49 protein-coding genes (1 of these 49 running past the window's edge) are annotated in these 57,671 nt (G+C 51.8%); 9 read left to right on the plus strand and 40 right to left on the minus strand.

The features are described from left to right. The 11 genes from H6750_19560 to H6750_19610 all read right to left on the minus strand — a co-directional run. A partial coding sequence (locus tag H6750_19560) for a peptide chain release factor 3 (GenBank protein ID MCB9776508.1) occupies nt 1–1,424 on the minus strand: 1,424 nt, incomplete at its 3' end. 30 nt (nt 1,425–1,454) lie between these two features. Further along, on the minus strand, nt 1,455–2,798 hold the full coding sequence (locus H6750_19565) for a TolC family protein (protein ID MCB9776509.1): 1,344 nt from the start codon (nt 2,796–2,798) through the stop codon (nt 1,455–1,457). 22 nt (nt 2,799–2,820) lie between these two features. Continuing rightward, on the minus strand, nt 2,821–6,072 hold the full coding sequence (locus H6750_19570; GenBank protein ID MCB9776510.1) for an efflux RND transporter permease subunit: 3,252 nt from the start codon (nt 6,070–6,072) through the stop codon (nt 2,821–2,823). Next, nucleotides 6,069–7,175, minus strand: coding sequence for an efflux RND transporter periplasmic adaptor subunit (locus H6750_19575; GenBank protein MCB9776511.1), 1,107 nt, complete (start codon nt 7,173–7,175; stop codon nt 6,069–6,071). Before H6750_19575 ends, H6750_19570 begins: the two co-directional genes overlap by 4 nt. 4 nt (nt 7,176–7,179) lie before the next feature. Further along, nucleotides 7,180–7,830, minus strand: coding sequence for a TetR/AcrR family transcriptional regulator (locus tag H6750_19580; GenBank protein ID MCB9776512.1), 651 nt, complete (start codon nt 7,828–7,830; stop codon nt 7,180–7,182). Between the two features lie 594 nt (nt 7,831–8,424). Next, nucleotides 8,425–8,931 (minus strand): hypothetical protein, encoded by a 507-nt coding sequence (locus H6750_19585; GenBank protein MCB9776513.1) that lies wholly within the window; start codon nt 8,929–8,931, stop codon nt 8,425–8,427. A 149-nt stretch (nt 8,932–9,080) separates the two neighbouring features. After that, entirely contained in the window at nt 9,081–10,430 is a 1,350-nt protein-coding gene (locus H6750_19590) for a sensor histidine kinase (protein MCB9776514.1), read from the minus strand. Further along, complete coding sequence (locus H6750_19595; GenBank protein ID MCB9776515.1) at nt 10,420–11,091, minus strand: response regulator transcription factor; 672 nt, start codon at nt 11,089–11,091, stop codon at nt 10,420–10,422. The genes H6750_19590 and H6750_19595 overlap by 11 nt, the downstream gene beginning before the upstream one ends. Before the next feature lie 28 nt (nt 11,092–11,119). Then, nucleotides 11,120–11,461 (minus strand): PepSY domain-containing protein, encoded by a 342-nt coding sequence (locus H6750_19600; protein MCB9776516.1) that lies wholly within the window; start codon nt 11,459–11,461, stop codon nt 11,120–11,122. A gap of 156 nt (nt 11,462–11,617) precedes the next feature. After that, complete coding sequence (locus H6750_19605) at nt 11,618–11,758, minus strand: hypothetical protein (GenBank protein MCB9776517.1); 141 nt, start codon at nt 11,756–11,758, stop codon at nt 11,618–11,620. 150 nt (nt 11,759–11,908) lie between these two features. Beyond that, complete coding sequence (locus H6750_19610) at nt 11,909–12,694, minus strand: hypothetical protein (protein ID MCB9776518.1); 786 nt, start codon at nt 12,692–12,694, stop codon at nt 11,909–11,911. A 305-nt stretch (nt 12,695–12,999) separates the two neighbouring features. Here H6750_19610 and H6750_19615 point away from each other — a divergent pair, with 305 nt between their 5' ends. Continuing rightward, on the plus strand, nt 13,000–13,437 hold the full coding sequence (locus H6750_19615) for a NirD/YgiW/YdeI family stress tolerance protein (GenBank protein MCB9776519.1): 438 nt from the start codon (nt 13,000–13,002) through the stop codon (nt 13,435–13,437). A gap of 264 nt (nt 13,438–13,701) precedes the next feature. Continuing rightward, entirely contained in the window at nt 13,702–13,923 is a 222-nt protein-coding gene (locus H6750_19620; protein ID MCB9776520.1) for a hypothetical protein, read from the plus strand. 292 nt (nt 13,924–14,215) lie between these two features. Here H6750_19620 and H6750_19625 read toward each other — a convergent pair whose 3' ends face one another. Beyond that, nucleotides 14,216–14,776 (minus strand): DUF502 domain-containing protein, encoded by a 561-nt coding sequence (locus H6750_19625; GenBank protein ID MCB9776521.1) that lies wholly within the window; start codon nt 14,774–14,776, stop codon nt 14,216–14,218. 289 nt (nt 14,777–15,065) lie between these two features. On the opposite strand from H6750_19625, the gene H6750_19630 reads away from it, so the two are divergent. After that, entirely contained in the window at nt 15,066–15,320 is a 255-nt protein-coding gene (locus H6750_19630) for a hypothetical protein (GenBank protein ID MCB9776522.1), read from the plus strand. 662 nt (nt 15,321–15,982) lie between these two features. On the opposite strand, the gene H6750_19635 is transcribed toward H6750_19630, so the two are convergent. The 14 genes from H6750_19635 to H6750_19700 all read right to left on the minus strand — a co-directional run bounded on the left by H6750_19635 (nt 15,983) and on the right by H6750_19700 (nt 35,225). Further along, nucleotides 15,983–16,969, minus strand: a complete 987-nt coding sequence (locus tag H6750_19635) for an NAD-dependent epimerase/dehydratase family protein (protein ID MCB9776523.1) — start codon at nt 16,967–16,969, stop codon at nt 15,983–15,985. Nucleotides 16,970–17,124: 155 nt separating this feature from the next. Continuing rightward, a complete protein-coding gene (locus H6750_19640) occupies nt 17,125–18,438 on the minus strand; it encodes a trypsin-like peptidase domain-containing protein (GenBank protein MCB9776524.1) in 1,314 nt (437 codons plus the stop codon). Nucleotides 18,439–18,682: 244 nt separating this feature from the next. After that, nucleotides 18,683–19,591, minus strand: a complete 909-nt coding sequence (locus H6750_19645; protein ID MCB9776525.1) for a formylglycine-generating enzyme family protein — start codon at nt 19,589–19,591, stop codon at nt 18,683–18,685. Beyond that, complete coding sequence (locus H6750_19650) at nt 19,578–20,081, minus strand: trypsin-like peptidase domain-containing protein (protein MCB9776526.1); 504 nt, start codon at nt 20,079–20,081, stop codon at nt 19,578–19,580. Before H6750_19650 ends, H6750_19645 begins: the two co-directional genes overlap by 14 nt. A gap of 346 nt (nt 20,082–20,427) precedes the next feature. Then, complete coding sequence (locus H6750_19655; GenBank protein MCB9776527.1) at nt 20,428–21,939, minus strand: TIR domain-containing protein; 1,512 nt, start codon at nt 21,937–21,939, stop codon at nt 20,428–20,430. 20 nt (nt 21,940–21,959) lie between these two features. Continuing rightward, a complete protein-coding gene (locus H6750_19660; GenBank protein ID MCB9776528.1) occupies nt 21,960–22,733 on the minus strand; it encodes a hypothetical protein in 774 nt (257 codons plus the stop codon). Nucleotides 22,734–23,433: 700 nt separating this feature from the next. After that, the gene (locus H6750_19665) at nt 23,434–29,001 is read right to left on the minus strand and encodes a CHAT domain-containing protein (GenBank protein MCB9776529.1); all 5,568 of its coding nucleotides are present in this window, start codon (nt 28,999–29,001) and stop codon (nt 23,434–23,436) included. Between the two features lie 438 nt (nt 29,002–29,439). Beyond that, nucleotides 29,440–29,748 (minus strand): type II toxin-antitoxin system VapC family toxin, encoded by a 309-nt coding sequence (locus H6750_19670; protein MCB9776530.1) that lies wholly within the window; start codon nt 29,746–29,748, stop codon nt 29,440–29,442. Nucleotides 29,749–29,822: 74 nt separating this feature from the next. Further along, entirely contained in the window at nt 29,823–30,053 is a 231-nt protein-coding gene (locus H6750_19675) for a type II toxin-antitoxin system Phd/YefM family antitoxin (GenBank protein MCB9776531.1), read from the minus strand. A gap of 106 nt (nt 30,054–30,159) precedes the next feature. Beyond that, nucleotides 30,160–31,641, minus strand: a complete 1,482-nt coding sequence (locus H6750_19680) for an efflux transporter outer membrane subunit (protein MCB9776532.1) — start codon at nt 31,639–31,641, stop codon at nt 30,160–30,162. A gap of 26 nt (nt 31,642–31,667) precedes the next feature. Continuing rightward, nucleotides 31,668–32,675, minus strand: a complete 1,008-nt coding sequence (locus tag H6750_19685) for an efflux RND transporter periplasmic adaptor subunit (protein MCB9776533.1) — start codon at nt 32,673–32,675, stop codon at nt 31,668–31,670. Continuing rightward, on the minus strand, nt 32,676–33,365 hold the full coding sequence (locus H6750_19690) for an ABC transporter ATP-binding protein (protein MCB9776534.1): 690 nt from the start codon (nt 33,363–33,365) through the stop codon (nt 32,676–32,678). A gap of 55 nt (nt 33,366–33,420) precedes the next feature. Next, nucleotides 33,421–34,554, minus strand: coding sequence for an FtsX-like permease family protein (locus H6750_19695; GenBank protein ID MCB9776535.1), 1,134 nt, complete (start codon nt 34,552–34,554; stop codon nt 33,421–33,423). Then, entirely contained in the window at nt 34,551–35,225 is a 675-nt protein-coding gene (locus tag H6750_19700; GenBank protein ID MCB9776536.1) for a TetR/AcrR family transcriptional regulator, read from the minus strand. The genes H6750_19695 and H6750_19700 overlap by 4 nt, the downstream gene beginning before the upstream one ends. A gap of 429 nt (nt 35,226–35,654) precedes the next feature. Between H6750_19700 and lon the strand changes: the two genes are divergently transcribed. Beyond that, nucleotides 35,655–38,096, plus strand: a complete 2,442-nt coding sequence (gene lon, locus H6750_19705; GenBank protein MCB9776537.1) for an endopeptidase La — start codon at nt 35,655–35,657, stop codon at nt 38,094–38,096. A gap of 65 nt (nt 38,097–38,161) precedes the next feature. On the opposite strand, the gene H6750_19710 is transcribed toward lon, so the two are convergent. Beyond that, nucleotides 38,162–38,617 (minus strand): hypothetical protein, encoded by a 456-nt coding sequence (locus H6750_19710; protein ID MCB9776538.1) that lies wholly within the window; start codon nt 38,615–38,617, stop codon nt 38,162–38,164. A gap of 254 nt (nt 38,618–38,871) precedes the next feature. Here H6750_19710 and H6750_19715 point away from each other — a divergent pair, with 254 nt between their 5' ends. The 3 genes from H6750_19715 to H6750_19725 all read left to right on the plus strand — a co-directional run bounded on the left by H6750_19715 (nt 38,872) and on the right by H6750_19725 (nt 41,922). Then, a complete protein-coding gene (locus tag H6750_19715) occupies nt 38,872–40,068 on the plus strand; it encodes a DUF898 domain-containing protein (protein MCB9776539.1) in 1,197 nt (398 codons plus the stop codon). 95 nt (nt 40,069–40,163) lie between these two features. After that, entirely contained in the window at nt 40,164–41,264 is a 1,101-nt protein-coding gene (locus tag H6750_19720) for a M48 family metallopeptidase (GenBank protein ID MCB9776540.1), read from the plus strand. A gap of 241 nt (nt 41,265–41,505) precedes the next feature. Continuing rightward, a complete protein-coding gene (locus H6750_19725; GenBank protein ID MCB9776541.1) occupies nt 41,506–41,922 on the plus strand; it encodes a hypothetical protein in 417 nt (138 codons plus the stop codon). A gap of 264 nt (nt 41,923–42,186) precedes the next feature. On the opposite strand, the gene H6750_19730 is transcribed toward H6750_19725, so the two are convergent. From H6750_19730 to H6750_19775, 10 genes are all read right to left on the minus strand, one after another. Further along, nucleotides 42,187–42,471, minus strand: coding sequence for a hypothetical protein (locus H6750_19730; protein MCB9776542.1), 285 nt, complete (start codon nt 42,469–42,471; stop codon nt 42,187–42,189). An 84-nt stretch (nt 42,472–42,555) separates the two neighbouring features. Next, on the minus strand, nt 42,556–43,065 hold the full coding sequence (locus H6750_19735; protein ID MCB9776543.1) for a CPBP family intramembrane metalloprotease: 510 nt from the start codon (nt 43,063–43,065) through the stop codon (nt 42,556–42,558). Between the two features lie 142 nt (nt 43,066–43,207). Next, nucleotides 43,208–43,660 carry a PAS domain-containing protein gene (locus tag H6750_19740; protein ID MCB9776544.1) on the minus strand — a complete coding sequence of 151 codons (453 nt, stop codon included), beginning with the start codon at nt 43,658–43,660 and terminating at the stop codon, nt 43,208–43,210. 403 nt (nt 43,661–44,063) lie between these two features. After that, complete coding sequence (locus H6750_19745) at nt 44,064–45,212, minus strand: type III PLP-dependent enzyme (GenBank protein ID MCB9776545.1); 1,149 nt, start codon at nt 45,210–45,212, stop codon at nt 44,064–44,066. Between the two features lie 1,143 nt (nt 45,213–46,355). Beyond that, nucleotides 46,356–47,129 carry a hypothetical protein gene (locus tag H6750_19750; protein ID MCB9776546.1) on the minus strand — a complete coding sequence of 258 codons (774 nt, stop codon included), beginning with the start codon at nt 47,127–47,129 and terminating at the stop codon, nt 46,356–46,358. A gap of 556 nt (nt 47,130–47,685) precedes the next feature. Next, complete coding sequence (locus H6750_19755; protein MCB9776547.1) at nt 47,686–48,534, minus strand: hypothetical protein; 849 nt, start codon at nt 48,532–48,534, stop codon at nt 47,686–47,688. Between the two features lie 311 nt (nt 48,535–48,845). Beyond that, nucleotides 48,846–50,468, minus strand: coding sequence for a hydantoinase B/oxoprolinase family protein (locus tag H6750_19760; protein ID MCB9776548.1), 1,623 nt, complete (start codon nt 50,466–50,468; stop codon nt 48,846–48,848). After that, nucleotides 50,461–52,494: a hydantoinase/oxoprolinase family protein gene (locus tag H6750_19765; protein MCB9776549.1), complete on the minus strand. Its 2,034-nt coding sequence runs from the start codon at nt 52,492–52,494 to the stop codon at nt 50,461–50,463. The genes H6750_19760 and H6750_19765 overlap by 8 nt, the downstream gene beginning before the upstream one ends. 392 nt (nt 52,495–52,886) lie before the next feature. Further along, a complete protein-coding gene (locus H6750_19770; GenBank protein MCB9776550.1) occupies nt 52,887–54,398 on the minus strand; it encodes a VCBS repeat-containing protein in 1,512 nt (503 codons plus the stop codon). 4 nt (nt 54,399–54,402) lie between these two features. Beyond that, on the minus strand, nt 54,403–54,663 hold the full coding sequence (locus H6750_19775; GenBank protein ID MCB9776551.1) for a hypothetical protein: 261 nt from the start codon (nt 54,661–54,663) through the stop codon (nt 54,403–54,405). A gap of 120 nt (nt 54,664–54,783) precedes the next feature. Between H6750_19775 and H6750_19780 the strand changes: the two genes are divergently transcribed. Next, complete coding sequence (locus tag H6750_19780; protein MCB9776552.1) at nt 54,784–55,008, plus strand: zinc ribbon domain-containing protein; 225 nt, start codon at nt 54,784–54,786, stop codon at nt 55,006–55,008. A 38-nt stretch (nt 55,009–55,046) separates the two neighbouring features. Here the strand turns inward: H6750_19780 and H6750_19785 are convergent, their stop codons facing one another. The 3 genes from H6750_19785 to H6750_19795 all read right to left on the minus strand — a co-directional run bounded on the left by H6750_19785 (nt 55,047) and on the right by H6750_19795 (nt 56,399). Then, nucleotides 55,047–55,514, minus strand: coding sequence for a hypothetical protein (locus H6750_19785; GenBank protein MCB9776553.1), 468 nt, complete (start codon nt 55,512–55,514; stop codon nt 55,047–55,049). 433 nt (nt 55,515–55,947) lie between these two features. Further along, on the minus strand, nt 55,948–56,163 hold the full coding sequence (locus H6750_19790) for a hypothetical protein (GenBank protein MCB9776554.1): 216 nt from the start codon (nt 56,161–56,163) through the stop codon (nt 55,948–55,950). Between the two features lie 41 nt (nt 56,164–56,204). Further along, nucleotides 56,205–56,399, minus strand: a complete 195-nt coding sequence (locus H6750_19795; GenBank protein MCB9776555.1) for a hypothetical protein — start codon at nt 56,397–56,399, stop codon at nt 56,205–56,207. Between the two features lie 168 nt (nt 56,400–56,567). Between H6750_19795 and H6750_19800 the strand changes: the two genes are divergently transcribed. After that, nucleotides 56,568–57,671 carry the 5' portion of a PQQ-dependent sugar dehydrogenase gene (locus H6750_19800; GenBank protein MCB9776556.1) on the plus strand. It continues 12 nt past the right edge of the window, so 1,104 of the gene's 1,116 nt are visible here — the first part of the coding sequence; the start codon lies at nt 56,568–56,570; its stop codon lies off the right edge, out of view.

A 57,671-nucleotide genomic window follows, 5' to 3' on the forward strand; every position in this document is an offset into this window, starting at 1 on the left:
ACATCCACCACCACTTTGACGCGGTATTCGCTTTGCAAGCGGAATTCCAGCACATCAAACTGAAGTTTGCCGACAGCGGCCACAAAAAATTCCAGCCCGTCCAGACTTCGAAGGATTTGAATGGTCCCTTCCCTGGCGAGTTGCTCGATTCCCTTGTCGAACGATTTGCGCATTCCCGTATCGGTCGGCCGCACGCGGGCAAAGACTTCCGGTTGAAATTGTGGAAGCGGTTTATAATTAAACCCGTCCGCCACTGAAATGGTGTCACCGATTTGAAAAATCCCGGGATTGATTATCCCAATGACATCGCCGGGATAGGCCACATCGACCGTATTGCGTTCCTTCGCCACCATACTGTGGGGCCGTGAAAGCCGCACATCCGTGTTGGTCCGATGATGTTTGACCACCACATCCCGCTCGAATCTCCCTGAGCAGACGCGTAAAAAGGCCGTGCTGTCGCGATGGCGCGGATTCATATTGGCCTGGAGTTTAAAGACATACGCGCTGAATGGTGTATCCACCGGATCGATCATCAATTCACGGCCATCCGGGGCATCGGCTAAGCGACCGTGAGCGGAAGGCGCCAGGTCCACAAACGCATCGAAGAATGCTTCCACACCAAAATTGGTCATGGCAGATCCGAAGAAGACGGGCGTGACTTTTCCATTTTGAAAATCATCCTTCGAGAAGGGGTTTCCGGCGATATCCAGTAATTCCAAATCATGCATCAATCCATCCCAGATATACCCCGCCATACGGTCTTTCACCGAGGGATCGTCCAATGAGAGTTCCATGAGGTCCGGTTTCGCCGCCCCTCCTGCAGCCGTTTTGGTATAGAGCAACACCTTTCGGGTTTGCCGATTCACCACACCAAGAAAGTCCTGTCCGGACCCGATGGGCCAATTGATGGGACTGGCATGAATCCCCAATACCTCTTCCACTTCCGACATAAGATCCAGCGGAGCCCGTCCCGGCAAATCCATCTTATTGATGAAAGTCAACACAGGAATCCGCCGAAGACGGCAGACCTCAAACAGTTTGCGTGTTTGCGTTTCAACACCCTTCGCCGCGTCAATCACCATGATCGCGCTATCGGCCGCGGTGAGTGTCCGGTAGGTATCCTCGCAAAAATCCTGATGGCCAGGCGTATCCAATACATTGATCACAGCCTGTTTATAAGGAAATTGCATCGCCGAGGCGGTAATGGAGATGCCGCGCTCCTGCTCCATTTCCATCCAATCCGAGGTGGCCATTTTCCGGTTTTTTCGCCCCCCGACCATACCGGCGGTGCGGACCAGCCCTGAGTAAAGCAGGAGCTTTTCGGTCAACGTGGTTTTACCGGCGTCCGGATGGCTGATGATGGCAAAGGTCCGACGCTTGTTCGCCTCGGTACGAATTTCTTGTTTGAGTTGAAGTGTGGTCATACTACCTTTTGGGCGAAATCGCCCTTTCCACTACATTTTTTCCAACTGCCCCTGCGCCCGGGCCAGACTCAGCCGCGAAGCATTAAAGGTGAAGAGACCTTCTATCAAATTATCCCTGGCTTGCGCCACACGGGTTTGCGCATCCGTGACTTCGATATTGGTGGCGACACCAACTGCGAACCGCTCACGCGAGAGTTCCAATTCAGTTAGGGAGAGTTTCAGGCCTTCTTCCGCAACCGCGACCTGCTGTTTTGCTGAGCTTAACGTGATCAACGCATCGCGAACTTCCAATCCTACTTGATATTGCACATCCTGCGTTCTAATGGCTTCCTGTCTGACTTTACTGCGACTCTCTGAAATTCTGGCTTCCCGCATTCCGCCATCAAAAATCGGCACCTGCATCAACACCTGGACATTGTCGGTGGTCAACGCATTGGGGATTTGATTGCCAATCATCCCCACATCGCCCAAGGCCCGTATGGAGGGAACCCGTTCATTCGTCACGGAACTTAATGTCAAGGAGGCCAGGCGCTCCCGATTCTGCTGTGCCTTCAGTTCGGTCCGGTTTTCTTTCGCCACCTGCAAGGCCTCGCCTATGGATTGTTCAGAGACATTCACCAACTTCATTTCATCCGTGAGCACCAGCCGCACATCGAACGACAATCCCATGGCCCGAATCAAATTGAGTTTGGCACGATCCCGATCATTTTCCGCCACTAATAATCGCTGTCTGGCGTTTTCCAATTGAACCTTCGCCCGTGTCACATCCAGACTGGTCGCCATTCCGGCGGATTTTCGTTCCGCCGCCAAGCGCAGTAATTCCTTGTTCAACGCCACATCCGCGGTCCGCGCATCCACCGCCGCCTTCGCCCGAAGTGTTTCCAAATAAATCAGACCTGCGGTCGCCATGGTATCCCGTTTGGTGACTTCCGCATCCAACCCTGCCACATCCACTCCCGCTTTGGCAGCCCGCCATTTTTGAATGAGACTTAAGCTGAACACATTCTGGGTGAGAAAAGCCCGCATTTCGTAAAAATCCCTGGGGCCCACGACGGTGGCATTGGAACCAAACGACCCCGTAAAGAATCGCCGTCGGGCTGCGCCTGCCGTCCCTGAAAGATTGGGCAACAATTCACCGAGTTGTGTATTCGCAACGTCCTGCGCCTGTGTAATACGTTCATTAAACAAACGGACCGTTGGATTTTGATCGACAGCCGCATCCATCGCCTCTCGCAAACTCAATCGCAACTCGGGAAGGTCCCGGCCCGTTGCAGGTTCCGGGGAAGCCGCCCAGGTGACGGCACCGTTTCCTCCAAACACCGCAAGACACGCCACGCAAAGCCCAACCGCCTTCCAAAACCGACCTCCCATCATATCTTGTCCCCTCGCCTCCAGGTTACAATGCGCCGCCCGATGGCTGTTCAGCCAATTGAGGATTTCTGCTTTCTGACCACTTGCGTTGCGTATCAACGACCAGGGTAAACAATGCGGGAATAACAATAAGAGTGAACACTGTGGAGACCATGAGGCCGCCCAGCACCACACTTCCGATACCTCGATACAGCTCGGAGCCCGCTCCGGATGAGACCACAAGCGGAAAGAGCCCAAAGAGCGTCGTGAGTGTCGTCATCATAATCGGCCGGACACGGATTTTAACGGATTCACGAATGGCTTCCCGAAGAGGCAATCCTTGTCCCGACTCTTCTCCAAACGAATCCCCCTCTTCCGGTCCCCTCATGAAATTTAAAGCCTGGTGCACCACCAGAATGGCATTATTGACCACCACGCCGATGAGAATGACAAAGCCTAACATGGTCAGCACATCCAATGGTTGATAGGCGATAAAATTATTGACCAGAGAAAGCCCCAGGAATCCACCGGCTGCGGCAAACGGCACCGTAAAAATAATGACTAGAGGATAGAGAAAACTTTCAAACAACGCGGCCATCAGGAGGTAGGTAATGGTAAAGGCCAGCAGAAAATTCCATTTTAACGCATCATAGGTTTCGGTAAGATCATCGGCCGTCCCCGACAGGCGCACATTATACAAGCGTCCTAACGCCCCGCTTTCTTTCAATGGCCCGAGGATTTGCGTTCGAATCACATCCATCGCCTCTTCCAGCGCCATCTCAACCGGCGGGATCACCTGAATTACAATGGATCGTTCCCGTTCGATATGATTAATTTGTTCCGGGCCCGCGACTAATGTGACATCGGCAATATTGCCAACCGTCGTCAATTGACCGCCTTTGGTATAAATCGGAATGGAATTGAGCGACTGGGTCTGGTTGGCATATTTATCGACACCACGAATCGTAAGATCAATCTCATCTCCCTCAAATTGATAATCACTGGCCTTTGCCCCATCGACCAGGGCATCAATGGTAAATCCGAGCTCCTGATTCGTCATTTGCACATCCGCCGCACGATCCCGCTTGACGGTCACCCGGACTTCCGGACTGCCCAAATCCAAACTGGGAATGGGTCTGACCTGTGCCTCGGGGAGCACCCCTTTCACCTGACCAAACACCTGAACACCTAACTGAACAAGCGTGTCCAACTCCGGCCCGGTGATCTCAATATCGATATTTCGACCCTCGCCCAAGCCACGCTCGAACAGGCCGCGTTGTGTGATGATCCCAATCACACCCGGAAGGTCCGCCGTCGCTCGACGAAACAGGGGGATCAATTCTTTCACGCGGCTCGGATCATTTACTCGACCGCCCATAAAGACGGATCGCCCCCGTGCCACATAGAAAAAATTGGCAATACTGGGGCCATCCAAAGCGGCCTCCTCCGGGGAACCGGGCTTTGCATCCCAATAGGGGCTTAGGGTCGATTCAATCGGCTGTCCCATTTTGACAAATTCGTGAGTGTTATACCCCGGAGGAGGCAGCAGAATGCCAATGACAAGATTCCGGTTTCCCTGAGGAAGATACTCCGCCTTCGGTAACAAAGCCCAGCTTCCCAGTATCGCAAGAGAAGTGAATCCCAGAATCGTCACACTTCGCCAGAAGACACTGCCACTCAAACCATACACCATAGAACCCAAGGCCTCTTTGATACGATCCAACCAGGAATGCCGTCCCGCCGTCGAACCACTCTCCGCGAATCCCGCGACAGTCCTCGTACCCGGTGCCTGCTCCCTTTTGGACTTTTTCACCGTGGTTAACACCCGTGCAGACAAGGATGGTATCACCGTCATCGAAACCACAAGACTCAAACCCACTCCCGCACTAATCGCAATAGCGATATCCCGAAACAATTGACCGGATTGTTCTTCCATGAACACAATGGGAACAAATACGGCAATAGTCGTGAGGGTACTGGCCAGCACCGCACCCCACACCTCCACAGTGCCATCGTATGCCGCTTGAAATAACGATTTGCCCAATTCACGATGACGATAAATATTTTCCAACACCACAATGGAGTTATCCACCAACATCCCGGCAGCAAACGTCATTCCCGCTAAACTGATGACATTGAAATTCCGGCCCAACGCCCACAGCATAATAAACGTTCCCATCATGCTGATCGGAATGGCCAAACCGACGACCAGGGTGCTACTGCCCGTACGGAGGAATAAATACAAAATGGAGATCGCCAATATACTCCCGACGATCAAATTTTGCTGGACAAGAGTCAGGGATCGGTTTATGTACGTGGTTTCATCATAGACCTGAAATAACTGAAACCCCCGCGCATTCAAAATTTCTTCATTGAGCTCAATGGCGGCCTCGCGCAGACCATCCATGGCGTCCAAGACATTGGCCCCGGTCTGCCGTATGGCGTTGATTGCGATGGCTGGATGGCCTTTTTGTCGCACCACCACGGTCGGATCCTTGTAATCAATATGGGCGGTCGCCACATCCCGCACATACACCGATGCCCCATCACGCCTGGCGATGATGACATTTTCCACATCCTGGGGATTGAGATATTCCCCCACCGTGCGTACGACATACGACCGTTTACCCTCATCGAAATCTCCGGCACTGTAATCCCTATTCTCCTGATCTAACGCTCGAGCCAGATCCATAATGGTTAACGCTCTGGACGCTAATTTAGCCGGATCGACCGTCACCCGAAGCTCCCGCTCCCGACCACCATAAACATTCGAAGCTGCGACACCCTGGACCCGTTCGAAACGGGCTTTGATGATATCCTCTGCAAAATCCCGCATGGTTTCGATGTTGACAGGATTCCCTTCCAGTGTGTCTAAAATAAACCAGGCCATGGCGGCCCCACGGGTATCCGCGCTGCTTATGACGGGTTCATCCGCCTCAAGCGGGTACTCCTTGACCTGATTCAACCGGTTGGAAACCTGGAGTAAGGCGGTATCCGTATTCGTTCCTGTGGGAAATCGAAGAATGACTTTTCCCTGACCGTAGGAACTTTCACTGAACATTTTTTCCAGTCCTTCGACGCCTTTGAGTTGCTCTTCCTGCTCATCGATGATTTCACGTTCGACTTCATGCGGGCTTCCCCCGGGCCAAACGGTATCCACGGTAACTTCATGCTTCTCCACATCAGGTGCCAATTGAACCGGGAGCTTCAGCAACGCCACAATGCCGAACAACACCACTAAGAGCACACCCACTGCTGTGCTGACCGGATAACGGATGGCGGAATGAACCAGATTCATGCTTTTACCGGCTCCTCTAAAATCCTGACCGACTGCCCGGGCAGGAGGCGCTCATTCCCTTCCACGACGATCTGCATACCTTCTTCAATCGCTCCCTGTACTTCTACCACGTCCTCAAAATGGGCTACGGGGATCACCGCTACCTGGGTGACCGTGTTATTGGCCACAATAAAGGCGAATTCCTTTCCCCCTTTGAGCACCAGCGCATCCTTGGGGATCACGACCGCCTGGTAAGGAGCGCCCACCGCTAACTTCACCCGTGCAACCATTCCGCTTTTAATGCGTAAATCCTGATTGGCCAACACGACTTTGACCGGAAATGTCCGTGCCGACCGATCTGCTTGCGCAATGACTGAAAAGACTGTTCCTTCGACCTCAACTCCAGGCAGGGCATCGAACTCCGCCATCACCGGATCCCCGACTCTGACATCCCGCACGTATTCTTCCGGAAGCGGCACTTGCACCTCGACCTTTGCCAGATCTACCAATTCCACCACTGGCCCACCCTCCTCGACCCATTGGCCGATTTCCGTATATTCTTTCGTGATCCAGCCGGGAAAAGGTGCCACGATCCTTGATTTGGTGACTTGATCACGTACCAGTCGAATTTCCGCTTCTAATTGAATCAGCCGCTTTTCCAGAGCGCTTTCTTCAACGACCGCATCATCCATTTCTTTTTGAGTCACCAGTTCTTTGGCAAACAACACTTTGATTCGGTCCAAATCCTTCTGCGCCTGTTCATAGCGGGCCTTGGCCTCACGATGCGAAGCGACGGCCGAGTCAAGGCGAATGTCCAGGGTGTCCGTTCGAAGACTGGCAAGCAGTTGGCCTTCTTTGACAAACTGCCCCTCCTTACCGGGAAAGGCTTTGACCAGCCCCGCCACTTCGCTCGCCACGAGGCTCCGCTTGCGGGGTTCAGCTGTTCCCACCAATGAGACGGATCGCTGAACCTTCTTGCTCGAAACGGTTACAACCTTGACCGGAGAGGGTGGACGTCCCGTTGGCGGCTGGGCCGCCTCCTGTTCGCTGCACCCCTGCAATCCCTGCACAGCCAGGATCATGGCAAACACCAGCCAGATAGAGCTTTTAGACAGATATGTCATACGTTTACGTTGACCTTTTTAGGGTTGAAGTCCCGAGGCCGTCAAGCAACAACGACCCTAACCACTTGCCTTTGTCCACAAGCGATTCTTTGGGGCCTGACTGGAGAATCCAAAGATAGATGGTGGAGTTTAACATGCCATGAAACGCCAAGGAGGTATCTTTGGGATTCACTTTGCGGAATTCTCCCGTCTTGATGCCCTCCTTAATGAGATTCGCAACAAGATCAATCTGCGCCAAATACCGTTTCCACACCCGCTCGCCAAACGCGCTTTTCACCGTCCATTCAAACCCGCTCCACTCAGAGACATAAATACGGAAGAACGCACGGTTTTGATCAGCGAAAGCTAACTTCACCTGAATCACCGCGCGTAATTTCTCCTGGGCCGGGAGACGGCTGTGGGTCGCCTCTTCCAAAAGACGGAGTAATTCCTCAACCTTGGCTTCCACCAGAGAGATATAGATGTCTTCTTTGCTTTTAAAAAACCGGTACACCGTCCCCATGGCAAATTGGGCGGCCTCGGCGATTTCAGCCATGCTGGTTTTAAAAAACCCGTTCTGGGAGAACTTGCGCTCCGCAGCCAGCAAAATTTCTTCGCGCCGGGCTTCATATTCCCGCTGTTTTCTTTCCGCCCGAGGATTAGGAGTCGCTTTCATATATTGCCTTTTACTGAAATCGTTCTAATCGGCTTTGAATTCTAATTCTAAAAGATGAATATCCATTCCACAACATGAACCTCTGATTCAATTCTTTATCGGTCCCATTCTTCCTTCAGTGATGGGCAAAATTTACCCTGAACCCTAATTCTTGACCCAGTGCCCCGGCTTTTAATTGCTTAGGTAAAAGTGTCACATGCCCTATCCGAACAATTAGCAGAGGGAAAAGCATGTACAACGTTATCCTCAACTGCTGTCCTTGCACGCCTTCCATGATTTCATGTTGGTTTAAAAGAAAAAAAGGCGAGAATACTATTTGGACACGGCAACGAAGATCACACGATCTCTTCAGACGTGTGGGGAAATTTTGCTTGGAGCCCCACAAAGAAAAGATGAGAAAGGGAGACCGGCTTCCTTACATTCTCGGGAAGCCGTTTAACAAGATACTCATTTGAAGAAGCGGAAGAGAAATGCCCATCCGTTTTTATCAGTGAGAGGAAAAATGCTTATTCTTTCTCAGTCTAGATGGCTTGTGCTGGCATCCATTCAATCCGGTTGGTTTGGGGCGAAGTTCAATATATCCAGGAACAAGGTCTACAACGAAGTCTCTTCGCGAAAGGATCCTAAAAGCAGATTCCCGCAAAGAAGAGCACCGCCTATTAATAAGCCGCCCACACCCGTATACACGAATATTTCCGTGAGAAAATGTTCATGAGCCGGACCACGCCCGATGGAGGGGGCCAGAAGAAACATGGTCAGCCAAGACAGTGGATACAAACTGCTGAGGCCCAGAAACATTGCAGAGACTTTTTTGAATCGTGACTTCATTCCGGACAACATGGTGAGTATGATCAACCCCAGAGAAAAAGCGGCAATGCCCGTTGCATGGAAGTGCGCACGTTGGGCATATCGCCAAATCTTATCCGCACTTTTGGCATCATGAACTGCCGGATTCGCTTCGATACCCTGTTGAATATAATTCTTATACATATCTTCATTGAGACCGAAGAGAATTCCCATTCCCACACCAAATAGCAGGCCCAACAGCACCAGGCCCAGCCCAACTTTTACAACTTGAATCTCCCGGGTCATCATGTTCATGCTCAATCTCCCATCTTTCTGTCATAAATAATTTCTGCCAGTCGCGTAACTCTCAAAATACGCTTTGATCCAAGACATACATGCGGTGATGAGTATCTGCCCAATCCCCACTTACCCGTTCCCTCAACCCGGAGTTGGGGGATGGTGGATTACGCCTGCTCCTCTACCGCGGGCAATTCCAGATTGGCGCGCACGCCCCCTAAGGGGGATCGCTCCAAGTGCAAGGAGCCCCCATACAACATGGCGATATCAAAAACGATATCTAACCCCAACCCGCTTCCCGGTATAGTTTCATCAAGTCTGCGCCCCCGTTGAATGACGACAGCTTCCTGCCCCTCGGGGATACCAGGACCATCATCTTCCACAATTACCCGCCATTTGTCCCCGTCCCGCTCTCCACGAATCTGAACTTCTTGCTTGGCCCATTTGCAGGCATTGTCTATGATATTGCCTAACATTTCCTCCAAATCCTGAGCATCGCCATAAAAAGAGATCTCTTCCAGTCCTATCAAATGAATATTGAGAGCTTTGCCCTTGTAAAGATGATCCATCGAAAACCGCAGATCTTCGGCTATGGTCCCGACAGGGATTCGGATACCCGTAAATCGATTCGCGCCCGCCGTTCTGGCCCTTGAGAGATACCGATGCACCGAGTGCGTCATATTCTTCAGTTGTTCGCCCATCAGACTCCCCTGCTCTCCTTCCATGGCACGAGCCTCATTCGTCAGGACCGTTAAAGGATTCTTCAGCGCATGCGCCAAATTCGCGGTTTGGGTTCGAGCTCGCTCCAGGAGAGCCGCATTATGATCCAGGAGCGCATTCAATTCCGAAACAACCGGTTGCACTTCCCCTGGAAAACTTTCCGGCAGCCTGGCCGTTTTTCCCAATCGGGTTTCAGCCAAGGCCTGTTGTAAACGGGAAAGCGGGCGCAACCCGATCCGAATCTGAAAGAATACGGCACTCACCAATCCAACCCCCAATGCGGTCAAGGTGATCAACAACATTTTAGAAAATTCCATGACATCCTGATCAATATTGGAAACGGGACCTGCCACCACAAAGGTAAAGGAGGCTTGTGAATCGGGCAAAGTGACATTTTCAACGAGGCCGCGTAACGGCATACCGGCGGGCCCCCTGAAGATCTGATGTTGCAAACCGGTACCAATGCCCGGATCGACGACATCAAGGGTATGCTGCCACAGAGAACGGGAGCGGGCGACCAATTTCCCATTTTCGAGGATCTCCCAATACCAACCGGATAAGGGCCGGTGAAATCGAAGATTGGAAGGATTCCATGTCATCTCTAACCCCCCGGACCCGGCGGAAATTTCGCTGGCCGCAATATTGCCCTTGAGTTGATCAAACAAGAAATCATCAAATCGGCGTTCCACATGGGACCGAAAAAGAAGGATGAGCAGGACACCGACCACCACAAGTGTCACCACCACCCAGACACTCGATAGAATCAGCAGGCGCAGGGCAAGCGTGTTACGTTTCATGTACAAGCTCTGTGAGTTGGTATCCCTTACCCCTGTGAGTACTGATAAGAGAGGCCCCCAGCTTCTTTCTTAATCGATTGATTAAGACTTCAATTACATTGGAATCCAGATCAAAGTCCTGATTGTAGATATGTTCCGTGAGCTCCGTTTTAGATATGATGGCTCGAGGATGATGGAGAAAATACGATAAGGTACGAAATTCCAGGGCAGTCAACTCCACGGGTTGATCGTAGATGGTTACCCGCTGGCTACTCGTGTCGAGGGAGACTGACCCCCAAGTCAGGACTGCGGTGGCATGGCCCGCGGCTCGGCGAATGAGCGCTTCTATCCGGGCCACGACTTCTTCAACCTCAAAGGGTTTGGTCAGATAATCATCCGCGCCCGCCCGTAAACCCAACACCTTTTCCCGCCAGGTATCCCTGGCGGTTAAAATAAGAATAGGCATTGTGCGTCCCGCTTGTCGCCAACGTTGCAACACGGTCAAACCTTCACATTTCGGAAGACCCAGATCAAGAATCACGGCATCGTAGGATTCCGTCTGTCCGAAAAACTCCCCTTCCTCACCATCCCGGGCCACATCCACGACATACGCTCCTCGCTGCAAAGCCTGAGCTATCTGCCTGGCCACCTGGGGGTTATCTTCAACAACGAGCACTCTCATGGCATAAACGGGAGACAAACGATCCTTTTCATGGTGAGTGGTCTCGCTGCCCTTTGACCTTGAGGACCGCCATTGATCTGGCATCGTAATCGATTTTCAGCACATTGCCCTGAGGGGTCAGAAGCTTGACCTCATAGATCCAGCGCAGATCCTCCTCTTCTAATTCCAGCTCAATAATGATCCCCTCAAACTCCTTCTGTACTTTTTGAAACAATTGTTCAACAGGAACCACTTCGGCCTTTAATTGTTGATACCCGGGAATGTCGTCATCCGGATACGCCGGCGAAATAAATCCGAACAGAATCACCCCGAAAATCCACGGCAAAAACACTTTCTCGTTCCTGGGAATTTTCAGTCGATCAACGTTCATTTTCTCCCACCTCCTTTTCCCTTTTCGGACATCCGGAGAAAATCTCTCAGGAACAGAATCTTATCATGACCAACCTTACGCCAAGCTTAAAATTCTGTTACGCCCAAAATCAGGATATACACAGGACCGTCTCTCGTATCTTCACCGTAGGCACGCTCATGGGATCGATAGGCCATTGACAATAGCCGGTAGGCGGGGCAATTGGTCGGCATGAGACCACATGCGGGTATATCCTTGAAGACGAATAGCGGAAGGGCTGAAGCCCGAGATCCCGACCATCCATAACTCGAATTTCATTTCCTCCACCGATAGGAAGCCTACTCCCTCCATTCAAGGCCTTTCAAACTTTCCCATTCAGCCCCCACTCCTCATGCGCCCTGATATGCCTCGCGGCATTTCAAGAAAGTTTCGTCACACGGCCCATTCTAAAAGTGAATCGACGAAGGATCAGAATCCAAAAATTACCCGAGCTGCCGCAACTGGAAAGTGCTGATGTTCTGTCCGTTCCATCCCGAATCCGAATTGTATTTTTGCATGTTTGACTAGACGAACATGCAGTTGGGGCATCACTAACAGTAAATCAGGGCGCTTTGGTCGAGATTCCCAATTCATCTCTATTCCCATATGAAATGTTTTGGAGAATGAATACGTAAAGTTACTATTCACCAATCCCTCAAGATGCCCGTCAGAGCCGAGGTCCGTCAGTCGCACCCCCATCATATTCAGCATACTCCAATAGGTATTCATCCGATATCCAAAGAGATAGAGCAGGTCATTTTCGAACTCTCCGCCATCTCCAAACTCTCCAGGGTCATGTTCAAACTCTCCACCAGCATCATCAAACTGTACACGATGCCGATGGTATTCTCCGATGTATTGCCACCCATGTATAAAGCTGCCATTTTGGAGAAAATGAAATGTACCTTGCAATCCCAGTTTATAGCCTTTAACGACACCATCTTGCGTCGGCAATTCAAACTCAATTCCATAGCCATCTGCAAACGCATACTCAAATTCAGGATTGGCTCTAAATGCATCATCCTTGAAATTATATTGAAACAAGGTATTGAACTCGTAATCATGTTTATGTGATCTCATTGGTAAGACCAAATCAAAGACCATCGGTTCGAGGAGACCAGGAGAGGCGCTAAATGTTCCACCTTCAGATGCGTAGCTCATATTCGAAATAGTCATGACAAGAAGAAACCAGGCTGAAATTTTTGATCTTTTCATGCCTGATTTTCTCTCCGTCCTTTCTCCTTACATTCATTACCCTGCCCCTATCTGAAATCGCATCCTAACGATCCAACATTTAAGCCATGCTGAAATGCATTTTCAGCGTGGCTTCAGGATGCTAGGGGTACAATTCAAAAAGAATCCTGACAAGCTTGAGACACAAAGAAAGGAGGTTTGGAAAATATGCGGGGAGATCACCAGACCAATCATGTGTGATGGGTTGGTGTTGGGAGGATTCGTTGGGCGATTGGCCACAACAAGTTATCAGTGGGTTACACTTTAACTTTTAAACAAGGAGAAACATCATGAGTAGACACATTCTTTTCATGGCTGTCGGATTGTTCTTTTTCAGTACCCTCACCCTTTGGGCGCAATTCGAGGATCCAAGACACACCGGCGTCACGACCGTGTCTGCCGCTCAAGAGGCCGTTGATGATTCCCGGGTCTCACTGACCGGAACCATTCTTCGGCAACTGGGAGAAGAACGATATCTCTTCCAGGATTCCACCGGAACCATCATTGTCGAGATCGATCATGAAGATTGGCGCAACGTACCCGTCAATCCCAATACAATTGTCAGAATTTCGGGAGAAGTGGAACGGGATTGGTTAACAAAGGAAATTGATGTGGAACGGGTTGAGGTAATGGCCGCATCCAGTCAGGGCTCTAATCAGTTGCAACGACATGATTCCGATCAGACCGACCCGATTGACGGTGGGCAGACTTCAGGCCGGAGCTAAAATCTGTTCCAACCGTATTGAGGAGGAACTGTCTTTCAAGACTTCACATCCTCCATCAATTGATGGAGGGTGTGAGCAACAGTATCGCCGGAATGTTGACCCTCCTGCATTTTCGGCAACGGGTTTCGACATGCCATGGGAAATGAGCCGATTCACCGAGCAGGTCGTAATTAATTTTTGAGACATTGCAAATGAACATCAGGAGGGTATGGCCGTATGAACCATCAGAAGATCTTATTCGATGCGCTCAACCAAGGAGGACCTATGAACAATTGGTGCATTCCCGACAGATCCCATGGCTGGTATACGCCCGGACAAATATTTACCTGGCTGCAACAACAGCATTTTCAAGTTTTTAGCATTCTGTATAAGGACTCTTGGTATGTGGTTGGGGCCCGTGATCCGGACGGCACATGGGTAGAATTGAAGGCCACACCAAAAACCAGAATCATCATTACGTGGAAATTCCTGGAAAAATCCTGCTGAGATCGTTCGCAGGAAGAATGAGTGGCTGAACGTTGCTGAAAGACGCCGTATGCAGATGAGACGACAAGGAGGCTCGCTTCCCCTCGTTCGCAATTGGCCAGCTTTGGAGGTTTTGCACCTTTTGTTCAAGAAGTTGGGTGAAATGAATAATTTCACGGGCCTACTTGAGGTAGAAGGTGTTTCGAAAAATCTTAAGTCTACGTGTAGGGAATTTGGTCTTTTTTAATGGCTGGACCGAATGCCACATTCATTCATGGACCTCTAACATCTTTTGCGATCATTTCCTTTCATACTAAACTCCCTCCCCGTTTTGCCCTCCGGAGACGCCCCCTGACACAATAAATGCCATGACATCCGCACTTTCTGCCTCCAATGGATGAACTTGTTCTTTGGGAAAGATCAGAATATTTCCCGCAAAATTATAGGATTGCGGGAAATAGACGGCCACATGGTTGAGCAGGCCGAGAAATTCCAAATCCGTTCGAGTCACAAAGCCTACCGCTTCGGCATAACCACCGGGAACCAGAGACACCAGGACCGGCTGATCAAACCGACGCTTTTCCCCCATAAACGCCGCAATCAGATCCTTGAGCGAGGTATAGAGAATTTTGACGAAAGGGGCTTTCACCAACACCCGTTCCAACACATCCAACATTTTTTGCACAAACACGGTGGACGCATATCGGCCGGTCAAGGTGATTAACCCAACCGTGACCAGAAATCCCACACCCGGGATGGGAATATTCAGCCAGCCATCAATGGTCTGGAGCACCAACCACGCCACATACAACGTCGTCACGACCGGCACCAGGATTAAGAGCCCTTCAAAAAAATTCCTGGCCAGATCGTTCATATTAATATTGTCCCAAAATTTGGGTCGTTGTAATTCCATATCAGACTACCCCCATAAAAAAAAGTGAATACCCGCATGCCCAGCTCACCGGACACAGACATTTCGAAACTTCCCATTTTTCCTGCAAAAATCAGGAATAGACAGACCGTCTCCGAATGCAAGAATGTATCCCACGCCAAAAGTCACACAAACGCCGAGCGATGGTCAATATGAAGGATTGTGGGTGGTTACAGGAGACAAGGCAATGCAGTACAATCGGTCCAACACATTCTTAACAGGGAGAGCAGGCATGGCACAAAGCAGTTCGGGAGCGACACCAGCAGCAACCAATTCCCAGGAAACAGAAATTCTCTATGTCGTGATTCAACGGGATGGAAAGCAGGTCAGCGCGAAATGGGGACTCCATCCGAATCTCAAAGAAGAGTTGAAACCCGAAGAGTGGAAAGAGCTGACCGAAGTGATGGGAAAAGTCACCACACTTGTAGGAGGTCGTTTTTCACAAGTCTTGAATAAGGCTGAGGAAGAATCAGGTGGTACTGCGTGAACGAGACTGCCCGATGCGTTGACTCCAGATACTGAAGATTCTCCTGCGCCGGCGGGCAGCGGCATTCTCAATTTCTCTTCCCGTTCGACCCTCCAAGACTCTTCCGGCACGATCTCCTCACAGGCAGCTCAAATTTCGCTTCTGCACGTCGACTCTCCACCGTAAAAGGAAAACGGGGTCGAGAGGAGAGGTGACGCATCGGAATATTCCACTCACTCACAACAGATGGAAGAACCTGCACTGCATGGGTCTGTTGAAAAAAGCCGCCAGCGGCGTTCTCGCCATTTTTCCGTGCTCACGTACTAAGCGTACGCTCCGCGCGCAAAAGCGGCTGCGGCCTTGCTGAACGGACTTTTTTGAACCGACCCGGAGCCTTTGTTGAGTGATCTAATCCTGGGCAAATTTGCCCTTGAACATCTTTATTATTCAACACTCCCCTGCATTTATCGGACGGTGCATTATGCATGCTGACCAAGCAACGAATAGAACAAGCCGTTATGGAGTGGTCACCCTGAGGAAACCGAATGGTCTCGAATAGCCGTGGTCCTTCAACCCGGGCACAGCCCCTTTGTCATTGGATCAGGATGACAGACGGCTTGAAGGGCACTGCAATCACAATTGGCCCATCCAAGATCTAATCATCAAATTAAAATTTTTACCACCTAGAGGTACCCATTTTTCCGAAACCAGGTAACCGCATCCTCAATCGCCCCTTGGGGAGCACTCCGCGGATAATCCAACTCGCGCTGAGCTTTTGAGCAATCGTAATGCTGCATGTGCGCTATCACTTCGAAAAAAAAGGCAGGCACAAAGGGGGGCCGGCGTAAGAAAGAACGTGAAACCCACTCCCCGACCTTGGCTCCCCACCGGGCGAGAGCCAATGGAACCGAAAAAAAAGGAGGCGGCACTCCAACCTCCTGCGCAATGAGTTCGTTCAAGTCCTTTTGTGTCGTATTCCAATTTCCCACCAGATAGCGTTCCCCGACACGACCGCGCTCTGCCGCCCGGATCATGGCCGCAGCCACATCCCGCACATCAATAACATTCACCCGGCCGGGGACATACACCGGCATCCGCCCTTTCGCGATCATGAGAATATGAGTGCCGCTTGTGGGGTGCTGATCGTAGGGACCGAAAAACTCAGTCGGAATCACTACCACTGCGGGAATGCCCTGGTGAACCGATTGCAGAATCTTCTCTTCCATAGCGGCCTTGGCCATGAGATACGGATTGTTTGTATATCGGGTTGAAAATTGGCAGCTTTCATTGGCTGGATAACCGACAGTTTTGGGAAATCCTACAGTCGTGAGCGTACTGGCGAAAACGAGCCGGTCCACCCTGGCCGCACGGACGGCCTCTAACACCAGTGCGGTTTCTTTCAGAGCCTGCCCTTTGGCCACCTCAACCGGAATCGTCTCGGACGGATAATACCCGGCGGTGTGATAGACCACATCCCTGCCCTCACAGCCCAGACGCAAGGACTCACCATCGTTGAGATCGCCCTCGACACGCTCAATATTCAGTCCATCAATCGTGAAGGTGTTGCTGGTAGATCGATGCAACACACGAACCTGGTCTCCACGCTCAAGTAGCGCCCGAACCAAATTCGCTCCAAGTTGCCCGGTTCCACCGATGACCAACGATTTCATCTGAAACCCCAATCGAGCAATCCTGAAAATAATCCTCTTTCAAGCAAAACGAAACACCTTCCATTCGTCGTAGAGTTGGGATCCAACGCATACGCATACTTGCACGACTGTAGAAAAGAGATTGTCGAAAAGAAATACAGGAAAACGAACAGTCCTTACTGTCCAAAACCCTGAATGGCGTTCCACGCATCATTGCCTGGTAAACCAAAGGAGGCGGGAGAATCTGCCGTTCGAACCAACGAGAGAGTCATAGGAATCATATTGGAAAAGTCCTGAAAGGTTCCGGTTAAGGTTTTCCCATCATCGGACATCGTGGTTGCAGATTGGCCCATTGTTCCCAACACGGTCCGATAAAAAATAGATAATTGATTGCCTTGCAATTGCCCTTCTCCCTCCGCGGTGACCATGGTTCCCAACACACTGGTGGTCACTTCTCTCATGACCACCCGATCTCCAATTTGTTGCAGGACATAGGACACGGTCGGTTCATTGGGATTTTTCCAAATACCCGTCACATCAACCACGGTGCCTTCCTGGAGGGTCGCGTTCAACTCCCGGCGTTCGCCGGGAAGAAGTTCGACTGTCTTAGACCAAGGTCGATAGCCTTTCTTTTTGACCGCCACCTCGTATTCATCGGGAAGTAGTTGACTCACGACAACTGCTCCCTGTGTGGTGTTTCCGACAAGTTCATCGTCGACAAATACCTCCGCATCCCTGGGAACGGTGGTGACGACCAGCGCGGCCAACCTTTTTCCAGCGGAATCACCCGTATCGGGGGTGTTCCCCGGTGAAATATTTTGGGGTTCGATCCTGACTTGACGGCTGAACCCCGGCCAATTATCAACCGTAAACTGCGCAATTTGAGAAGGCTTGGCATTCCCAAACTGCCGGATAATTTCCACGATGACACCGATGACTTTCCCCCGGTAGAGCAAGGGTCCTCCGGAGTTCCCTTCTTCAACCGCACCGGAAAATTTAAGAATAGGACCGTCAAATCCAGACAGGGTCCCCCGGGTCACCGCCCAGGGATTGCCTCCAATCTGGGGAAACCCGATCACCCGCACTTCTTCGCCCCCGTGCAATTGACTCTGGGTATCCCACTCTAAAATCTGCACGTCATCGGGAAGATCTCCACCCACTTTCAACAGGGCCAACCCTCTGGGATCCCCGCCTTCTTTATTGATCACTTCAGCGACCAATGGTTCTTCTTGATGAGAATAAAAAGTGACGGTGATCGACTGAGGGACTTCGGCCTCTCCCTCAATGACATGTGAGGCAGTCACAATAAACACATGCTTTTTACCCTGTCCGGCGACAAAACCGGTTCCAACCTTTTGCCGGTTTCCGAATTCAGCCGTAACCTTGACCACGCCCTTTTTCAGCATGTCGATATCCACATCGGCCCACGCCGGTGCAGTCGGAAACACCAGAAAAACAAGAAAGCAGATTAGAAAACGGATGAGAGCCATCGGTTAAACCTACATTGTAATGTTGAAATTTACCGCAATCTTGGCACATCTCTCATGAGAATCCAATACCACATTCAAAACCTGAGGATATCAAAACTCGTAATCCTGGTATAAGGTCCGCCCCCGCCCACTGAATAACTTTTCCGCGCATGGGTTTACAGGTTCACACATGGCGCCACAGTTTCTGATAAAGGAGAGGAAATTTAGAGAAGAGGGAAAGGGCAAAAGGTTAGAGGGTAAAGAGTTAGGGGGTATCTTGGGCACAACGAACTCCGAGGTACGCACTTCGTCCCGCCGGATCGGATCTGCCCCGGTAGGCTGAGCGGAGGTTCCTCGGATTTTGGTTCCAGGAACCGCCCCGCAGGACCTTGAACTCCCCGCTCGAAGGGCCCTGAGGATTCTTCTTGGGACTGGCTTGATAATAATCTTCGGCATACCAGTCTACGACCCATTCCCATACATTCCCGGCCATATCGTAGAGCCCCCAGGGATTCGCCTGAAACGACCCGACAGGTGCCGTGTGGGCAAATCCATCAACATAGGTGTCGATGGCCCAGTTTATTCCAAATTCTTCTTTGGCTGATTTGTCCGCAAGATTTGCCACCTGATTGGAAGACCGGGGAAGCTCATCACCCCACCAATAAGAAGTAGTGGTTCCCGCACGCGCGGCATATTCCCACTCGGCTTCTGTCGGAAGACGTTTACCCACTCCCACGCAATAGGCCTTGGCATCCTCCCATGAAATGGACACCACCGGATGTAACTCTCGTCCCGAGGCAAAGACTGATTGCTCCCCTTCCGGTTTCTGCCAACTGGCCCCTGCAATCTCCTTCCATTCTTCTTGGGAGGAATATACCCATGCCTTGCCTTCTTGCTCTGCCATCGTCCTATAGTTGCTGGTCTGTACAAATTGTTGAAATTGTCGATTCGTCACTTCATGCATATCCAGGTAAAAGGCCTTCACGGAGACGTGATGCTGCGGATGTTCATCCTTTTCGCCCTCCCCATCTGGTGACCCCATTTGAAAGGTGCCTTCGGGAATCAACGCCATACCCGCAGGCACTTGTCTCACCTTTTCTGTAAACACTAATTGCCAATTTTTGAGTTCGTACTGGGCAATGACCGAGGGTTTGGCATATTTATAAGAACCCACAATATCCGTGATCAGACCGATGACTCGTCCACCAAACAGTAAGGGGGGCTCCAGAATTCCCCTCTTCCACCGGGCCCGTAAAGATCAAATCCGGTCCCACTAAACCGGTGATCGTCCCTTCTGCCACCGCCCAAGGAATCGGCACCATTCGTGGAAACCCAATCACCGTGGCTTTTTCTCCACCTGCGAACTGGGTTTCAGCATCAAACGTAATTGGTTGAATTCCTGAAGGAAGGTCACCTTCGACCACCAAGGCGGCTAACCCTTTGCGATGACCTCCTTCCATTCCTTTGACGGTCGCGAAATGCGGGTGCGCATCTTGATAAAAGAACACCTGAGGTGAAGGATCTCCCTCAATCACATGTGATGCCGTGGCAATATAGGTTGTATTCCCCTTTATTCCGACAATCACGCCCGTCCCGATCCGATTGGGATTTTTGGCAGTAATCTTCACCACGCCGGCTTTGAGCGAATCCAGATCTTGGGCCATCACAGATTGACTCCACAGAATCATCCCCACCCAAGAGAAAAATACCAAAAGAACCATGCCAGCATGAATTTTCACTAGGGACCAAATATGTATCATTCCTCTGAATCGAAACTAAGGGAGATGAGTTTTCCCATGATCACAGACCACCACATAGATTCCCCTCATTTTAGCGACGTTCCGGTGGAATGTCGTCTTTGTCCCACGTCAAACACCAATCCAACATAGACGTCCCACCGGGACGTCTCTACATTAAGACAGCAAACCGATTCTTTCCGTTCTTGTAGCGACGTGTCGGTGACACGTTCTCTTCGTTTGATAAGGCCTTGTCAGTAACGCCCTTCATCCCCTACAACCCCATCAACTTCCTGACGGGTTCGAACAAGGGACTGTACCGGATGTGATCGAAGAGGGTCGGCCGAAGATTCTGTGGGTTGTCAGGGGTGCCTGTTTTGACATAGCCGGCTTTGCCCTTCAAGTCCACCACCAATTTATGGCTGATCGGGTCAATGCTGATTGAAGTGATTTCAAAATGGGCCAGATGGTCCAAGGTCAGAAACGCATTGGGTTCCATCGGCACCGAGGGCATGCCTTGGGGACTCACATATTCCACCGTTCCTGCAAATCCCTCTGGCGGTTTGCGTTCACCGGTCCCGGGATCCTGCCAGGAAAAGTCTATGGATTGTATCGGCAGGACCGAACTGGAAATCGGTTTCTTGCTTGTGATGTCCTTTTCTTTCATCACCAGGACCAGCACCTCATCCTGCCCAAATAGTTCCATCGTTCCCGGCTTTTTCTCAAAAATAATGTGATAGGTCAGCTCCTGATCCTGGGGAAAAGGAATGGAAAGTTCGGGCGGCGCTTGTAATCCGATTTGAATAAATTGAACGGCATGTATGCGGGACGCCACCACTCGCTGTGGCCCCTTTTTCTTTCGGAATGCCAAGGTGACCGCATTATCATTAGAAACCTGCATCGTGACGAATGTCTCATCGGTCAGCACGATACTATCGAGTTGCCCCGCAACGGCCTCCTCATGATCCGTGGGTTCAATGGTGATTTCCGAGGCCATACCAGAGCTGCCCACATCAAATTGCACGGTTCGCCCATTGACGAGGATATCGAACCAGGCTTTCGGCGGATAACTATCCGACTCCAAATCATAGTCAGCCGGATCCGCAACCAACAGCCGGTCTGGACTGATAGCGAGTTTCCCGATATTTTCAACGGTCAGGGTCTCAAAGGCCATCGTATCTGTCAGTCGTTTATCACCCACGCCCGGCGCCACGCGAAATTCCATCCGGGTGGTTTCCACATGCACCGAAATATCCGGATCGACTCGCACAAAAGAACTGCCGATCAGCAGGATGGCAATAACCCCTCCCACCCCGGCCTTGCCCCCCACAAGAGCGGCCAGTTTTCCGAGAAGCGAAGGTTTGGTTGAAGAGGCCTCAGGCAGCTCCATAGGCTTCCCCTCTAATTTGGCACGGATGACAGAGAGGAGAATTTCAAATTCCTTGGATCCGGCCGTGCCTTCCCACCCAAGAAAGCACAAGGCCTGAATACCGGTAAACGCCAATGGGATGGCATTGGCCTCCAGCATGACCGGTACGACCTTTTTAGTATTCAGGGCTTCCCGCGCCTCTGCCCGCACCCACCGGGAATCTTTAGCGTGAGCGGTCCATAACACGACGACGCATTTCGCGGAGGCCAACGCGTCTTCAATCGTTTTATCCCACTCGCTTCCCACTTGAATCCGGCGGTCCCACCAAACCGATACCCCGGATTGCTCCAAGGATACAGCCAATTGTTGGGCCAAGGGTCGATCCTCGCTGGCGTAACTGATGAACACGTCCTTCATGGCTGATGGGGAGCCTCCCATTACGGGTTCACAATTGGCTGATGGTAGAAATGAATCTCTTTGGAAATGGGTTGATTGGAGGAAAGAGCAAATCCGCTGATGTCGAGTTTGTAGGAGCCTGGCTCTGCATCTTTGGCGTCCCAATGAATCGTAAAGGGAAGACCGGCACGTTTTCTCCGGAAGAGTTGTCTCTCAACTTCCTTGCCGGAAGCCTTGTGTGTCATGGAGGCCAGAAGTCTCGCATCTTCTCCCGTTTTTAAAGTAAAGAAATACCCTTCAATTTTCGATGGCGCATCCTTGTGATAGAGCACCGCAGGGGCCACTCGCTCTATGCTGCTCGTCGACTCCGCATCCAGGCGAACCAGTGCCCCCAATTCATAGAGGTCAAGTTTAGGAGTCAGGTGTTGCAAAACAGGATCCGTCGGCCAGGCAAAGACATTCTGAAACCCCTTTTCCCAGACCCGGGCAGGTTCCACCTTATCCAACCAATAGTAGGTGCGATAATCCAGTTCGCGAACGGTCAGATACACCGCATGCTCATTGTCTAAATAAAATTGAAGCTTCACCGCATTCGGAAAATTGTCAGAGGAAACCGGTTCCCGGTAATCGGCCAAAACTGAAATCAATTCGATATTCAATCCCGAGACCGGTTTCGGTTTGACGCCTTCCTTCCAATTACCTAAATGATCCTGACTCCGGGATTGATATTGAATATCCAGTTGGGCCCAGGGTAACGATGGGACCGCAGCGATAAAAACCAGAATCAGAAATGATCCTAAAAACCCTTTTTTCATGCCTGCGACTCCTCCGCGTTTTGCAGGGAACCTCTTCCGTAAAGTGCGTTCAATTGAACAACCCCCATGAAGATAAGGAGGAGTCTACCGCGGACGAAACAATGAATCTAGCGGAATACCTGCATCGGAGCGGAAAAAGAAGTTGGACGAAAGATCACGAATGCTATTCAACATATTTTCAGCTTAAACAAATTTCCCCTGGGCCAGCTGCTCCACCTCAGCTCAACATGCCAACGCATGCGGAAGGCGTGCTCTCCTGCGAATGCCGGGCATGGGTAGATTAAGCAGGCCATTGATCCGATCCCTGGTTTGCATTTTTCAAAATGTAACCGACTTTTTGTTTAATTCGACAGGATTCCAGAAAGCGGATTGCACATGGACACGAAGCCTATTCTTCTCAAGCGGGCGTTCAATTAAAACGGTATCAGTCAGGCTGATTTGGGCAAGCACGGGCTCCAGGGCTTGCAAGCCGGGACACCTGTGAACACTGTGACCAGATCTCAAGTTCCCCATAATCCGTGGTGAACCCAAAGGCCCTTCACACACCAGACAAGAACAAACGGACCGGCCGGATCAACCAGGTCCGTTTGATCGGGAGCTATAAGTCGAAGGATCGCATGGTGTTGAGAAGAATCGCCGGTGCTTTGGACAATTTCCCAAGGGGACACCTGAAGGAATCGACTTTTATCTGAAAACCCCATTACGATTCAGGCTCGCCATTTCCGCCACCATCGGACAGCAGACTCTCACGTAAGCTTTTCAGTCCGGCGCTCAGCTGTTGACGAATGTTGAGAGGGGCCTGAGTGGCCACCATCGATTCAAAGAACTTGATGTTTTTGATAATGGAGTCCATTTCTCTGGCCGACCCTCCCCGTCGGTTGGCCTCAAGGTATCCATTGAGAATTTCCTTTTGATCGTTGGCTGTCAGACGCTGTGCATATAATACCTCGAGCAGTTTGTGATCAGGAGTCAGACTCATACCCCAGAAGGATTGTCCTTTCCCGGTTAATTCCTTTGCATACGTTGATAATTCGGCAAGCCCCTCCGCGAGAGGATCAGCTCCTTTTGGCTTTCCGCGTCGCGTTGACCGTCCTTTAGGCTGTCCCCACGAGAGCACAATTTCAGCCGCGAGCCGGTTTCCCAGGGGATAATACACATCATGTCGCTTGGCATCCTTGCCAATGTTATAGCCCTCCGCATAACAATGCTTCATCTCCAGTAGGGCTTTCCGTTGCTCCGCCTTCGTGGTGAGAAGCATGGCTTTTCCCTTATAGAGCTTACCTTTGAGAGCATACCGTTCCTGTGTTTGTTGGATCGCGAGAAGGCCCGCGAGTATATGTTCCGCATCCTCAAAGAGTTCCTTGATTGGAAAATCTTTTTCCAGTGGGTCGAGCTTTTGTGCAGTGGGATCTCCCTGCCTTTCGAGACGCTGGAGCGCCCATCGGACTTTCAGGTTGGCTAACTGTTCCAGCGACTCCACCGTCGCGTCGGCCGGTTGCAGGATCCTCCCTCGATCATAGTATCGAACCGCCTCCGCGAAGAGGCCCAATTCCCCGTAGGCTAACCCCAGTGCCGCACACATGGCCGCAGAATCCGTCCACCCTTGTCCGACACCGGCTACCAATTCTTGCAATCGGCGTCTTAACCGGTCTGCATCCTTTTGCCCGGCTGTTTTGGCCTCTTGAACCAGGTTGTACAATTCCACTCGCAATTCAACAGGAGCCACCATCCGGCGTTGTATCCCCATGCTTTTCGCTCCGACGTTTAGCGAAAAATCCGGATCCCCATAACATTGATACGCACCCCAGGTATTGGATCCGCCCTGGCGAAGGAAAATCTCCTCACGCGCCAGCTGCACGGCATCACCGAAGGTCCGGTTTTGGAACATCTCTTCATAGAATTTCTTGGCGAAGGTTTTAGCGGCCATGTCGTCCACAGCCCAACCTGCCGCAACCACCGCCCGCACACCCATGCGAATCAGTTGGGTCCCGAGGTTTGAAGCGAGTTGATGAAATGGAATGTTCGACTGTTCGGCACTGCCTTTGGTTTGTCCCAGATGGCAGCAATTCAAAAATACCAACTCAGGCACATACCGCATTTGATTAATTTCGGTCGGGGTCAAAAACAGGCCTTCCCCTAAAACCATTCCCGTGACCATCTTGGGTGGCGTTCCAGGGACCTTCTGAGAGTCTGCCGTGCCTTGCTTGGCAGGGTCATCTTCTATTGGAAATTCAAAGACACCATGCGCCGCACAATGCACAATGCGATAAGGTTGCTTATACAGGGCAGTCAGAATCGCATCCGGTGTCGCTTCCTCCTCAACAAGTTCCACCACATCCCGGTACCCCTGGTGACGAATGAGTTGCGCCACTTCCCTCGCTTCGGCCGCGGCACCCGGCAAGGGAGCAAATTTTCCGGATGGTTCGTGACTCGTGGGGTCCCCAATGACCAATGCATTGAGAGCAGTCCCATGGAGGACCTTTTCACGGAATTGAGGAACGGCCAGTTGCCGGACCATCCCGGCCTCCACCGCTAATGGACGGGAGTTAGGATCGTACTGATTGTGCAACAATTCCCAGGGATAGGCGGCAGACTTCTCGTCCAGCACCAACACCATCTTGCGGCGGTCCGGGGCATATTCCTTCAGCCGATTTGGAATGATGAGTTCAAACAGGGTACTGGATAATTCCAGATCATTCTGTGTGGTGGCCATGGCCCGTTCCAAAAACCGTTCAATGAGTTTTCGTTGTGCCGGCTGCAAGTAGGTTTCCGCCCGCGCCCGGTTGGTGAGGGCTTCGAATTTCAAGGAGCCGTCCTTTTGGGTGGCAATGCGCAGTCGTTGCCACCAGCCTTCATCTTCATCAAAGGAGGCCCGGCGGCGCCCCTCAACCCCTTCGATCATCACTTCATCGATTTGGAAATGTTCACGAAAATCCCGTGATTGCCCCAGTTCCAGGAGCGATTTCGTGGCTTGAATGGCCCGATCCTGATACAGCTCGAGTATCTCGACCGTCTCAATGGAGGCCAGGAGATTGTCCTTATTTGGAGTCTCCTCTTCGGATTCAGGTATCGCAGTCGGTTCCAGTCGATCCAACCGCCGATTCGCCTGAAGAACTCCGCGAAGAAGGGACTGCAAGGAATCCACCAGTGACAATCCTCCCGCACCCGTCCCGATCAGCAACATGGTCAACGGGATTTTCAGTCTTGGACCACACGAACCATCCACAGCGGTGACACTTCGGCGTTCCCGCTCAACCTCGATACATTTGAGCGCATAGTTGACGAGCGCATCTGTCATGGTGCTCGTTAACCCGCCAGGGGTTAATTCCCCGACCATGCCCAATCCCACGACTATTGCCCCTGGATGGGTGCTTCCCGGATGACAATCCCCATCGTTTAACACCACGGCAGAAGTATTCAGTTTATCCGGATAGAGGCCCAAACACTGTCGTTCACGCAATCGACCATTGAGTTGCCGGTCAAGATAGGCCTCGGCACTGACAATCGTGTCTCCTTCATAATGCCCCACCGCCACAGGAGACGATGCGCGGGACAAATTGCCATGGACCATGGTCACCCTAACTTTCCGGGTAGGCGGTGTTTCCTTTTTGACGCGCGCGGAGCCCAATGCGGACGCCACGAGATCCTCCTCGCTGGGATACATCTCGAGCCGAACCTCGGGGAGCTCAAAGGGGACAACGGACACCCCCCGACGAACGGGAGGCACGTGGGACAACTTCGTGGTGGCCCCGGCATTCAATAAATCAAGCAGACCATCAAACGCTTCCGGAGCATTGGCCAGATCACCATGTTCACTGTCCACATAATACGTCCGGTGCTTGAGTGCTCCGGGAATGCCGGTATCCCAGGGAACCCGCCCATCCCCAAAGGGGGTCGCATCAATCCGTATTCGCCGCGTGGCGGGAGCCGAAAGGTCAATGGAGACATCACACGGTGTCGCATCCGCACGCCCCGCGACATAGATCATCCGTTGAGGGTCAATCGGGCTGGCCTGAATGAGTTGTTGAACCTTGGAGGCTTCAGCCAGTTGCGCGGCATCGGGCACGGGCCATTCGATCCCGGCGGTCTTTGAGGTCGCCACTTTGGCCCCAAATACCCCTCGTGCCCGATCTCGATCATGCTCCAGGAGTGACTTCCAGGTTTCCGCTTGATAGACATTAAGGGAACCGGTATGCGGGAGAAGCTGCAACACCCCGTCAAATCTGGAAATAATTCCCAGTAAGGTCGATTGGGAATTGGTGATATCCAGAAGATCTAACATTCGCACCAGGGGATCACGCCCCATGAGCATTCCCGTGATGGCATGCGACCCCTCATTGGGAGTGCCCAGCATGATGAAGCGGGCACCGGGATGCCGGCACATGCGATCCCACACCTTTTTCCCCTCCTCCGTCGCAATCATAACTCGGACAACCAATCCGCCCATGGAGTGCGCAATGATCCGTACCGGTTGTCCGACAGCTTCCTGTGCCTTGACCGTATCCTCTAAATCTTTGCGAAACCGTTCAGCGAGTTCGATCAGCGATTTCCGCCAATCATAGGGAAAGGGTTTGACGGTATGAGAATTGGCCAAATACCTGATGAGGTCCTTGTAGCCACTCCCGATAGGTTGATCAGCCACCACATTTTTTGCGGTATACTTCAGCTTTTTCAGGCCGCCAAAGGCTAAATCCAACTTATCCAACCAGACCCGGTCTTTTCCCACCCTGAGTTGACTACCCATGGTGCCGGGTAGGACATAGACAAACGGTTGTGGAGATCCGACGGCGCGTTTGCGGTAATCATCTTCGGTCACTTCGGAAGGCTCGCGCTCCAGTCGGTGAAAGAGGGGATGGGGCGCGTTCTTGGTGAGGGCCTGCATCAGCCGATTCGCCGTATCCGGATTGCGAAAATATGAGAAATGGTTGACATCCTTCCCGGTATCGATCCAATACTGAATCTCTCCCGTCCGCTCCGCCCCGCCGAACATCGCCGGTGTATTCACGACCAAATCATGATCTTCACGATAGAATAAATCCGTCACGAATGTTTTGAGACGCCCCAGCACCCCTTCCCCGGCCACATCTCCGCCTAAAACATGCAGATCCGCCATCGACCGGACTCCCGGTCGATTGAGAAGGCGAACCAATGGCGAATCCGGCATCTGCGCCTCCAACCCTGGCAACTCTTCCGGCTTTGTCCGGTTTTTCACCACACCCAGCAGGAACGCAGAGAATCCCTCAACCACCGGATTGCCCTTCAGTCCCGGGATCGCCTCAACCACGTTCAGGATAATCGAGAGATATCGATCCAACCGGCCACTCGCCAGGGTGGTGCCGCGGGCTGGACAGCCCACCCGCACAAATCGCTCAATGACGAATTGCCGTTGTTGGAGCAGGTGGCCGAGTTGCTCCAACTGCTTTAGATCGTCCTTCCGATCCGGTTGGGAAAAGGCCTGGAGATCATCCGCGTCAAAGGGGAATCGGCCCTCCATCATGCTGCGACACAGCAATTCCCCGACAAGCCCCCCACGGGAATGTGAGACCAGGTGCAGACGAGCCCCTTTGGGAAAATACCCGGCAAGTTCCAAGGCGTTTTGGACGGGATTGTGAGAAAGGGTGCGATGTTGAAAGGCCAGCACGCGTTTGGGGTAATGCATCAGAAGTTGCGCCATAAGCGGATTGGCCCCGTCTTCCCATAATCCACCGAAACTGCCCTCGGTCGACGAGGCTGTTCCGTGAATGAAGACCAGCCACGGGGTATCCGTCCTTTCCTTTTCCAGGGATTTGATCCGGGTGTAATCAGACGACTCTTTTCCTTCCCACCGATAGAGACCCGGACCCGGCTTCAACACACCCTCGACCTTATCCTTAATCAGGTCCGTGGTCGCGCCCACGGGGTCCAGGCCAAAAACTTTGAAACCTTTTATCACCCAATTCCCGACGATGCCCCGACTGGCGGCCCCAATAGGCAACATACCGGGCAGTTCAACCACGTCACCCGCAGGCCCACGGCTGGGTGTCAATCCAAAATCCTTCTCCAGATCATCCGCACGCACCCACAATTTCATCCCCTGATCCAATTCCAGTTGAATGAGATCGTCTGAACTCAGATCATCAATTTCCAGAGGTGATTGGCCCGCGCGAGCCCGTTGGACCCTGGCACTATGCTTAAGGGTAACCAGGTCATTCAGATTGGCAGGAAAATCGGGAATGGTGGATTTCCCGTCGAGCGGCTCACGCTGTCCATGAACGATAAGACGTTTCATTGTTTATTCCTCACATGATGTTGTTGGCATGGCCATCCATGTTTCCCGTCGAAACTAGCAGTTCACGATATATGCCGAGGATCATCAATATGCGTTCCATTCGTTTGCCCATCAAAGTAAGGCGGAATGCCATTACAGCAAATCCGTCGAAAAATTCCTACCCATCGGCCTGTACCGCCGGTGAAACACGGTTGAACGTATCCCCGATAGACATCCCGCCGTGACGTCTCTATCTGAGATCGGTTGGTCCCTGTTCAGCGAGGGGGTAGGATTTTCTCTTGTCGCGACGCATCGGTGGGACGTTGGCTTCGGTTGCTAGAGGAGCGTCGATGATGGGGGGCTTTGGAATGGATTCCGGCTCATGAGGCACCCGGATTGATCGGAGGAATTTTGGTTGGGAATGGCTTCTGACCCGTCACCAACAATTTCCACGACAACTTACCAGGCGGTTTTATCGGGGTATTGGCGAATGGTCTCGTCTTTGGTGAGCAGGATGAGTTTTTCTGAAATCGCCTGGCAGATTAATACACGATCAAAGGGATCGCGATGAATCCATGGGAGGTTGACGTGAGGCTCACAATGCCGTTCATAGATCGGCAGATCGACAATTCGATTGATCTTTTTTTCTTGTTCTAACAAGCCTTGCCACCCTTTTTGAAGCTTGAGTTTTCCTAACGAAAGCTTGACGGTGAGTTCCCAATCACTGGCCGCACTCCAAAATAATTCGTATTTTCCATTCTTTAAAATTTGTTTCGCTCATTGGCTTAATTCATCAGAGTCTTCCAAAAACCAGAGCATGACATGCGTATCGAACAGGTACTTCATCCCGGAGCATCAGGGAATTCTTCGAGCGACTCATCAAAATCGCTTGAAATATATTTCACAATACCTTTGGCTCCACTGAACGTCCGTGTTTTTTGAGCCTCTGGAATAGGCACTATTCTTGCCACTGGCTTCTTCCCCTTGGCCACAATAATTTCCTCCCCGGCTAAGGCTCGTTGAATCAGCTTCGAAAAATGCGTCTTGGCTTGATGAATGGTGATAATGACCATAATCCTTATTCCTAAATGGACTTACTCATTTAGTCAAGTTCACTGCTACCCTTTGTTTTCGTGACACACAGCCCGCATAGACGTCCCACGGGGACGTCTCTGGCGGTCAGGGATTCTCTTGGATGACTTGAGCCAGGTGTTCCTCCTCCCAACCGCCACCCACGGCTTTGAACAGATCCACCATCGCCGTAAGGCGTGCGCGTTCGGTTTGGACCACTCCCAATTCTGCATCGAGCACGATGCGCTGAGCATCGATGACGTCGATATAGCTGACCAATCCCTTGCGATACCGGATATCCGCGAGTTCCAGCGATTCCCGCGCGGCGGCAACCTGTTGGCGTTGATTCGCCAGTTGTTCTTTTCGCGTTTGCAGGGCAACCAGCACATCAGCCACTTCCCTAAACGCATTCAGTATGGTTTGATGATAGTCCTCCAACATTTGCTGATACCGGTTTTCCGCCACCTCTAATCTGGCCAAATTGGTATAGCCTTCAAAGATCGGAAGGGTAACCGAGGGACCGATCGCCATGTTGCGACTGCCCCATTTGAACCATTGATCGAATTCGCTGGTGACAAACCCTCCCGTTCCCGTGATAGACAGACTCGGGAAAAAGTATGCTCGCGCTTCCCCGATGCGCGCATTGGCGGCTTTTAAGGTTTCTTCTTTTTCCAAAATATCCGGGCGCCGTTGCAACAGATCTGAAGGCAGACCAACAGGGATCGTGGGTTGCGCCATCACGGACCGAAGGGGTTTGGCGGAGACCACCAGCGTACCGGGATTGGCTCCGGTCAACACTTCGAGTTGATGCAGTTGTACAGCCCGTTGACGCCGAAACTCGGGAATTTGCGAGGCCGTTTGCGCCACAAGAGTTTCCTCACGTTTCACATCCAGGTCGGACACCAGACCGGCCTGCGCACGGCTCCGGATGATCGACAGGGAGTCTTGTTGAAGGGCCAGGTTCCGCTCCGCAATTTCCAGTTGTTCGTCGAGTTCACGAAGCCGGAAATAGGATTCTCCCACCTCACCGACCAGGCTCAACAACAGGCCGCGGCGATTCATTTCGCTCCCCAACGCTTCTGCGGTAAAAGCCTCTTTCCCGCGTCGAATGCGACCCCATAAATCCAGTTCCCATCGAAGATCGATGTCCGCACGCCAAATATCAAAATTGGCTCCCGGTGGCGCGAACCCTTCAGGCGCCCCTCCTGTGGGACCGACCAAAATACTTTCCGATCGACGAATTCGGCTATACGATCCATCCAGAGACACATTGGGATAAAGCCCGGCTCCTGATCCATAGGCAATCGCGCGCGCTTCCAGCACCCGAAACGCCGCTTGTCGGAGATCATGGTTACGATCCAAGGCCTGTTCAATCAAGCCGTTTAATTCATCGCTGCCAAACATTCGCCACCACTCCGCCTCCGGCACCTGTCCTACCGTAATGGGAAGCGGAGAGGATGAGCCTCCCAAGGTCATCCTGTTCCAGTCTTCCGGCACATTGAGGACCGGCTGCTGATAGTCCGGCCCCACCAGGCATCCCGGCAGACAAAGGATCAGGAACATCAGGACTACGGATCTCATTCCGATCATGCGTTTTCCCTCAGTGAATCTCACCCTCACTTCGACAAAGGGGGAGAGGAGTCAGATTGCCCGGCCGCCTTCTCAGAGCGGGTCTGGTCCTTCCTTGAGACCTGGTCGGCCGGGCGCTCGATATAGACATCAACTTGCTGGCCCACATAGACCGGGAAAGAAGGACGTTCAAACCGATAAATGACCTGAAGCACCCGCGTATCGACGCGCTCACGATTGTCTCCAGTGAGGGATCGTTTGGGCACAATGTAGGGTTCAATGCGATCAAAGGTAAGAGGTATAGCCTGATCCGTATACCCTTTAAGGTAGGCCACCGCTGGACTCCCCGGTACCACCAGCGGGGCGTTGACCTCATCGATATCAGCCCGCACCTGTAAGGTTTCCGTATCCCCTAGTATGATGAGCGGCTCGATGGCATTCACCGTGGCATATTCCCCGGCTCGAATGTTGACCTGAAGAATCGTCGCCGCACGCGGTGCCCGAACGGTGAGACGGTTGACCATCGCTTGCACCTCATCCCGTTCGGTTTTGGCCAAATGAAAATCAGCCCTTGCCCGAATCAACGCCCGCTTGGCACCTTCCGCTTCATGCCATTTCCGCTTCACATCATCTTCACTGACCGCCCGACGATCCGTGACCGACTGAAGCCGCTTCAATTGGTCCTGGACATCCCGAAGCCTGATTTCCTGCTCGGCGATCCGCGCCGCTGCAGACGGGAGCGAATCGGTCCTGGTTTGCAATTGTGCCCGCAACTCCCGATCATCCAACTGAAACAACGGATCTCCCTGCTCAACATGATCCGCCACCGTGACATACACCTTCGTCACCAGACCGGAGACCGGAGGCGCGATCCTGACGTTTTCGTTCACAGCCTCAATAATGCCTGCTGCGGCCACCGTGACCGGATACGGATTCTGAGGAGGAGCTTCCATCGGTGGAGGCGGAGCCACTTTCTTATTCGCGCCCCACAACGTCGCCATCGTCAATATGATCCCCCCCACCGCGATCCAAAAACTCAAACGCCGCAGTACCATTTAAACGGGTGTCTCCTGTCCTTCTTGGATCTGATTCACTCTTCCATCTTCCATATGGACGATGCGATCGCCAAATTCAAAAATCCGGGTATCGTGCGTCACAATAATTACCCCCCGATCATGCTGCTTTCCGATATCGTGCAATTGCTGCACAATGCGGTGTCCCGTTTCTCCATCCAGGTTCGCCGTCGGTTCATCACACAGCAGTAACTGGGGATCACTCACCAGGGCCCGGGCAATCGCCACCCGCTGCTGCTCGCCTCCCGACAGTCTGGTTGGCAATGCCGCCAGGCGCTCTCCCATGCCCATGCTCCCAAGAATCTTCTCCGCTTGAGCCAGGGCCTCGTGTTTGGCTACCCCCCGTATCAATAACGGCACTGCGGCATTCTCGAGCGCGGTCAGAGTGGGCAGGAGATGATATTGTTGGAAAATAAATCCCAAATGATCCCGGCGAAACTTCGTTTTTTCCGATGCGGACAATTCCAGAATGGATTCGCCCAAAATTCTCACCTCTCCCTCATCGCTTTCTAAAATGCCGGCAATCACCGACAAGAGAGTCGTTTTCCCGCTACCCGATGGCCCCACCAGCAACAGGACTTCCCCGTGGGCGACATTTAAATCCACTCCCTTCAGGACAGGAATCCGGGTCTCTCCTTCCCCAAACGATTTCACCACCCCCCTGGCCTGCACCAGCCAGTGAGCCCGATCATGGTTGAGAGTCGGAGACGGATTCCCACTCACGGCGCTACCCTCGAAACACAATTGCCGGTTCAAGTTTGGCCAACTTTCGAATGCTAATCACACTCGAGACACTACAGATCAACAGGAGCGCCACGGCCACTCCGACGAGCAGAGGCCATGTTTCTTTAAAGGGCAGCCGGTCTCCGCCTGCAGCGGTCAATCCAAACAGGGTGGCCAATCCCACACCGACTCCATAGCCAATGGATCCGACGGTAAAACTTTGCAGGAGGATCATCCGCGCCAGCATACCCGTGCTGGCTCCAATCGCTTTCAGCGCGCCAAACTGCGGCAGGTTCTCAACCGTAAACAGGTAAAAGGTTTGTCCGGAAATCGCCATCCCCACAATAAATCCTAATAACACAGTGGTACCGAAATTCACGCCAATACCGGTGTTTTGGAGAATCCATCGAATCGTTTTCCATCCAAACTGGTCTCCGGTAAATGCTCCCAATCCGGTTTGCTCATGAATTCGCCTGGCCAATTCTTCCGGGCTGATCCCACTCACCGGACTGGCAAGGACATACGACAATTTCCTCCGTTCTTCGGGTGTCACACTCAAGGCTCGTTCGTAGGTGGTGTAGACGAAGGGAAAATTTTGAAAACTTTTTTGTGTTTTCACGATCGCCACGACCCTGACACGGTGATCATTGATTTCAAACGTGGTGCCGAGATGAATGTTCTCAGGCCCACCTAACCGTTCCACCCCTAATTGATCGATCGCAACCGCGTCAGGAGAACGCAACTCTTCAATGTTGCCTTCCAACACCCTCCCGGGTCGCCCGATTAACGTACTGGATTCAATCCCGACTAACGCAATTTGCTCATAATTCCCATCCCGCAACCGGGCCCGCTGGACCCCCTTGTAGAGGGGAACCGCCCATTCGACACCGGAAACACTTCGAACCACGTTCACCGTGGTATCGGCCAGCGGTTTAATTTCTTCGACTTGATTGATATTGGAATCGGTGACCCACACCGGGGCATTCACATTGGTGATGCCCGATTGCGACCAGGTCATCAACCCCCAGAAAATGGATCCCTGCTGAACGATGAGCATCGTGGAAAACGTGAGCCCCGCCAGCAACATGAGGTATTTTGGGCGATCGCCAAACAACATTTTCAGTGCAACGTAATTCATAGCTTCCGTGCCGTCCGCGTCCGAGGTGTATGTGTCTGACCCGACCTCCGTACCGGTCCCTTTGGTGAAGGGAGTTTGAGTCCGTTCATCATGAGGCTCACAAAGGTCCGCGAAATATCTTCGGCAGTCTGAGGCAGTTGGGCCTGAAATAAGACCGTCAACAACCGATGATAGATCAGCATGCCCATAAAAGCGCGTGCAGCGATGAGGGGCTGAACCGGCTGAAAAGCTCCATCATGTATGCGCTGTTGAATGTAGCCGGCCAAAAAATCGTAAAACACGCGGATGTGATTGTGGAAAAACATATCCGACATCTCATGGTTTTCGAGTGCGCTGAACAAAATCAGCCTCATCAAATCGGAATCCGGAGCCCCTCCGACCACCGTCCGGGCAATGACGGAAAACACCTCAACATCCTTGTGTTGTTCAGCGAGCCTTTTTACTTTGGAGAGTAATCCCGGCACAGGCGATTCCTCCGCAAGAATGGCCGCATACAAATCCTCTTTACTGGGAAAATGTTTAAAAATCAGGGCTTCGCTGACTCCTGCCCTGTGGGCGATCTCCCGGGTCTTGGTCCCGTTAAACCCTTTCCTGGCAAATAAGGCGGCCGCCGATTGAATAATTTTGGCCTTCCGGACCGGACCGGCTATTCGTTTCGGTGATAGTGGCATCTTCTCCTTCCAATCCATTGATATAGTGAGTATCCACTTACCATGCTAAGATCTCACCGGAAAACTGTCAAGAAATCTGGTTCCATTTGCAATTTTGCCGGGAACGGTGGAGAATTCGTCAATCTTACCGAGCAATCCTGTTGGATCACAGCCATCATTACTCCGGACGTTCCGAGATGTTCCGAGATGTTCAGATGGACACTAGGGAGATTCCACCTCGCACCTGGGCACGAGAGTTCTTCACCAACACAGGTGCAGGTTTTCGATTTCGCCCAGGGATAGCTGCTGGACTCTACCCCACATGGCACAACCCGTAGGCCTTGCCAATCAATTTGACTCAACGGAAAAGATGCGTATCTGAAAGATGCCACCTTGTTGCGTAGAACAAGTATAATGTTGATATACACCTGAAGGACGGTGACGATAAAAATGGATACTCCCCCAGCTGCCGAGAATACACTCATCATTTCCCTTCCGCTCGTCCCTGTTAAACGAACGGTCTTGTTTCCCGATACCCTTGTTCCCTTCACCATAGGCCGACCCCGCTCGATCGCAGCGGTGGAAGCAGCGATGAACTCGGAAGACAAAGCCTTGGTGTTCGCTACCCAGCGTGACTCAGAAAAGGAGGAACCCGAATTCGATGACCTGTATCGCATCGGTACAAAAGCCGTCATCAAACAAATGGGCAAAACTCCGGACGGCCATCTTCAGGTTCTCGCACAGGGGATTGAACGCGTCGTCTTACTGAAGAAGGAACAAGACGAACCCCATATGATCGTTCGCTCCCGGCAACTTGCTCTTGCGCTTGAATCCGACCTGGAGCTGGAAGCCCTGCATCGTGAACTGGTTGAACTCATTGGCCAGTTACCGGAGCTATTGACGACCCAGGGCGTGGTGGAATTGGTGGCGGTGCTTCGAGCTGAAAAAAATCCCCTTTCAGTGGCGTATCGGCTCGTGTCCCTCCTCAACCTCAATGTGGAACGATTGCAGGGACTTCTGGAGCAATCCGATGCCAAGGAAGTCCTCCGCCAGGTGTATGGGGCATTGGCCCATGAGCTCCATATCCTCAAAATTCGCCATGAAATCGCGAGCCAGGCCCAAGCAGAAATTGGAAAATCCCAACGGGAATATTTCCTCCGCCAACAGTTAAAAGAAATTCAACAGGAACTGGGAGACCTGGAAACCCAACCCGAAGACGGCGAGATAGGAGAATTAAAAGCCCGAATCGAGAAGGCCGACCTTCCCGAGGTCGTAAAAACTGAAGCCACCAGAGAACTGAAGCGTCTGGTCAAGCTGCCTCCTGCCTCCCCGGATCATCAAGTCATTCGGAGCTATCTGGAATTGGTTCTGGAATTACCGTGGAACACCCTCACAGAAGACCACCTGGATCTGACTCATGTTCGAACGATATTAGATGAAGATCATTACGGCATTCAGGATGTCAAAGAACGCATCCTTGAGCATCTGGCCGTGTTGAAGTTGAATCCTTCTGCGAAGGCTCCCATCCTGTGCCTGGTGGGACCTCCGGGTGTGGGAAAAACCAGCTTGGGGCAATCCATTGCCCGCGCCCTGGAAAGAAAATTTGAACGCCTGAGTTTAGGGGGACTCCATGACGAAGCCGAATTGCGTGGGCATCGCCGCACCTATGTTGGCGCGATGCCGGGCCGTCTGATTCAGGCTCTTCGACGTGCCGGAGCCAAAAATCCGATTCTGATGCTGGATGAGGTCGATAAGGTCGGGCAGGATTTCCGGGGAGATCCCGCGTCAGCCTTGTTAGAAATTCTTGACCCGGAACAAAATCATACCTTCCGCGATAATTACTTAGATTTGCCCTTTGACCTCTCTAAAGTGATGTTCATCACCACAGCCAATTCCCTGGACACCATCTCCCGTCCTCTCCTGGATCGGATGGAAATCATACGTCTGGGAGGCTACAGCCATCAGGAAAAGCTGGAAATTGCCAATCGCTATTTGTGGCCTCGTCGCCTAAAGGAAGCCGGCCTGGAATCCAAACCTCTAACGTTAGAGGAACAGGTGATTCCCCATATCATCAAAAGATATACCCGTGAAGCCGGCGTTCGCCAATTGGAGCAGATGTTGGGACGGTTGACTCGCAAAGTGGCCCTGAAGCTGGCGGAACATCCGCCGGACCAGCCGGAAGAACCGCTCACGATCACCCAAGTAGATCTTCCGGAATGGTTGGGCATCGAACGATTTATGCCGGAGGAAGCCAGAAAGACATTACCCTTGGGAGTAGCGACGGGAATGGCCTGGACAGAAACCGGCGGGGATGTCCTCTATGTAGAAAGTGCCCTTCTCCCGGGAGGGAGCGACCTTACCATTACAGGCCACATTGGGGATGTTATGCAGGAATCAGCCCAAGCGGCTCGCAGCTATCTCTGGTCGCGTGCCGAAACGCTGGGCCTGGATATCGCGGTGTTTAAGCAGAGCGGAATGCATATTCATGTGCCGGAGGGTGCCATTCCCAAAGATGGGCCATCCGCCGGTGTGACCATGGCCAGTGCTCTGGCTTCCCTCTTACTGAAAATCCCGGTTAGGAAGGATACGGCGATGACCGGGGAAATCGGGTTAACCGGCTTGGTCCTGCCTGTGGGCGGGATTAAAGAAAAAATTCTGGCGGCACACAGGGTCGGGTTGCGTCGCATTGTCCTTCCCAAAGCCAACGAAAAAGATCTGAAAGATGTGCCTGACACTGTGCGATCTGAATTGTCCGTTGTTTTCGTGGAAACGATTGAAGAGGCCTTACAGGCTGTCCTGGTCAAAACGCCGGACATTCGTGAGAGAGAAAAGAACCCTCCTGACACCCAGACTGCCGGAAGAGAGCAGAAACCCGTCATGGGCAGTCACTAAGCTTTCGGGGATGGCCTTCTCTCCAGCCTTGACTCTTTTCTCGTTATGAAAATATTGCGAGGAGGCTACTTCCCACCTGCAAGGAACGAGGATATCCTTTGCATGGTAAAGGTCCCTCCAGGCTCAAGAGGGTTGTGATCCTGGCCGATGCGGGTGTACCACCAACGTCCCTGAGCTACCGGCGAATTATCTACCCACTTCAGCTCAAACCCTCCTTCCCGGTCATTACCGGCTTGCATCCATTTGCCCTTCCATACCCCATTTTTCAGTTCTTGGGTTTCAAACCAGCCATCCTCCCACTCATAATGCCCTTTCCCCTCTTCATTTAAGGTGATGGTATTGGACCCGGTTTTATCTGCATACTCCCAGATCCCGGCAAGATCCTGAAGCTGTCGAGGCGGATGGGAGGGATCAAGTCCATTCTCTTCTCCTTGAGAAATCTGATGTGAAAGGTTTGCGCAACCCACCGCAGCAAAAACATTTATGATGATCAGGAACATTTTGACTATACTCTTCTGCATAAATTTTCCCTCGCTCCCCCGACATTTGAGTTGAAAAATTAATCTTAGGATTGTATCAGATAGGACCGATAGACCCAGATAGGTGAAACCCTTAATCCCAAAAGGACACAACTGAAGAGAACTATCATGACGGAGAGGCCTATGCGCAATGTGGAGCCGCGTTTCATTCTCACCAAAAGGAATCCGTGAACCATTTCAATGACCCCCTACTCAACACAGATCATTCCTTCATTTCATCGGGATCTCATAAGCCGTTGACCACTCATCAACCAGACTCATCAGCTGAACGCCGTTCTGATTTGGCCTCTTGGGGCCAGGATCAGAGAGACCAGCCCCGGGCTCTTCACGGAATACCCCCTTCCGGCCCGGACACCGTGTCGGCCGATTCCGATTTGTTCCCCATCCACCATCCCATTTTTTGGGGGCGTGGGCGAACGCTTTTTGGCATTTTCATTGTCAATACCTTTTTCACATTACTGACACTTGGCCTGTATTCTTTTTGGGGGAGAGTGCGTATTCGCCAATTTTTGTGCAGTCAGACCAGCTTTGCCCGCACTCGCTTTTCCTATCATGGAACTCCTCAGGAATTACTGAAGGGCTGGTCCAAAGCGTTTGTGGTCTTCGGTCTTCCCTATGCGTTTCTCAGTCTCACCCCCCTCATATGGAACCAGATTCCGGCTTGGATTCCCAATGCGCTTGCAGGGACCATGGCCTTGTGCTTCATTCCAGTCGCCGTGGTCGGATCGCATCGTTATCGGTTGAGTCGAACCTCGTTGGGAACGATTCGTTTCTCCTTCCGGGGACACGTGAAAAATTATACCAAAATATGGGTTTTGGGAAGCGTAATGACCTTGTTGACCGCCGGGATCTATTACCCGTTTTTCGAAAATGCCAGACGAAAATTTCTCGTCGCTCACACCTACTTTGGTAATCGCCCATTCACCTATTCCGGAACGGGAAGCGGGCTCATGAGGATCTATGTCACAACCCTCGCCTTCATCATGATAATTTTGTTCACCCTTATCGGGATTAGCGCCGGACCTGACGGTTTGTCCATCCTCGCCCAATGGTCATCCGATGGTTGGCGAGACCTTTTTTTGAATTCCCTATTCCTCACCGGATTGCTCACGCTGCTACTCCCGTGGTTTTACCTGCAGGTAGCCAAACAACGGTACCAATGGAATCATTCAGATTTTGGAGACGCACATTTTCATTTTGCCGCCTCCACCTGGAATCTCATGGAGTTGCGGATGACGAACTTTCTCATGCTCATTCTCACGTTTGGATTAGCCTGGCCGTGGGTCCAGGTCCGGAATCTCCAATTTCTCTATTATCATCTGAGCCTTCAAGGCCCGTTAGATTTTCAACGCATCAAACAGGAAGCCCTGGATGCGTCACCCACCGGAGAAGAGCTTGCGGGATACTTTGACGCCGGTTTTGATTTAGGCTAATTTGGCCTTCGTGCATGTGCCGATTCGATCCTCCCGGTATTCATCTTTCCGTCCATCGACCATTCATGCGTTCCTTAGGCTAAACCCATTTGATCATGGCATACCCCACGGAATGGAAAGGGTCCTATTATGACGGGCAATCGGTAGTTCCCCAGTTTGTAACCATTACCGTGACAGGTGCCGGCCTGACCCTTCACTTTGCTGACCACACAACCACGACATGGAACTACCATGAACTTCGACAGACCCAGGGGCGCTATTCCGGAGAAGAAGTACGATTCGAGCGGGGGACAGGAATCGGCGAAACCCTGGTCATCCCCAGCCCCAAAATTCTGCTGGCGATTCATGAGCATGGCGGATCGCACGCCAGTCATTTCCATCATCCCCGCACACGACACACTCGTGTGTATTGGACGGTGCTGGCCGCGCTCGCCAGCATCCCCATCGTGTATGGCATTTTCACCTGGGGTATTCCCTCGTTGGCTCAGCCAATCACCGCCGCCATTCCGCTTTCTTGGGAAATTCAGTTGGGCCAATTTGTTCAACAGGAAGTCACAGCCGGGAAACCGGTCTGCCACAACCCGAAACTGGTCCACGCGATCGACTCGATATTGACGGCTCTGACCGGTTCCATCGACCACCTTCCTTATCAATTTCAGGTGACCGTGGTGGATAGCCCCATCGTCAACGCCATGGCAGCTCCCGGCGGATATGTCATGGTCTTTCGTGGGCTCCTCCAAGACACCGCCTCACCCGAAGAACTCGCGGGAGTGTTGGCTCATGAAATTCAACACGTGCTGCTTCGACACACCATGCACCTTATCGTGCGACATGTGTCGATGGCTTTCGTCATCGCCGCCCTCAGCGGGGATGCCAGCGGCATGGTGACGTATGCACTCCAAGCCGCCCAAACTCTTCAGACCCTGTCCTACAGCCGGGAGGCGGAAGACCAAGCCGATGAACAGGGATTCCGGTTATTACAACAATCCGGGATTAATCCCGATGGGATGATCACCTTTTTCGCTAAACTTGGGAAAGAACAACCTGCAAACGACGTTCTTCGCTATCTTTCAACCCATCCAGCAACCCAAGACCGCCTGGCACACCTGAAGTCCTTGCTGCCGCCAGCCTCCATGACCTACCGTGCCTTCCCGTTTCACGCTGAGTGGTCTGAGATCAACACATACTGCAAGTGACCTCATCGGGCCTCTGTTTAACGCTGTTCGACTCCTGGGGGAACGCGGGTGGGGGGATGTTCCACACATATTTTGGAAATCTGACCCATTGCTCTCCAGCCCTGGAGGCTTCATAATAAACCCATTCGAGACATACCGGAATGTATGGTGTCTTTGTCTGGACCACAACTCCAAAAACACTCGCACCCCGTCTGTCTAGTCCGAGGCTCTTATCATCAACACACAACAAGGGGTGGGTCACATGGGGACCGAAATCACACGCTATGCCATTGGGGATCACGGAAAGCTACATAAATTTACCGGAAAGGATGTACCGGCCGGTACCGTGGCCCTGGTGGAAGAAGATGGAAAAAGCTTAACGGCAAAGGGGAAAACGTATACAGCACGCTATTCCGAATCTCTCCCAAACGTGGAGATCATTCGCGTGCGATTCGATCAATACAGCTCGAACGCCATAGGTGATGCGATAGAAGCCCATGCTAGAACCCTATCCAAGATTCCAGAAATACTTGAAAACACAAAAATCATTTCTGAAAAACTCAGACATGATTGGATGGCGCAAGACAAAGCCTATCAGGATACCGAAAAAGCCAAAAAGGTAACGCCTGCTGCGGCAAAAGTCACAGCGCCTGCGAAAGAAGCGGTTCCAGCACCGTAATTACCCCTCCCCAATTAAAGAACGCGTCAGGGCCCCAAAAAGGGCTGTCCGCTCCAGGGTCATCACCATGGTTTCCCCCTCTGCGCAAAAAAGCAGAGGGGGAAACACTTCAATATTTTTCCATCTTCGAATTACAGAAATCCGAATGGGATTCAGTTAAGCCGGTTGCACCCTGTAGGGCCTTGATAGCCAGGCTGGAGAAGAGTGGGGAATAGTCATGGCGGGAACCATCAGGCCTTGATGAACCCTGCTCAACTCTACGCACTATTTCTTTCGAAACGAAATATGGTCTTTATACTCCTGAATCGCCGCGCCCAACGCCTTCGAACCTAATGGAATATTGGCCTCGAGTGCATTTTCCACCGCTTCATCATCAATGATCACCTCATAACATTCGTGTTGATTGGTGAGCACCATGCCCTTCTCCGTTTGCCGGGGCATATAGATTTCCGTCCACACTTCCTTTTCCACCAAACACACATCCCGAAACCGTTCATACAAAAGCTGCAACCGTTCTTGATCAGAAATGACGAGCGGATTATTTTCCATAACCATACCTCTCCCTTCAACATCGACAACAATGATCCTTTTTTTCTACTCCGCTCCCATCAAACTCGTCAAGTGGGTGGGTAGCTATCTTCCAAAAACAGTTACCCAGGGATCACGGCCAAGAACCCAGAGATAAAAAAATGTTCCCAGCCAGCCATGATAGAGCCCCAGCGGCCAAAGATTTCGATCACGGACATAGAACGGAATAAAAATGCAGGCCATAAGGCCGGTGGCTAGCATCAGCCACCAGTCGGGATAATGGACCAGGGCAAACAAAATCACCCCAATAGGCATGGCCAGCCACAGGCCATGCTGAGGAAAGATTTTCATGAGATTATCGACACCCAACGCCTGCACAAGAAACTGTTGGAGAATTCCCCACAAAGGATACAGGAACAACAGCAACAGCATATGGCCTTGCCAGAGCTCTCGACCGGCCACTATTCCATACGAGGCCATGGCTAATCCCAACACGGCCAATAACACGGATGGCCACAAAAAGGCCTCTAGAAGATTGTCGGTGCGAAATCCCCACCCTTTCCACCTCGTCGGATCTCGCCGGACCTGCCAGATCACATAGCTCATCCAACTCATGCCCGCCAAGGCTATAAAGAGTCCCTTTGCATCAATACTCTTGAATACAAGATGCAGCAGCCCTGTCAGGACAACCGCAGAGAATTCCCAATAATTGCCAGCCCGATCGGCAGAAATTTTCAGAGGATCTCTCTCACACGAATTACAGGGTATACGTCGAAGAGCTTTTCAGATAGGCCAAGGAGGGATCCTGCGGGGAAACCGAGATGACGGGACAACCATCCAGGAAATGATCTGTCACGAAGCCCAATGCCTCAGACTCATAAGGAAATAACCGGACAACCGCGACAACTGTCTTCCCCAGGGTAGGAAAAACCAATTGAACATCTTGCGGCCGTTGGGTTTTCAGCGTTTTGGTCAGAGCTTTTTTCAAACTTCTGGCTGAATCTTTCGGTAAGACCTCATTGATGGTCCGTCCAAGCAGATGCTCTCCACCTAGAAGGTGTGGACAGGGAACAGGGAAAAAACAATCCTGATAGATTCCATTTTTATCCCAGCGAAAGATTTTATGGGGAATAAACGAGACATGATCCCCTGAAAAAATCCTGCTCAAAAATTCTTCCCACATAGCCTTTGACCAACGCTCCCTGGACATGCCGCCTCCCTGGTGTTCTATCCATTCCCGCTATTCTATGAGATAACTCTCCCACTGCATATTTCAGTGTCCTCTGATCTTTCAGAAAGTAAATAAGAGTTTTCACCTTGTACACAACTGGTAAAATCCCTAGTTATTGGGAAAAAAGTTCCTAGCATTCTCTCTAATGGTATTAAAAAGGGAACAATTAATACAATTTGTATTCAGCTCTTTATCTGAAACTTAGGCAGTTTTCTTCGTTCACAAGAAGGACGTGGCCCAGGCTTTTCAGCCCATAGACGAAACCGTACTCTAATACTATCTGAATCAGTTGAAGATGGCAGAAAACCAAGGAAATTTAATCAACGGCCTGCCTACCATCATGACCAATGGCATAAGACCATTTCCATAATCAGGCTATCCGTTAGAGGCAGTAGGTCCGCAAGGGAGGAAATCCATTAAACCCCACAGACGCATAACTGCTGGTATAGGCACCGGCACTTAAAATTTCGATTCGATCTCCGATATCCAAATTCAGGGGCAACTCATAGGAGGTTTTTTCATATAACACGTCCGCGCTGTCGCAAGTAGGACCCGCCAAAATCACCGGTCCCGTTGGACCCTCACGGAGGGTGCGCAGGCGGTACTTAATACATTCATCCATCGTTTCAGCCAAACCGCCAAACTTACCAATATCGAGATATACCCATCGCCGAACATCTTCGCGGGATTTGTGAGCCACCAGGATGACTTCGCTCTGGATGACTCCCGCATCCGCCACCAGAAATCGACCGGGCTCAATCATCAGTTGAGGAGGCGTGACACCAAATGATTGCCGTAGAGCCTGTTGAATGGTTTGGGCGTAATCGGAAAATGGCCGAAGGATCGTATGGTAGGTAGCCGGAAGTCCTCCGCCAATATTAATCCATTCCAACTCAAGACCCTGGCTCCTTAATTGGCAGTACAGTTCCGCAGCCTCCTGAAGAGGCTTGACCCATTGCTGCGGATCGGTTTGTTGAGACCCCACATGGAACGTCACTCCCAAGGGATTTAACCCGAGGTGACGACTGGTGAGGAGCAAATCATACGCCATGGCCAGGTCACAACCGAATTTTCTAGAAAGAGGCCAATCCGCGTGTTTCCCTTGGCTTAGGACTCGACATTGCACTCCCGCGCCAGGAGCCTGTCGACTCAATTTTTCGAGTTCGGCCACACTGTCAAAGGCAAAGAGCCTCACTCCGCAGCCAAAGGCATACGCAATATCCACCTCTTTTTTAACCGTGTTGCCATACGACAGCCAGGTGGCCGGGACCCCGAGAGACAAACACAAATCCAGTTCATACCGGCTTGCAATATCAAAGCGTGAGCCCAACGTGGCTAACAGTTGAATAATTTCCGGGGCGGGATTGGCTTTCACCGCATAATGAATCGCTGCATAAGGAAATTCTCCTTGAAGCTCAAGATACTTATTTCGGACGTGCTCAAGATCAAGGGCCAAAAACGGTGTCTCAGGACGACCAGCCAGGAACTGCTCGAGTTTTGGGGTTAGCCCGCGACAGTCAGCCTTTGACAACTCCTGGCAAAGGGATGGAGCACATGTGAGAACAGAAACCTTCTCATGTTCAAACTCGGAATTAACAAAACTGGTCTGCACATTCCACTCCTGTGACAATGGTGATTAAATGGAAATTAAAGTTGCCGAGCCAAAAGTCCAAAAACCATCAACTACATTGGCAAGGTATCCAGAGAATCTTAAGAGAATTGGGAAACTCTTCACATGTTTGAAACGAGATTCCCTCATCCCTGGCCCCAAGCTTTTCCGGTCCGATGGCAGACAGGATTTTCGGTTAAGAAATTTTGGTAACCTACGCGAGGAAACCCCAAGTCCGGATACACCATCATGGCTGCAGTGTTGTTTGGCGGGACTCGGTGGATACGTCGAAAGGGCCCAACTAGTGTGGGAAAGAGGCGAGCATGAGCTCGCTGCAGGACTCGATGAGTGAAACCCGATTCCCGGGTTTCAGCTCGGCCATGAAAGAGAACACACGTTCGCGGGATGGAAGTTCCTTAATTCCCTAAGCAGGGGTCACGAGACAAACTTTCAGCCAAAAACTTATTCTATAAAAAACCCTCACAAGACCACGATTCAATCTGAAATTTGCTCTTCAATTTGATCGAAGACAGCATACCACGGGCTTCTCCGTCTGTGAATGCCTCCTCCGTCCCTCCAAACAAAATATTTTTGGAGAGGACCATCTAGCCTATTTGAAGTTCTATACCGATTTCACAAGAGAGTCGGCATTCAAGAGACTGCATAGTGATGCACGCCTCCGCGGCATGACCGGACGAGGAGCGGTAGGGACAGAAGAAATTCATCGATAAGCATAAAAACATTTTTACACAACATTCACGGGCGCAAGCCGACATGGTAATCGGCTTTTGTTCTTTTCACGCCATGGCCATCAGGCCATACTGTTATTTGAGCCTTTCCGGCTCCTAATGAAATACCCGGCGTTCATATATTCCGTGAGCCAACCCTATCTGGCTCATCAATAAGACCAGGACATTGGCATAAACTATAACATTCTTCACATTCATCAGCCCTATCCTTTCTTAAGGATTTGATTGTGCGTTGATCGATCCTGGTAAGGCCCTTGCCATCCTGGGTTCCGGCCCAGGAATCAAGGGCCTCTTGTATGGGAAACCTCCCTGGAAATTACTGAGGGGGAAGTTCAGGATCCCCCGGTTCTCCGGAGTCCCTCATGACCGTTCCGATCAATAGCTGGTCATGACAGGAATCTGCAACATCCATTTGGCAATACATGGCCTGAGGGTCATCTTCATTCCATGCGCCACCGTTGTTAAAGCAATCCAATTTTTCAATACAGGTGTTTACCTGGTCTTCCTGGCCGGAAACCACACAGGTCGAATTGCAGGCTGCAAAGACCGGTTCAATGGAGTTACCCTTGCAATCGCTCCCCCCTCCACTAAGTAGGCAATTCAGCGCGGCGGCGGTTAATTGGCGACCGAGCTGAAGTTTCGAGTCCCCGCCCGGGGATACGCATAACGCTTCGACAACGGGAGGAATTTGGTCAGGGCCATTGGGGTCTACGGAAATAATTTGTCCACAAATATCCATTCCCTCATATCCGATGGGGAAATTATTCAACAGGGTGATGTCATTCTTCTTCGCATCTCGACAGGCTTTCGGACTTCCCGCCTGGCCTGGCGGTTCAAAATTACAAATTACCGTGCCATTCATTTCATAGGTACACTTGTCCGTCGCCGTTTGATCATAGGAATTGACGGTTGACAACCAGGCTCGGATCACTTCTTCAGAAATGTTCGTACTACCAGATCTCTCCTCGCCTGCATGAGTACCCCAGAATCCGGCCGTTCGGCAAATCTCTTGGGCATTCACCTGGCTCGCAACACTTCCCAATCCCATACTTAAAACAAGACAAACCGCACACAATATCGTGGTTCTCATTGTTAAACCCTCCTGAGAAAAAAGTGAGTGCGTTCTTGGGAGTATTGAAATCTATGAAGACCGTTGCCTAAAAAATTTTGATGGAATATCCGGAGATCAATGCCCTTTGCATTATCGGCCTATGGGAGGACAACTTAACCCAGGCAGGAGCACTGGCGGGAAATTGAGGAAAAGTGTTCTAGCAATATTCTATATGTTGCATTGCAATGAGCTGTCTTGCCTGCAACTTTTACCAAAATAAAACAATGAACGCGTGAGGGTAAAACATGGAGAGACAGAGATCGTTTTACCCTATAAGAGCATGAAGTAGCAGAAAAGCCAAATAGGAGTCATGATAGGGATACACATCGTGAGGGCACCGGCCGGAGTTGGATGGAAAATGAAGGAGTTATACAAACCCGCTTATTTACATTCACCTATATCGTCAGCGTCACCCTCTCGCATTGTGCCTTTCACTGATCTTTATCGAAACGATCCTCCCCCTTAATTCATGACCAAAACTTTCGCCCTTTGCCAATGAGGTCCGAGTTACGTTTCCACATAATCACATGCAACATTACGGCACGATGCATGGCACGGTATCCCCGATATTCGTCCCATTCAAGTGAACATTTCGCAATCGCGCCTTGGCCAGGCATTTCCACTTATCATTTGAATCCTTTCGACCCTCGAGCCGAATACGATAGTGATGGTCTTCCTTCAAATCAGGAATGACATAAAAATTGTTTTCAAATTTTCGAATTTTTTGGTTCACGTCACACGCATCGGTAAAGGTATCGCCCCAATCCTTCCAGCAGATTTTCCATTTATCATATTTATCTGGCTGCACACTCCAGGTCACTTTGATGTTGCAAGTGCCTTTGTCAAAATCACAGGAATGTCCACCCTCAAATCCGTCAGGACCTGTAGTGAGCCAAACTGACCCCCCAATGCCTTTTTCATCATGCGGAGGTTCGTAGGGCTCGCTTTCGCTCTCCTGCTGGGGAAGGCCGGCGGGACAATCCGGATCGGCAGAGCAAGCGTTCAAGTTACAATAGCCATCCGCCCCACAAGGCGGTGGCCCATCGATGCTATCCAAAGCAGCCAGGTATATGAGGTCAGAATTCTGCAGTCGAATCGCCGCATGATCGGCTTGCCGGGAGAGCGCTTGGTCTAAGCCCACTGCCTGCTCGGCATCCGTCTGTAAACACTGCTTTCCATCAATCCTCATTTCGTGATCTTTGGGCAGAGCAGGGAGAAAGTTCCGCATCTCTGACGTACACAGAGGCGGAAACTGACGCAATTCCCCTCTCTGGGTTTCCACCCCTACCCACTTCCTTTCACTATCCGACCCCGCATACACCGAGGACGCCACGAATCCCAAAACAACAACCAACACAATCATTCTAGATATAAAAATTTTCATGATGGCGCCCCTCCTTTTATTCATTTCAATGCATGAGCGAACCACGAGCTGAAGTCGTGCAATTGTTGTATTCAAGCAAAAGCCATTCCGCACGCTGAGGAGTAATGGGCAACTATTCTAAATTCTTAAACCTATTGTACGGTTAAGACAAAGAAACGGTGAGGAGAATTTTCGGAGGGAAGGATGAGAGGGTTCGGGCGGGCCCCAAGATACAATTTGTATCTATTCGGATACGACGTTCTTGATGGATGCCATGAGGGATTTTTCAAGGATTATCGGGCCTGAAGACCCCGGCTCACGAATGAGGTTTCTCATGTAAGGTTCTCCATGATTGTGGAGTTCCTCTTCCCCAACTGTCCGAGATTCTCGTTGATTCCATATCCCCCGCCGCCTGGGGTTTCGATGGTGAGTTCATCCCCAGCTTCAACGGGGAATGAACATTTTCCAGGAACGTCTTGTTCTTCTCCGTTTTGCTTCAGGCGGTTGCGACCGGGTTGCCCTGACTCCCCGCCTTCCAAACCATAAGGGTTGATAACGCGCCGATCGGACAACAAGGTTACCTCGGCAGGCTGAAGGAATTCGTACGTTCGGATGATTCCGTCTCCGCCTTGATGCTGACCGCTTCCTCCGGACTTTTCCCGAAAGGCATAGCGCGCAATTCGAAACGGATAGGCGTACTCAACCGCTTCCACCGGTGTGTTCAGGGTATTGGTCATGTGTGAGTGGCGTCCACTCCCCCCATCATATTCAGGACCTGCGCCCATCCCTCCGCCGATAGTTTCGTAATAGGCAAAGGGCCGGTTGTGTCGTTGATCCCATCCACCGATGGTGAGATTATTCATTGTGCCCTGGCTGGCCGCCGGAATGCGATCAGGACAGGCTTGCGCCAGGGCTCCCAGGAGAACATCCACAATTCGCTGGGAGGTTTCGACATTTCCGGCCGCCACCGCGGCGGGACGTCCGGCGTTGACCAATGTGCCTTCCGGCGCGTTGATCTGAATCGGCCGCAAACATCCGCTATTGGCAGGGATATCCAAACCCAACACACATCGGAACACATAGGCCACTGCGGACAACGTAACCGGATAGACGGCGTTGATGCTACCAGGCCGTTGCGTATCGGTTCCAGAAAAATCCACCGTGGCCTGATCATCTTCAATCATGATGGCCACACGAATGACGGCAGGTTTCTTAGTGAATCCATCATTATCCAGAGTGTCTTCAAAACGGTAGCAGCCATTGGGTACCGTGCTGATTAACTGGCGGGTCATACGTTCGCTGTAACGAAGCAGGGCATCCATTTCCGCGAGCAGCGGTTGCGCCCCAAACCGTTCAGCCATCGCTCGCATCCGTTCACCTCCAATCTGATTCGCCGCCAATTGAGCCTGGAGGTCACCCATGCGTTCCTCCGGAGTGCGGACATTCGCCAATAACATCCGCCAGATGTCATCATTCTTTTTATGGCCCACCATGAGTTTCACCGGGGGGATAATGAGTCCTTCTTGAAAAATTTCCTGTGACAACGGCATCGACCCCGCCGACATTCCCCCAATGTCGGCATGGTGCGCGCGATTGGCGACCAACCCCAAGAGAGTGGGAGGAGAGGTGTCTTCCACAAATACGGGCGACACCACCGTGAGATCGGGAAGATGTGTGCCCCCGCGATAGGGATCATTGACCATGGCCACATCGCCAGGCGCCAACGTCAAAGACTCAAGGCAGGCTTGCACCGACAAAGGCATGGCTCCAAGATGAACGGGGATATGCGCCGCTTGCGCGACCAGATTTCCGGATGCATCAAACACCGCACAGGAAAAATCACAGCGTTCTTTGATATTGGGCGAGAAGGCGGCTCTCTGCAGGCGAGCGCCCATTTCCTCGGCCACGGACACCAACCGGTGCTTCATCATTTCAGTGCGAATGGGATCATCCATCGGTGGCTCCTACCTTGATGAGAATATTCGAATAGGTATCAATCGCGGCGTGATCCGTAGGTCCAAGATAGATGGTGGTATCATCCAGAACCAGAATGGCCGGTCCAGAGATTTCATGTCCCGGACACAAGCGGGCTCCCCAATAATGCGGGACCGGTTGCATCCCTTGAGGCAGGACCACCGGACGATCCTCCCATAGAGCTGCAGTCGGATCCGCTGACCCTCGCGGCCTGGTGGGAATGGTGGGCGGCGTCACATGGCCGACTGCCCGGACGCGTACATTCACGATTTCGATTGGAGTCTCTGTCTGACTATAGCCATAGCGCGCATGATGAATCCGATGGAATTCCTCACGGAACAGTGATGTCAGCGACACCGCTAAGGCGAAGGATTGACCGACATAACGGACATCGACCGTTCGAGAGAGAACCCAATGGTCAGGATCCACACCTTCCCGATGTAAGTCCTTTTGCCCTTGATCAACCAACGGTTGCGTGCTCTGTTCAAGAATCTCAATCGGCGTGTCTCCCGGTAGCATCACTGTCTGGACATAATCCAATTGCACCTCCGCAGCCAACATGCCCAGAGCAGAAAGCGTGGCGGCCATGGGCGACACCAACACGTGCGGAATACCCAGTGCTCTGGCCAGATCGCAGGCATGTAATCCGCCGGCCCCACCGAATGCCACCAGGACGGCTTCCCTGGGATCTTCTCCGCGCTCCACCGAAATGACACGCAGTGCGCGCTCCATATGGACATTGGCAATTTGGATCATACCCAAGGCCAGGGTCTGCCGGACATCCAAGCCGGGACGAGGGGCCAAAACCATCTGCCGGCTCAGTTCATCAAACGCCTGGTGCGCCGACTCGACATTTAATTTCATCCGGCCACCTAAAAACCCGTCGGTCGGCAATCGACCTAAAACAACATGAGCATCTGTGACCGTCGGGATGGTCCCGCCCCGCCCATAACACACCGGACCCGGTTGAGCTCCGGCACTTTGAGGTCCCACCCGGAGATTGCCGCCCGCATCGACGGTGGCCAAAGAGCCACCTCCGGCACCGACCGTATGAATATCGATGACAGGCACACGGATGGGATTTCCCCCGATTTGGGCTTCGGTCGTGACATGAATCGTCTCATGTACCAACGCCACATCTGTGGACGTCCCGCCCATATCATACGTCAGAATCCGGGTGAAGCCCGCCAACCCTGCCAGATATCGCGCGCCCACCACACCCCCTGCCGGGCCAGACAGAATGGAACGGACGCCATGCCCTCGCGCCTGTGCGACCGAAATACGCCCCCCGTTCGATTGCACAATATGAAACTCGGTCGGTTTCATCTCCCGTTCTAACCGGCCCAAATAGGTATCAAGGACCGGAGACACATAGGCGTTCACCACCGTCGTACTGGTTCGCTCATATTCCCGGAATTCCGGCAGGATTTCGGAGGAACCTGTCACAAAGAATCCTTCGTCACGCAATCGCTTTGTCACCCATTGCTCATGAGCAGGATTCACAAAAGAAAACAGAAACGACACGGCCACCGACTGAATCGCTTCATGCCGTAACATTTCAAGAATTGAGAGGAGGCCTTGCTCCTGAAGAGGCGTCAGGATGGTCCCTTCACAATCCACCCGCTCCGATATTTCGAATGACCATGCACGCGGAATTAAGGGCGGAGAAATGACAGGGAACAGGTCGTACAACTCAGGACGATTTTGCCGTCCAATCAGCAGCACATCACGAAAACCTTTTGTCGTAATGAGAGCCGTCCGCGCCCCCTTGCGCTCCAGAATGGCATTGGTAGCGACAGTGGAACCATGCACAATATGACGACCGGGATGATGAGGAAGTTGGGCTAACCCTTGCAGAACCGCTTCCGCAGGGTCGGCCGGGGTTGATAGAATTTTAAATCGCTGAAGAGATTGATCCGAGGAGGAATAGATGACAAAGTCGGTGAAAGTCCCTCCGATATCTATCCCCACCCACACATTTTGACTGGATTGGCCGGGAATCGACATAGAACACTCTCTTCTTCAGGGGAGTGTTGAAAAATGCCGCCAGCGGTGTTCTCGCCCCATTGCCGTGCTCACGCCCTCCTCCGTATGCTCCGTTCGTCCAGGCGGCTACGGCCTTCCCTTCGACATAACTCAGGGCAGGACTGGACGAGCCTCCCTTCGGCCCAGCTCAGGACAAGTTTTGAACACTCCACTATTTTTCTGGTGAGCCCTGGTTATTCATATACTGATTAAACAACAAGGTGTTTGAAATATTCTACAGACCATTCAAAAAATGGAAAGAGAGCATACCGGATTATGGGGAAGGTTTGAAGCGCAAAATCACATGGCGTTATAGGGAAGGAAGGGAAAAGGGGCTGGTTCAGCTATCCATGCATTCCAACGAACGCGCTTTCTTAACTTTTCACCAGGCCTTTTAACACCACGCGTCGTGGACTACCGCTTGCATTATCGTGAATCGTGAGCATGGCATGGTGGGTTCCCGGTTGGTGTGGAGCAAATCCGACCTGAAGGGTGCACGAATCGCCCGTATGCAAGGTCACATCCGCGCAGGTGTTTTCCGCAATAGAAAAGGCATCCGCTTCATTGCCGGTAATCTTCACCTCCATAATTTTGAGCAATCCCAACCCGATATTAGAGACGCGCATTTTATGACCCGCGGATGAAGGATTCACCTCCTGACCCGACGCCATCTCAAAGACCATGACATCCGTGCTCAGGCTTGGGAGGGGTATAGCCCCATCCCCGCTAAGCAGGACCGACACGCCATCGACATTCGTGCTGGCCGTGGCCAGATCGGGAAATTGGTCTTGATCAAAATCCTCCACCACCACCGCTGAAGGCGTGGCTCCAACACCAAAATGCCCTGCTGAGGTAAACAGTCCGGCTCCATTCCCCAATAAAATCGACAAACTATTGGAATCACGATTGACTACAACCATGTCCATCTCCTGATCTCCGTCGAAATCACGAAACACCACTCCCACCGGCGCAAAACCCACCTTAATGGGATCCAATTCGTTAAATGCCCCCCCCTCGCGCTGAAGCAGAATCCGAACAGTATCCGAAAAGAGACTGGTCACCGCGAGGTCCACCAATCCATTATGGTTGATGTCGGCTCCCTGAATCGCGCTTAAGGTGAAGCCCGGCTTCAGTTCCTTTTCAAGGACAAACTTCCCATTACCGGTATTCTTCAGAATGGAAACAAGCCCGTTCGGAGACCGCCAACTCGGCTGACTCCATGTCACCGCAAGGTCGGGCTTTCCATCACCGGTCAGATCCTCGACCAGCACCCCGGTCGGAAACATACCGTCCCGTCCGTCCTGTTCGTAATCCACGGGAGCCAGCAGGCCTCCCCGGCCATCATTTAAGAGCACCGCGAGATCAAACGGCGGGTAATACCCGAAGCGTCCACTATTCACCACCACCACATCACTCCATCCATCCCCGTTGACATCACGAACCGCTAGAAAGGTCGTCCCTTTGCCTGCCCCCTGGCTGGCTACCTTCTGAAACAGGCCGGTACCCTGACCTTTCAGCACAACCACCTGATCCGCTCCGCTCAATGCCAGAACCAGATCAAGGAGGCCGTCACCATCCATATCGGCGGCAACGACCGCCAACGGAATTTTCCCGACTCCAAAGGATACAGCCGATCGAAAGGTTCCATTGCCGTTGCCTAATAGCACTGAGACGTCGTCGGATGTACCGTTTACCGTCGCCACATCCCACAAGCCGTCCCCATTAAAATCTCCCGCCGTGATGGCTTGCGGAGCGCGCCCGACCGGATTACTCGGCGTAGGGGTATAGGTGAGATTCTGCGCATATACGGAGAGAGGCCATCCGGTCATACACGCCCAGGCGATGCCGAAAATCACAGATCGTTTGGCGAATGACCGGAACATCATGGGGTTAATTCAATGAAGAATCGGTATAGGTTTTTTCTAAAACAATTTCAATTTCGTCCGTAGCTGCCTTCCCTCGGTTGCGAAAACGGGCCGCCCAGTCAGGGTACTCTGCCAACGTGCAAAATATACTTTTCACAATAGCAGGCTTCACGGTTTCTTCCCAATGTGCGAGCCATGCCCTCTCATCCTCCTCACCCTCATAGTCATCCGGGAAGTTGGCTTCTAGGGAAAACCGTAGATTAAATGATTCCTCCTCGTGATACATCTTTTTCTCCTTCTCCATCATGACCGAAGGCCACTCCCTTTTGCGAACCTCCATTGTCCTTATCTCACAGGATCGCCTATATTAGATGTACCATTTCACTCAAAAGGAGGTCCAGAACCCATGCCGATTTTTGCCTATAGGTGTCAGGAATGTTCGCATCAATTTGAGATGCTTGTCCATGGCTCAACCATCCCGGAATGTCCGGAATGTAAAACCTCAAGACTAGAAAAACAGTTGACCGGATTTGCCGTTGGCGGGACAGGCAGTGGAATGAACATTGTTGATCCAGGCAGTTGTGGATCCTGCGGAGATCCCCGCGGACCAGGAGCTTGCTCGATGAATTAGGAGGTCCGGAAGCCTACCTTAGGTAGCAGACGACAGCTTCATTTCCCCGAATCAGGCTCTCTGCCATGGATATGTTCATTACCATTCAGGCCGTCTTCCTCAGGATCAATCCAAATCTTTGCGGGAAAACCTAACGAATCTTCCCCCACACCATAGAAAATGGCCTGGGCCGAAAGGATGTAGGTTATCCATCCAATCGTGCCATCCCCTTCAACGATTCGATAGTGCCTATCCGAGGCTTCAGGAAGGGATTCCTGTAATCCAGGAATCACCATCAACACACGATGCACACTGACATGCGGAGAGCGCTCCTGCTCCGTTTCCGGATAACGAATGGCCATCATTCCGTTGGGAAGGAGGGTATTTTGGGTGAAAGTCGTAACCTGAAAGGCTGAAGGATTGAGTAAAGATTCACACGACCACGTTGCAGAGGGGGAAGAAATCAGAAAGATGGGTGAGAACCCAAAGACCGTAAAGATCAGTGGACCAGCTCTGAAGCCTCCCATCGGGCACCTCCTGCTCGGGAATCTTCACGAAAACTTTTTACCCTCATCTTCTTATCGGTCACATCTAAACAGTCATTAAGAAAAAGAACAAAGACAGGAAGTTCATTCCCGGGAAGTCTTTGAAAAGGCGAATGGATTGAACAATCGGAGGGGATGGGTCGCTGGATTTGTTTGGGCAATGGCGGCACAGATTTATGGGGTCTTTATCTCAGAATGGGATGGCCATATGATCTCATTGTAAGCACTTTTGCAGCCGATTCATCCGAAGCCCGACAGGCTCCCAGCAGACAATCCACAGGCCTCAAGACAAATGACGACTGCTGGATTGGAGAGGGAGGACAGGCGAACGAGCGAAAGAGGGGACGCCGGATAGAAGTCTCTTCGCAGGGGGAAAAGAACCGGTTCAGCATACCCGGTGGAGGGGTGCCCCGGGCTATTCCGAACTGCCCAGCATATCGTCAATGAGGGGACGATTCAAATCTTCGCAGCCTGGACAAATCACGTCAAAAAATGTTTCATGATCGGCCACATAGTTTTTTTCATCCACCAATTTTTCTTCATGAATACTGTCGTAACATGCCGGGCAGAGCATCATGAGGCCGCGCATAACGGATACCGTTTTTCTTCCCTGGCTACGTGGTAAATGCATACCGTCCTCCCTGCCTAGGGTGGGTGCGGTCTCAACCGACATTATGACCACCCTCGTTGTTGGGCTAACAAAAAGTCTTCCTGTTCCAGATCGATACCACACGCGGGGCATTCATAGGGCTGATCCTCAGGTGGAATGCCGACGGGCGTGTCCTGGATCTTGCCTTGGCAAACATGGTAAAAATTTCCTCGGGCATTTTCATCATCCAAGATATCGGACTCATACTTTAAAATCATCTTACACTCCTTCACGTTACCGTTATGGCTTCTCAAGTTATAACAAGGCACCGATTTCCCGGGCAATCCCTATTCCGCTCAATCCGTTCCCGAATTCAGCCATCCCATCTTCCTGCAGCCCTTCATAGGCACCTGTGCCCCGCGAAGACGGGAATCGTCTTAGGAATAATGGTAGGGGTTTGGGCAACCTCGGGCTGGAGTCTTTCTGGAAAACCTGCCCCTGTCAAAGGCCCCATTGGATTGCAATCCCTGGTGGAACACACCTTTTCCAAGCCAGTCTTCCTCACCGCCAGTCCGGATCAGACCAATCGCTTGTTCGTGGTGGAACAGAATGGCCGCATTTTCATCGTGACTCCAGGCCAACGGGATCCGTCTCTTTTTATGGATATCGCTGAAAAACTATCCACAGGAGGGGAACGAGGACTCCTGGGCCTGGCATTCCACCCTCAGTACTCGAAAAATGGCCGGTTCTTTGTCAACTACACCAGGGCACAGGACGGGGCCACGGTGATTGCCGAATACCAGGTATCACCCGACTCCGCCCGAGCGGGCCCACAAGAAACCATTCGGCTGGTCATTCCACAACCCTACAGCAACCATAACGGAGGCATGATTGCTTTTGGCCCCGATGCATTCTTGTATATTGGAACGGGAGATGGCGGAGCTGGCGGTGATCCGGAGAATCGAGCGCAAGATCGAAAGTCCTTGCTGGGTAAATTCCTCCGGATTGATGTGGATGGACCGCCTCCCTTCCGCATCCCTGCCGACAACCCCTTTGTCGGACAACCGGGCCAACCTGAAATCTTTGCGCTTGGCCTTCGAAATCCCTGGCGCTTTTCCTTTGACCGCCAGACCGGGGACTTATGGGCGGGGGATGTCGGACAGAACCTCTGGGAAGAAATCGATGTAATTGCAAAAGGGAAAAACTATGGATGGCGACTCTTAGAAGGGAACCACTGTTTCAATCCCGCCAAGAACTGCGAATCGGCCCAGCAGGTGGTTCCACCGGTCACAGAATACCGGCACGAACAGGGACGATGCTCGGTGACCGGGGGCTACGTCTATCGTGGGAAGCGCGTGCGTTCGTTAGAAGGGGTCTATGTGTTCGGAGATTTTTGTACCGGAGAAATCTGGGGTTATCGCAACGGGCAGACCACACAACTGCTGGATACGGACCTACAAATCTCGTCTTTCGGGGAAGACCGTGAGGGAGAACTCTATGTGATCGGTCATCAAGGCAAGATTTTTCAGATCGCACCGAACACGTCGGTT

This window comes from Nitrospiraceae bacterium, assembly GCA_020632595.1.
Lineage (GTDB): Bacteria > Nitrospirota > Nitrospiria > Nitrospirales > UBA8639 > Nitrospira_E.

Excerpts from the sequence above, each read along its gene's own strand:
- H6750_19565 (MCB9776509.1), bottom strand. The coding sequence starts at position 2,798 with ATGATGGGAGGTCGGTTTTGGAAGGCGGTTGGGCTTTGCGTGGCGTGT.
- H6750_19570 (MCB9776510.1), bottom strand. The coding sequence starts at position 6,072 with ATGAATCTGGTTCATTCCGCCATCCGTTATCCGGTCAGCACAGCAGTG.
- H6750_19575 (MCB9776511.1), bottom strand. The coding sequence starts at position 7,175 with ATGACATATCTGTCTAAAAGCTCTATCTGGCTGGTGTTTGCCATGATC.
- H6750_19580 (MCB9776512.1), bottom strand. The coding sequence starts at position 7,830 with ATGAAAGCGACTCCTAATCCTCGGGCGGAAAGAAAACAGCGGGAATAT.
- H6750_19585 (MCB9776513.1), bottom strand. The coding sequence starts at position 8,931 with ATGAACATGATGACCCGGGAGATTCAAGTTGTAAAAGTTGGGCTGGGC.
- H6750_19590 (MCB9776514.1), bottom strand. The coding sequence starts at position 10,430 with ATGAAACGTAACACGCTTGCCCTGCGCCTGCTGATTCTATCGAGTGTC.
- H6750_19595 (MCB9776515.1), bottom strand. The coding sequence starts at position 11,091 with ATGAGAGTGCTCGTTGTTGAAGATAACCCCCAGGTGGCCAGGCAGATA.
- H6750_19600 (MCB9776516.1), bottom strand. The coding sequence starts at position 11,461 with ATGAACGTTGATCGACTGAAAATTCCCAGGAACGAGAAAGTGTTTTTG.
- H6750_19605 (MCB9776517.1), bottom strand. The coding sequence starts at position 11,758 with ATGAAATTCGAGTTATGGATGGTCGGGATCTCGGGCTTCAGCCCTTCC.
- H6750_19610 (MCB9776518.1), bottom strand. The coding sequence starts at position 12,694 with ATGAAAAGATCAAAAATTTCAGCCTGGTTTCTTCTTGTCATGACTATT.
- H6750_19620 (MCB9776520.1), top strand. The coding sequence starts at position 13,702 with ATGAACAATTGGTGCATTCCCGACAGATCCCATGGCTGGTATACGCCC.
- H6750_19625 (MCB9776521.1), bottom strand. The coding sequence starts at position 14,776 with ATGAACGATCTGGCCAGGAATTTTTTTGAAGGGCTCTTAATCCTGGTG.
- H6750_19630 (MCB9776522.1), top strand. The coding sequence starts at position 15,066 with ATGGCACAAAGCAGTTCGGGAGCGACACCAGCAGCAACCAATTCCCAG.
- H6750_19635 (MCB9776523.1), bottom strand. The coding sequence starts at position 16,969 with ATGAAATCGTTGGTCATCGGTGGAACCGGGCAACTTGGAGCGAATTTG.
- H6750_19640 (MCB9776524.1), bottom strand. The coding sequence starts at position 18,438 with ATGGCTCTCATCCGTTTTCTAATCTGCTTTCTTGTTTTTCTGGTGTTT.
- H6750_19650 (MCB9776526.1), bottom strand. The coding sequence starts at position 20,081 with ATGGCCCAAGATCTGGATTCGCTCAAAGCCGGCGTGGTGAAGATTACT.
- H6750_19655 (MCB9776527.1), bottom strand. The coding sequence starts at position 21,939 with ATGAAGGACGTGTTCATCAGTTACGCCAGCGAGGATCGACCCTTGGCC.
- H6750_19660 (MCB9776528.1), bottom strand. The coding sequence starts at position 22,733 with ATGAAAAAAGGGTTTTTAGGATCATTTCTGATTCTGGTTTTTATCGCT.
- H6750_19665 (MCB9776529.1), bottom strand. The coding sequence starts at position 29,001 with ATGAAACGTCTTATCGTTCATGGACAGCGTGAGCCGCTCGACGGGAAA.
- H6750_19675 (MCB9776531.1), bottom strand. The coding sequence starts at position 30,053 with ATGGTCATTATCACCATTCATCAAGCCAAGACGCATTTTTCGAAGCTG.
- H6750_19680 (MCB9776532.1), bottom strand. The coding sequence starts at position 31,641 with ATGATCGGAATGAGATCCGTAGTCCTGATGTTCCTGATCCTTTGTCTG.
- H6750_19685 (MCB9776533.1), bottom strand. The coding sequence starts at position 32,675 with ATGGTACTGCGGCGTTTGAGTTTTTGGATCGCGGTGGGGGGGATCATA.
- H6750_19695 (MCB9776535.1), bottom strand. The coding sequence starts at position 34,554 with ATGAATTACGTTGCACTGAAAATGTTGTTTGGCGATCGCCCAAAATAC.
- H6750_19700 (MCB9776536.1), bottom strand. The coding sequence starts at position 35,225 with ATGCCACTATCACCGAAACGAATAGCCGGTCCGGTCCGGAAGGCCAAA.
- lon (MCB9776537.1), top strand. The coding sequence starts at position 35,655 with ATGGATACTCCCCCAGCTGCCGAGAATACACTCATCATTTCCCTTCCG.
- H6750_19710 (MCB9776538.1), bottom strand. The coding sequence starts at position 38,617 with ATGCAGAAGAGTATAGTCAAAATGTTCCTGATCATCATAAATGTTTTT.
- H6750_19720 (MCB9776540.1), top strand. The coding sequence starts at position 40,164 with ATGGCATACCCCACGGAATGGAAAGGGTCCTATTATGACGGGCAATCG.
- H6750_19725 (MCB9776541.1), top strand. The coding sequence starts at position 41,506 with ATGGGGACCGAAATCACACGCTATGCCATTGGGGATCACGGAAAGCTA.
- H6750_19730 (MCB9776542.1), bottom strand. The coding sequence starts at position 42,471 with ATGGAAAATAATCCGCTCGTCATTTCTGATCAAGAACGGTTGCAGCTT.
- H6750_19735 (MCB9776543.1), bottom strand. The coding sequence starts at position 43,065 with ATGAGTTGGATGAGCTATGTGATCTGGCAGGTCCGGCGAGATCCGACG.
- H6750_19740 (MCB9776544.1), bottom strand. The coding sequence starts at position 43,660 with ATGTCCAGGGAGCGTTGGTCAAAGGCTATGTGGGAAGAATTTTTGAGC.
- H6750_19750 (MCB9776546.1), bottom strand. The coding sequence starts at position 47,129 with ATGAGAACCACGATATTGTGTGCGGTTTGTCTTGTTTTAAGTATGGGA.
- H6750_19755 (MCB9776547.1), bottom strand. The coding sequence starts at position 48,534 with ATGAAAATTTTTATATCTAGAATGATTGTGTTGGTTGTTGTTTTGGGA.
- H6750_19760 (MCB9776548.1), bottom strand. The coding sequence starts at position 50,468 with ATGGATGATCCCATTCGCACTGAAATGATGAAGCACCGGTTGGTGTCC.
- H6750_19765 (MCB9776549.1), bottom strand. The coding sequence starts at position 52,494 with ATGTCGATTCCCGGCCAATCCAGTCAAAATGTGTGGGTGGGGATAGAT.
- H6750_19770 (MCB9776550.1), bottom strand. The coding sequence starts at position 54,398 with ATGATGTTCCGGTCATTCGCCAAACGATCTGTGATTTTCGGCATCGCC.
- H6750_19775 (MCB9776551.1), bottom strand. The coding sequence starts at position 54,663 with ATGTATCACGAGGAGGAATCATTTAATCTACGGTTTTCCCTAGAAGCC.
- H6750_19780 (MCB9776552.1), top strand. The coding sequence starts at position 54,784 with ATGCCGATTTTTGCCTATAGGTGTCAGGAATGTTCGCATCAATTTGAG.
- H6750_19785 (MCB9776553.1), bottom strand. The coding sequence starts at position 55,514 with ATGGGAGGCTTCAGAGCTGGTCCACTGATCTTTACGGTCTTTGGGTTC.
- H6750_19790 (MCB9776554.1), bottom strand. The coding sequence starts at position 56,163 with ATGCATTTACCACGTAGCCAGGGAAGAAAAACGGTATCCGTTATGCGC.
- H6750_19795 (MCB9776555.1), bottom strand. The coding sequence starts at position 56,399 with ATGATTTTAAAGTATGAGTCCGATATCTTGGATGATGAAAATGCCCGA.